The organism is Micromonospora sp. DT4 (assembly GCF_049841675.1).
Lineage (GTDB): Bacteria > Actinomycetota > Actinomycetes > Mycobacteriales > Micromonosporaceae > Micromonospora.
The window spans coordinates 1-46,833 of sequence record NZ_JBNCKT010000041.1 but is presented as its reverse complement, the minus strand read 5'-3'; the positions used below and the strand labels follow the sequence as shown (position 1 = coordinate 46,833).

Genomic DNA, 46,833 nt, shown 5'->3' with positions numbered 1-46,833 from the left:
GTACGACAGGGGCGGTAAGTCATACCGGGCCGAGCGACCGAGCAGTCCCCGGCTGGGGACGATCAAAAAGGTAACGGCACCCGCCGCTGCGTTACTCGGCGGCGGGGTGGTGGGCGGGTCGAGTATCGTTGGGCAGCGTAAGGCGATGACCCGGCCATCACCGGTGAGCCTCCGGAAGAACGGCCGGGCAACCGGCCCAGTAGAACCGGACGGGTGCGGCCCGTCACAGCCGGCCAATGAGCGGGCGGTCGATCCTGACCGCCAAGCGGGGTGGTACCGCGGGCCACCCGGGAGCGCCGTCGTCGGCGTACCCCGGAAGGTTCGTCCTCGCAGACCCACGTTGCGTGAGCTGCATGAGGAGAGCGACCCCCGATGGCCTATCCGTTGCACGACCCGACCGCCGCCGGTGTCCCGGCGAGCCCGGACCTGCCCGCGGTCGAGCGCCGGGTGCTGGAGCACTGGACGGCCGACAAGACCTTCGAGGCGTCGGTCGAGGCGAGGCCGACCTCCGGTCGGCAACCGGAGACGATCGGCTCCGTCGTTATCGGCGTCGCAGGCGACGCCGATAACGAGTACGTCTTCTACGACGGCCCGCCGTTCGCCAACGGCCTGCCGCACTACGGCCACCTGTTCACCGGGTACGTCAAGGACGTGGTGCCGCGCTACCAGACGATGCGCGGACGGCACGTGGAGCGGCGATTCGGCTGGGACTGCCACGGCCTGCCCGCCGAGGTGGTGGCCGAGAAGCAGCTCGGCATCACCAGCAAGGCGGAGATCATCGACCTGGGCGTGGCGCGGTTCAACGAGGCGTGCCGCACGTCGGTGCTGGAGTTCACCCAGGACTGGGAGCGGTACATCAACCGGCAGGCCCGCTGGGTCGACTTCGCCAACGACTACAAGACCCTCGACCTGGACTACATGGAAAGCGTCATGTGGGCCTTCAAGACCCTGCACGACAAGGGTCTGATCTACGAGGGTTTCCGGGTGCTGGCGTACTGCTGGCGCTGCGAGACGCCGCTGTCGAACACCGAGACCCGGATGGACGACGTCTACCGGGACCGGCACGACCCGACCCTGACCGTGTGGTTCGGCCTGACCGCCGACGAGTCCGCCCCGGAGTTGGTGCGCGGGCCCGTCAAGCTGGGCGTCTGGACGACCACGCCGTGGACCCTGCCGTCGAACCTGGCGCTCGCCGTCGGGCCCGACATCGAGTACGCGGTGCTGGAGCGCGACGGGGAGCGCTTCGTGGTGGGCGCGGCGCGGCTGGCTGCGTACGCCAAGGAGCTGGACGGGTTCGAGCAGGTCGGCACGGTGTACGGCCGGGACCTGGTCGGACGCCGCTACGCCCCGCTGTTCGACTTCCTCGTCGAGCAGGCCGGCGAGAACGCCTACCAGGTGCTGGGCGCGGAGTTCGTCACCACCGAGGACGGCACCGGGATCGTGCACCTCGCTCCGGCCTTCGGCGAGGACGACCAGAACGTCTGCAACGCCGCCGGCATCCCCACCATCGTCACCGTGGACGACCACACGCGGTTCACCGCGCTGGTGCCGCCGTACCAGGGTGAGCAGGTCTTCGACGTCAACAAGCCGGTGATCCGGGAGCTGAAGGAGAGGGGGGTGGTGCTGCGGCAGGACACCTACACCCACTCGTACCCGCACTGCTGGCGCTGCGACACCCCGCTGGTCTACAAGGCGGTGTCGTCGTGGTTCGTCGCGGTGACCAAGTTCCGGGACCGGATGGTCGAGCTGAACCAGGAAATCAACTGGACGCCCGGCCACATCAAGGACGGCTCGTTCGGCAAGTGGCTGGCCAACGCCCGGGACTGGTCGATCAGCCGGAACCGGTTCTGGGGCTCGCCGATCCCGGTGTGGAAGTCCGACGACCCGAACTACCCGCGCCTGGACGTCTACGGCTCCCTCGCCGACATCGAGCGGGACTTCGGCGTACGCCTGACCGACCTGCACCGGCCCGAGGTGGACGACCTGGTCCGCCCCAACCCGGACGACCCGACCGGTCAGTCGATGATGCGTCGGGTGCCGGAGGTGCTGGACTGCTGGTTCGAGTCCGGGTCGATGCCGTTCGCCCAGGTGCACTACCCGTTCGAGAACGCGGACTGGTTCGAGCACCACTACCCGGGTGACTTCATCGTCGAGTACATCGGGCAGACCCGCGGCTGGTTCTACACGATGCACGTGCTGGCCACCGCGCTGTTCGACCGGCCAGCGTTCCGCAACTGCCTGAGCCACGGCATCCTGCTCGGCTCGGACGGGCGCAAGATGTCCAAGAGCCTGCGCAACTACCCGGACGTCTACCACGTCTTCGACGCGTACGGCTCGGACGCGATGCGCTGGATGCTGATGTCCTCGCCGGTGCTGCGTGGCGGGGACATGGCGGTCACCGAGACGCTGATCCGGGACTCCGTGCGGCAGGTGCTGCTGCCGCTGTGGAACGTCTGGTACTTCTTCTCGCTCTACGCCAACGCCGACGGGTATCAGGCGCGGCGGCGCACCGACTCCACCCACCTGCTCGACCGCTACGTGCTGGCGAAGACGAACGAGCTGGTGTCGACGGTCGGCGCGCAGATGGACGCGTACGACATCTCGGGCGCGTGCGCCACCGTCCGGTCCTACCTGGACGCGTTGACCAACTGGTACGTGCGCCGGTCCCGGGACCGATTCTGGTCCGGTGACGCCAACGCGTTCGACACGCTGTCGACCGTGCTGGAGACGCTCTGCCGGGTGGTGGCGCCGCTCGCGCCGCTGACCGCGGAGGAGATCTGGCGTGGGCTGACCGGGGAGCGCTCGGTGCACCTGGCCGACTGGCCGGAGGCGAGCGAGTTCCCGGCCGACCACGACCTGGTGGCGGCGATGGACAACGTCCGGGCGGTCGCCTCGGCGGCGCTGTCCCTGCGCAAGGCCAGAGGGCTGCGCGTACGGCTGCCGCTGTCGACGTTGACGGTGGCCTCGCCGGCGGCGGAGCAGCTACGCCCGTTCGCCGACCTGATCGCCGACGAGGTCAACGTGAAGGCGGTGGAGTTCAGAGCCGAGCTGTCCGCGTACTGCGAGCAGGTGTTGACCGTGGTGCCGCGGGCGCTCGGTCCGCGCGTCGGCAAGCAGGTCCAGCAGGTGATCAAGGCGGTCAAGGCGGGCGAGTGGGAGCTGGTCGACGGCGCCCCGGTGGCGGCCGGCATCACCCTGGCCGAGGGCGAGTACGAGCTACGTCTCGTGGCGGCCGACGCCGAGCACTCCGCGCCGCTGCCCGGCGGTGAGGGCGTGGTGGTGCTCGACACCGAGGTCACCCCGGAGTTGGCCGCCGAGGGCCTGGCCCGCGACGTGGTGCGGGTGGTGCAGCAGGCCCGCCGCGACGCCGACCTCGACGTGTCGGACCGGATCGTGGTGTCGGTGTCGGCGTCCGAGGAGGTGCGCGCCGCGGTGGCCGCGTACATGGAGTTCGTGTCGGGTGAGGTGCTGGCCGACTCGGTCGACTTCGCCGAGGGCCTCGACGGTTTCGCCGGTGAGGTGGGCGAGGGCGAGCGGGTGACGGTCACCGTCCGTCGGTCGTAGGGCACGGACGCGGACGCCTTCACACCTCCGTCTGCGGGGGTGTGGAGGCGTCCGCTACCGTGACACCGCCTGTTCGCACCTCATCTGCCGGAGGACCAGTGCCCCTGCTCTACACCATCGGCAAGCTCACCGTGGCGCCCGCGCTGCGGTTGGCGTTCCGCCCGGCCGTGGAGGGTCTGGAACACGTGCCGGAGACCGGCGGCGCGATCTTCGCGGGCAACCACCTCTCGGTGGCGGACGAGCTGTTCCTCGGCACGGTGGTGCCCCGGCACCTGGCGTTCTGGGCCAAGTCGGAGTACTTCACGGGCACCGGCGCGAAGGGCGCGTTCTCGAAGTTCGTCCTCACCGGTCTGGGCGCGATCCCGGTGGAGCGGGCCGGTGGACGTGCCGCGTTGTCCGCGTTCGACGCCGCCATCCCGGCACTGCGGGGTGGTGACCTGGTGGTGGTCTATCCGGAGGGCACCCGCTCCCCGGACGGCAAGCTCTACCGGGGACGGACCGGTGCCGCCCGGTTGGCGATCGCCGCCGGCGTGCCGATCATCCCGGTGGGTACGGTCGGCACGGACAAGGCGCAGCCGATCGGCGCCCGGGTGCCCCGCCCCGGCACTGCCAAGATCACCGTCAAGTTCGGTAAGCCGCTCGACTTCACCGGCCGCCTGGACGACCGCGCCTCGCTGCGGCAGATGACCGACGAGGTGATGAGCGAGATCCAGAAGCTCACCGGCCAGGAGTACGTCCCGCGCTACGCCCCGAAGCGCGCCGACACCGACCCGGCCGGCGACGCCTGACCTGCGGCCCCTGTGCCGCGCGGGCGCGCGCGACGCATTTCGCGGGAGGCACCCGCGTCGGACGGACGTATACCTGTGAGTCATATTCATGATCCACAGGTATGCGGCTCCCCGCCGCAGGCCGTCCGCGTGACCTCACGCAGCGTCACAGAGGCGGTTCAGCTCTGCTTGGGTTGGACGATCTGCGTGCGCAGGGTGTCCAGCAACGTCGCGCTGTCGGACACGGAGAGCCGGGTGAACACCCCGGTGGCGATGCTGCCGTGGTCGACCGAGGTGCACACCACCACGTCGCCGTCCGCTGGCCGGCCGACCGCGCAACGCTCGTGCCGACCCCGTACGCCGGTCTGCACCGTCTCGGGCGTCTCCAGCGCGTAGCGCTCACCGAGCCGGGTGATCTCCTCGTCCGCGTCCGCCTCGGGAGTCAGCCGGAAGCCGGTGCCGCCGAAGACCGTCACCCGCTTGCCGTCCGCCGTCGTGTAGACGCCCGCAAAGGTATCCTCGGCCAGCCAGTACTCCTGGCGTACCTCGTTCTCCAACTGCTTGGCCGTCTCGGCGCTGCCGTCGTCCTGACGCAGGCTCAGATCGGCGACCCGCTCGGGCAGCGCGGCGCTGGCCGGGTACTGGGACGAGATCGGCAGACCGTAGTAGGCGGGGCACCCGCAGCAGCAGGCCAGGCTGAGCAGCAGCAGCCACGGCCAGCGACGCCGTCGGCGTACCGGAGGGGGCGCGTACCCCTTGGGGGCCTCCCAGCCCGGCGGCGGCGTGGCCGACCGCCGGCCCCGGCGCTGCTTCGGCACCCGGGCCGGCGGCGCCGGCCGGACCGGCGCGGCGGGTCGGGCGGCGGTAGGTCGAGCCGGCGCGGCGGGTCGAGCCGGCGGGGTGGGTCGGGCGTGCGGCGCCGGGTAGGCGGTCAGCGGCTGGTGGGCCGGTGGCGGCTGGTGGGCCGGTGGCGGTGACACCGGATGGGTCCCGACCGGCGGCGCGGGCGGCCCGGACCACTGCCGGGTGGTCGGCGGCACCGGGTAGTCCAGCGTCGGCGGCGTCGGCGGCAGCTCGGCGGAGGGCAGGTCCCAGCCACCGGTGTCCACCCCGGCCCACGGATCGACCGGGGTGCGGTGCTCGGGCGCCTGCTCGGGCAGGGGAGGCGGCGGGGTCGGCTCGGCCGATTCCCCCCAGCCGCGCCGGCGCGGCAGCGGGGGCGGCACCGGGGCGGACCCACTCCACCGGGGCGCGGGCGGCGCGGGGGAGTCGGGGCTCTCGCCCGCGGGCTCCTGCGCCGTGGGCTCGGGCGTGGCGGCCGGCTCGGGCTCGGTCGTGGGCTCCGGCTTCGTCGGGTCCGGCGGGGCGGCGGGCTCCGGCTTCGTCGGCTCGGGCTCGGCGGCGGGCTCCGGCTTCGTCGGGTCCGGCGGGGTCGCCGCCGTGGGATCGGCCGGGGGCTCCGGCTGGTCGGGGCCGGCGGGCTGGTCCGGTGGTACGGGTGGGGAGGTCGACTCGTCGGCGACCGCCGGCGCGTCGTCCGGCTCCGGGCCAGGGGTGCGCCCGTCGGCCGGCCGTGCTCCCGGCTGGGGCTCCGGCATCGCGGCAATCTCCTCTCGCGCCGGTCCGAGGTTAGTACCGTGCCGCCACCACCGCCGCCCGGGCATCGGGCGACGGCGTCCGGGCCAGGGTCGGCGACCGGGCCGCATCGTGGCGTGCGCGCGGTCACCGCAGGGCGGGCGCGTACCCTTGGGCATCATGAGTGCCCCGTCCACGACGCCGCACGCGGCCGCGACCAATTCGAGCGACGACTCCAGTTCGGAGCGTCTGACGCCGCGCCGCGACCTGGAGCCGACGATCTGGCCCCGGCTGGAGCCGTTGCTTCCGCAGATCTCCAAGCCGATCCAGTACGTCGGCGGTGAACTGGGCGCGGTGGTCAAGGACTGGGACACCGCGACGGTGCGCTGGGCGCTGATGTACCCCGACGCGTACGAGGTGGGCCTGCCCAACCAGGGTGTGCAGATCCTCTACGAGGTGCTCAACGAGCTGCCCGACACCCTCGCCGAGCGGACGTACGCCGTCTGGCCCGACCTGGAGAGCCTGATGCGCACGCACGGCGTGCCGCAGTTCACCGTCGACGCGCACCGGCCGGTGCGCGAGTTCGACGTGTTCGGCATCTCCTTCTCCACCGAGCTGGGCTACACCAACATGCTCACGGCGATCGACCTGGCCGGCATTCCGCTGCTGGCCGCCGACCGCACCGACGCCGACCCGGTGATCGTGGCCGGTGGGCACGCCGCGTTCAATCCGGAGCCGATCGCCGACTTCGTCGACGCCGCGGTGCTCGGCGACGGCGAGGAGGCCGTCCTGGAGATCACCGCGATCGTCCGGGAGTGGAAGGCCGAGGGCTCACCGGGTGGCCGCGACGAGTTGCTGCTGCGGCTGGCCCGTACCGAGAGCGTCTACGTGCCGCGCTTCTACGACGTGGACTACCTGCCGGACGGGCGGATCCAGCGGGTCGTGCCGAACCGGGCAGACGTGCCGTTCCGGGTGCACAAGCGCACGACGATGGACCTGGACGCCTGGCCGTACCCGAAGAAGCCCCTCGTGCCGCTGGCTGAGACGGTCCACGAGCGGTACGCGGTCGAGATCTTCCGGGGCTGCACCCGGGGCTGCCGCTTCTGCCAGGCCGGCATGATCACCCGTCCGGTGCGGGAGCGGTCGATCACCACCGTGGGGCAGATGGTGCGCGAGGGCCTGGAGTTCTCCGGCTTCTCCGAGGTGGGCCTGCTGTCGCTCTCCTCGGCGGACCACTCCGAGATCGGCGACATGTGCTCGGGCCTCGCCCAGCAGTACGAGGGCACCAACGTCTCGCTGTCGCTGCCGTCGACCCGGGTGGACGCCTTCAACATCGACCTCGCGCAGGAGCTGTCCCGCAACGGACGGCGTACCGGCCTGACCTTCGCCCCGGAGGGCGGGTCGGAGCGGATTCGTAAGGTCATCAACAAGATGGTGTCGAAGGAAGACCTGATCCGCACGGTCGTCACCGCGTACAGCAACGGCTGGCGGCAGGTGAAGCTCTACTTCATGTGTGGCCTGCCCACCGAGACCGACGAGGACGTCCTCGAGATCGCCGACATGGCCCACGAGGTGATCAAGGCGGGTCGGGCCGCGACGGGCTCCAAGGACATCCGCTGCACGGTGTCGATCGGCGGGTTCGTGCCGAAGCCGCACACCCCGTTCCAGTGGGCCGCGATGGAGCGTCCGGAGGTCATCGACCACCGGCTCAAGATCCTCAAGCAGGCGATCAACTCGGACCGCTCGCTGGGCCGGGCGATCGGCTACCGCTACCACGACGGCGAGCCGTCGCTGATCGAGGGCCTGCTGTCCCGGGGCGACCGTCGGGTCGGCGCGGTGATCCGCAAGGTCTGGGAGAACGGCGGCCGGTTCGACGGGTGGAGCGAGCACTTCTCGTACCAGCGCTGGGTGGACGCGGCGGCCGAGACGCTGCCCGCGTTCGGGGTGGACCTCGACTGGTACACCACCCGTCAGCGCGACGAGCTGGAGGTCCTGCCGTGGGACCACCTGGACTCGGGCCTCGACAAGGACTGGCTCTGGCAGGACTGGCAGGATTCGCTCAGCGAGTTCGAGCAGGATGACTGCCGGTGGACGCCGTGCTTCGACTGCGGCGTCTGCCCCTCGATGGACACGGAGATCCAGATCGGTCCGACCGGCAAGAAACTCCTGCCCCTGACGCCGATCACCCCCCTGAAGACCCCCGCCTCCTGACCCGACCCCGGGGGGCGGTGCTGAGTTTCGAGGAGCGAGACGATCAGTAAGAGAAACCAGCCGGAGGGTGGGCAGGCGCCGGTCGTGCAGCGCGCCCGCATCCGGTACGCCAAGCGCGGCCCGCTGCGGTTCACCTCGCACCGGGACTTCGCCCGGGCCTTCGAGCGCGCGCTGCGGCGCGCCGCCGTACCGATCGCCTTCTCCCAGGGCTTCACCCCGCACCCGAAGATCTCCTACGCGAGCGCCGCTCCGACCGGGGTGGCGAGCGAGGCGGAGTACCTGGAGATCGGCCTCCAGGCGGCGGTCGACCCGGAGGCGCTGCGCGCCGCGCTCGACGCGGCGCTCTCGCCGGGGCTGGACGTGCTGGAGGTGGTGATCGCCGAGGGTGGCAGCCTGGCCGACCGCATCGAGGCGTCGCACTGGCGCATCGAGCTGCCCGAGGTCGACGCGACGACGCTGCGCGCCGCCGTGGACGCGTTCACCGCCGCCGACGAGGTTCTGGTCGAGCGGATGACCAAGCAGGGACGACGGACCTTCGACGCCCGTGCGGCCGTCATGTCGATCGATGTCCTAACCCCGACGCAGATGCCTTACGGGGTGCCGGCCGTACCGTGTGCGATACTCGAACTGGTCGTGCGGCAGGTCACCCCGTCCGTACGGCCCGATGACGTCCTTTCCGGCCTCCGCGTGGTGGCCGACCTGGAGCCGCCGGTCTCGCCGAGGGTGACCCGGCTGGCTCAGGGCACGCTGACCGCGCAGGGTGCGATCGTGGATCCGTTGGATGCGGACCGCGACGGGGCAGCCATCGTTGGGCACTGACCGACGGTCAGGGCTCTTGCAGGCAGACTTCGGCGGTCGCGCACCACGCGCGCCCGGCGGAAACACTTTTGCGGCGACCCTGCGTGGCAGCGCTCACCCGCGCCCGGGGCAGCCAGAACTGGAGAACGTCCATGCTCGAGAACGAGCCCGAGGGCGGCGAACGGACCGGTTCACAGCCGGCCGGCGACACCGCTGAGCAGAGCAGCACCACCGACGGCACCGCCGGCAAGGAGCAGGCCGCCGGCGCGGAGCAGACCGCGGCCGAGGGCGTCGAGCCCGCCGCGCCGCCCCGACGGGCGCGGACCACCCGGCGTCGGGCCGCCCCGCTCAACCAGCCGGAGCAGGCCGAGGCGCCCGTCGAGGCGTCCACCGGTGGGGTTGGCGCCGTCGAGTCGCCGCAGGCGGAGGTCTTCGCCCCGATCTCCGGGGACCTGGACGTCGCCCCGAAGACCCCCCGCCGCCGTCGCAAGGCCGCTCCGGTCGAGACGACCGCCGAGGAGCCACTGGTCGCGGCCAGCGCGGAGCTGGCCTCCCCCGAGGTCGTTCCTCCGGTCAAGGTGACCCGCACCCGGCGCAAGAAGGCGACGCCCGCCGTCACCGAGCCCGAGCCCGCCGCCATCGAGGAGCCCGCGGCCGTGGCGGAGCCCGAGCCGGCCGCCGCCACCGAGCCTGAGCCCGAGGCGACCCTGGCCGATGAGCCCGCCGCCGAGACGCCGGCGGAGTCCGACCTGCGCGAGGCGGAAGCCGAGCTGAACGAGGCGCAGACCCCGCCCGGCGCGACCGCCGAGCAGGCGTTCGGCGACGTGGAGCCCGGTGTCGCCGTGGCCAACGTGGTCGACGAGCTGGTCGAGGACGTCGAGGACGTCGAGGACGTCGAGGTCGCGCCGCCGAAGACCCGCCGCCGGCGCGCCGCGCTCTCCGCGCCCACCGTGCTGTTCATGGCGCCGCAGCCGGACGCCGTGCCGGTGACCAGTCCGACGGAGCCCGCACCGATCGCCGAGGAACCGGTCGTCGAGGCCGAGCCGTCCCGCCGGCGGCGGCGCGGTCGCCGCGACGCGGAGCCGGTGGAGGTCGTCGAGGTCGTCGAGGTCGAGGAGGAGCCGACCGAGGAGGTCGACGAGGCCGCCGAGGCGGACGAGGACGACGAGGACAGCGCCGCCGCGCGCCGTCGCCGCCGGCGCGGTCGCCGTGGTCGAGGCCGGGGCAAGGGCGGCGCCGACGACGCCGAGGACGAGGAGTCCGACGAGGCGGCGCAGGCCGAGGAGGAGGAGACCGCCGAGGCCGAGGGCGACGAGGACGAGGAGTCCGAGGGCGGGGACGGGTTGACCCGTCGTCGTCGCCGTCGTCGCCGCCGGGGCGCGGGCGACACCGAGGGCGCGGCCGACGACGGCGTGCCCACCGTGGTCAAGATCCGTGAGCCGCGTCGTACGGTCGACGAGGTCCAGGGCGTGTCCGGCTCGACCCGGCTGGAGGCCAAGCGCCAGCGTCGCCGGGACGGCCGGGAGCAGCGGCGTACGCGGCCGCCGATCCTCAGCGAGTCGGAGTTCCTGGCCCGCCGGGAGGCGGTGGACCGGGTGATGGCGGTCCGGCAGCGTGGTGACCGCACCCAGATCGCCGTCCTGGAGGACGGTGTGCTGGTCGAGCACTACGTCACCCGCAACTCCTCCGGCACGATGGCCGGCAACGTCTACCTGGGCAAGGTGCAGAACGTGCTGCCCAGCATGGAGGCGGCGTTCGTCGACGTCGGCCGGGGCCGCAACGCGGTGTTGTACGCCGGCGAGGTCAACTGGGACACCTCCGGGCTGGAGGGGCGTGCCCGCTCGATCGAGCAGGCGCTGCGCTCCGGCGACTCGGTGCTTGTCCAGGTCACCAAGGACCCGATCGGGCACAAGGGCGCCCGACTCACCAGCCACATCGCGCTCTCCGGCCGGCACCTGGTCTACGTGCCCAACGGCAACGCGTCCGGGATCAGCCGCAAGCTGCCGGACACCGAGCGCAAGCGGCTGCGCGACGTGCTCAAGAAGCTGGTCCCGGACGGCGCGGGCGTGATCGTCCGTACGGCCGCCGAGGGCGCCAGCGAGGACGAGCTGGCCCGCGACGTCAAGCGGTTGCAGGCGCAGTGGGAGGACATCCAGGCCAAGGCCGCCGAGGGTGGCGCTCCGGTGCTGCTCTACGAGGAGCCCGACCTGGTCATCCGGGTGGTCCGGGACCTGTTCAACGAGGACTTCCGCGAACTCGTGATCGAGGGCGAGCAGTCGTACGGCATGGTCGAGTCGTACCTGTCGCACGTCTCCCCGGACCTGGTCGACCGCGTCCGTCGGCACGTCGGCACGAACGACGTGTTCGCCGAGTACCGGATCGACGAACAGATCATCAAGGGCCTGGACCGCAAGGTGTTCCTGCCCTCCGGTGGCTCGCTGGTGATCGACAAGACCGAGGCCATGACGGTCGTCGACGTGAACACCGGCAAGTACACCGGCTCCGGCGGCAACCTGGAGGAGACGGTCACCCGCAACAACCTGGAGGCGGCGGAGGAGATCGTCCGCCAGCTCCGGCTGCGGGACATCGGTGGCATCGTGGTGATCGACTTCATCGACATGGTCCTCGAGTCGAACCGGGAGCTGGTGCTGCGCCGGCTCACCGAGTGCCTGGGCCGGGACCGCACCAAGCACCAGGTCACCGAGATCACCTCGCTCGGCCTGGTGCAGATGACCCGTAAGCGGATCGGCGCGGGTCTGCTGGAGGCGTTCAGCGAGACCTGCGAGTGCTGCAAGGGCCGGGGCGTGGTCATCCACACCGAGCCGGTGCCGGAGAAGCCGCGCAACGGCGGGGCCGCGGAGAAGGTCAAGGCGGTCGCGTCGTCGGCGCCGGCCGCCCCGGCCGCGGAGAACGGCACGCTGTCCTCCCGCCGCCGGGCGCGCAAGAGCGCCCCGGCCGAGCGCGCGGTGGTCGAGGTCGTCGACACTGACAACCACGCCGAACCGGACGCCGACTACCAGGACACCATGGGGTACGACCTGTCCCGGTACGAGGCGGAGACGGAGGCCGCTCCGGCGGTGTCCGACAGTCAGCGGGGCGAGTCGGCCCGACTGGCCGCGGCGGACGACCCGGACGCTCTCGTCGACGCCGACGGCGACGAGGAGGCCACCGAGGGTGGCGCCGGACGTCGCCGCTCCCGCCGGGGTGGCGCCCGCCGGCGGACCCGCCCCTGACGGCTGACCGGCCCGGTGTTTGACGAGGTCCCTTTCCCGGCAATGTGACTCCGGGAGGGACCTCGTCGCTCCGGTCACCCGACCCGGGAGTGGTCGCCCCGGTCAGGAGAAGAAGATGCGTCGCCTGCTCGCTCGTACCCTGCTGGTGGTCGTACTCGTCGCCGGCGGGGGCTGCTCCGATGGCCGCTCCGGTGGCGCGGACGCGACCGGGGGTTCCCGGCCGGCTGGCCCGACCACCGGGGGATCGCGCGGTACGCCGGTGGCTGGTGTGGTGGGCGGCGACGCCCAGGTCTGCGCCGAGGCGCGGCGGGCCGGCGCCACGGCCGTCCGGGAGTACGTGGCGGAGCTGGGCCGCGTGGTCGCGGCGGTGGGCGCCGGTGACACCGTCACGGCCGACGCGGCCCGGACTGGGGCGCAGACGGCTCTGGCCGGCTGGCGGGCCGCCCTGCGAGAGCAGGGGGCACGGGCTGCCGACGCGCAGCTCAAGACGCTGCTCAGTGACCTCGGCACGGAGGTCGCCGCGCTCGGCGTCGACGTCGAGTCGATCGACGAGACCGAGCTGGACCGGCTCCAGCAGCGCCTCGATCAGCTCTGCGCCCGGTGACCAGGGTGGGCCGGTTTGGGGTCCACACCAGCGATGGCGTACTCTTGCCTACGGCCCACCTTTGGTGTGCCGAGTTCCCGCGTGCCCGCGCCGCCGTGCACTGCTACCCGGCGAGCCGCCGCGGGGACGACCAGTCAGCAGCCTCAACGACAGGGAGTCCGCCTCCGATGTACGCGATCGTCAAGACCGGCGGCAAGCAGTACAAGGTCGCCGAGGGCGACGTGATCGAGGTCGAGAAGCTCACCGGTGCACCCGGTGACGCGGTGAAGCTCACCGCGGTGCTCCTCGTCGACGGTGACGACCTGGTGACCGACGCGGCGAAGCTTGCCGAGGTCGCGGTGTCCGGCGAAATCGCCGCGCACACCAAGGGCCCGAAGATCCGGATCCACAAGTTCAAGAACAAGACCGGCTACCACAAGCGCCAGGGTCACCGCCAGCCGTTGACCCAGGTCAAGGTGACCGGCATCTCCAGCGGGAAGTAGGTCGTCCTCCAATGGCTCACAAAAAGGGTGCGTCCAGCTCGCGTAACGGTCGTGACTCCGCGGCCCAGCGACTCGGCGTGAAGCGCTTCGGTGGTCAGGTCGTCAGCGCCGGTGAGATCCTCATCCGGCAGCGTGGCACCAAGTTCCACCCCGGTGACCTGGTCGGCCGTGGCGGCGACGACACGCTGTTCGCCCTGGCCGCCGGCTCGGTCCTGTTCGGCACCAAGCGCGGTCGCAAGACCGTCAGCATCGTTCCGCAGCAGTAGTTCTCGTCGCTGGGCGGGCCGCGGACCTCCGGGTCCCGGCCCGCTTCGCTTTTTCGAAGTGCGGGGTCCACCCTCGCTGGAAGGATAGACGCCGTGGCGACGTTCGTTGACCGGGTCGTCCTGCATCTGCAGGCCGGCGATGGTGGGCACGGTTGTGTCTCGATCCACCGCGAGAAATTCAAGCCCTTCGGGGGGCCGGACGGCGGCAACGGCGGGCACGGCGGCAGCGTGTCGCTGGTGGTCGACCCGCAGGTGACCACGCTGCTCGACTTCCACTTCCACCCGCACGTCAAGGCCGACAACGGCAAGGGCGGCGCGGGGTCGAACCGGGACGGGGCCAACGGCCACAACCTGGTGCTCAAGGTCCCCAACGGCACGGTCGTGCAGACCGCCGACGGCACCGTGCTGGCCGACATGGTCGGCGCCGGCACCACCTTCGAGGTGGCCCGGGGCGGGCGCGGCGGGCGCGGCAACGCCTCGCTGGCCAACGCCAAGCGCAAGGCCCCGGGCTTCGCCGAGCTGGGCGAGCCCGGCGACCAGCTCGACATCGTGCTGGAGCTGAAGAGCGTCGCCGACGTGGGCCTGGTGGGCTTCCCATCGGCCGGCAAGTCGTCGCTGATCTCGGTGATCTCCGCCGCGAAGCCGAAGATCGCCGACTACCCGTTCACCACCCTCGTGCCCAACCTCGGCGTGGTTCGGCTGGACAACCACACCTTCACCGTCGCCGACGTACCGGGCCTGATCCCCGGCGCGGCCACCGGCAAGGGCCTGGGCCTGGAGTTCCTGCGGCACATCGAGCGCTGCGCGGTCCTGGTGCACGTCATCGACTCGGCGACCCTGGAGCCGGGCCGCGACCCGGTCGCCGACATCGACGCGATCGAGGCCGAGCTGAGCCAGTACGGCGGGCTGGCCGACCGCCCACGGCTGGTGGCCGTGAACAAGGTCGACGTGCCGGACGGCCGGGACCTCGCCGAGATCGTCCGCCCCGACCTCGAGGAGCGCGGCTACCGGGTGTTCGAGGTCTCCGCGGCCACCCGGGAGGGGCTCAAGGAGCTGACCTACGCCATGGCCGAGCTGGTCGAGGCGGAGCGTAAGGCGGCCCCGCCGGCCGAGCCGGCCCGGATCGTGATCCGGCCGATGGCCGTGGACGACGCCGGCTTCACGATCACGGCTGAGGCCGACGGCTCGTTCACGGTGCGCGGCGTACGCCCGGAGCGTTGGGTCAAGCAGACGAACTTCGACAACGACGAGGCGGTCGGTTACCTCGCCGACCGGCTGGCCCGGCTCGGCGTGGAGGACAAGCTCGCAAAGGCCGGCGCTGAGCCCGGTGACCTGGTCCGGATCGGCGAGCGCGAGTTCGACTGGCAGCCGACGCTGTACGCGGGCGTGGAGTTCGTGCCCGGCAACCGGGGCACCGACGTACGCCTGGAGGACAAGTCGAACCGGGCCTCGGCGGCGGAACGGCTCGCCGCCCGCAAGGCCCGCCGGGTGCGCTCGGCGGACGAGGTGGGCGCGGACGCGTCCGACGACGCGGTCGACGAGGACGAGGACGACGCCGAGTAGCCGGTTGCGCTCCGTGATCGGGTTGACTGCCGGAAACCTCCGTGAAATCCTTCCCGCCTAGCGTCGGGTGATGCTGATCGAGTCGCGACCCGCCACCGATCCCGAGATCGCCGCCCTGGTCGTCGCCCAGCAGCGTGAGCTGCGCGACGCCGATGGCGGGTTGGACGGGCAGGTCACCATCACCCACAATGACATTCGCTACCTGGCGGTGGTGGTGAGCGGTCGGGCGGTCGCCTGTGGTGGGCTCCAGTCGCTCGACGCCGTCACCGGCGAGATCAAGCGGATGTACGTCCGACCGGCGTACCGGGGGCGGGGCATCGCCAGTCAACTGCTCGCCGCCCTGGAGGAGTGCGCGTTCCGGCAGGGGCACACGGTGGTCTGCCTGGAGACCGGCACGTACCTGCCGGCGGCCATCGGGCTGTACACGTCGTGCGGCTACGAGCCGATTCCGGTGTACGGCGAGTACGTCGGCAACCCGTACAGCGTCTGCTTCGCCAAGCGGCTCCCGGTCGCGGCCTGACGGCTCCCGGTCGCGGCCTGGCGGCTTCCGGTCGCGGCCTGGCGGCTCCTACCCGCGGACCGGCGGCTGGCCCGGCTGGCCGTGCTGGCTCTCAGGCGCCGGTCTCGGCGTGCGCGACGGTGACCGGCTTCGACTCCGGCGACGCGTGCTGACGCAGCACGATGCTCAGCAGGATCAGGGCGCCGACCGCCAGGAACTCGCTCTGCCAGTTCTGCATGGACTGGAACCAGAAGTCGCTCGTGCCGAAGAAGTCCCACACGCTGATCGGCGGCGCACCGCTCTGCAACGCCTGCTCCTCGTTGTAGGCCGCCGTGCCGCCGAGCAGGTGCCCGACGAACGAGCCGGCGAAGATCAGCAGCAGCGCGAGGGAGAGGCTGTTGCGGTAGACCACCAGCGGAAGCCCACCGGCGCGTACCGGCCACGGCGACTGGGCGGTGGCCCGGCGCTCGTCGTCCTCCGGCCGGTCGGTCTGGTCCACCGGCTTCGACTCGGCCGAGCCCCGCTGCACCAGGTACGCGGTGAGGAGCACGTACCCGCCCATCTGGAGGAACTCCGACTCCCAGTTCTCGAAGACCGCCTCGGCGAAGTGCCCACTACCCAGGTATGCCGGCCAACTCAGCGGGGCGGCACCGAACTCGGTCAGCTCCTCGTTGTGGGTCTGCCAGCCGAACACGCTCTGCAGGACAAGGAAGACCAGGAACGCGCCCAGCATGGCTGCGGTCAGCGCGTTGTCGCGTATCCAGCGAGGCATCGTCGACCCCCTTCACGGATCATCACCCGGCCAGTACCCACGCTGCCGTCGCCGCCAAACACGTGAATCGGCAGCTCAGGGACGGTCGATCGGGCTGTCCAGCCGCCCGCCGGTGCCCGCCTGGTTGGACAGCAGCAGCCCGAGCGCGAGCATGCCGAAGCCGAGGGCGAGGTGCAGCCAGTTGTCGGCGTCGTTGACGGGCAGGATGTTCGCGCCGCCGTCCTCGTCGACCGCCTCGATCGCCAGCCCGTACAGCCAGAGGGCCAGGTAGATGGCGCCGCCCCCGGCCAGGAAGAGCCGGGCGCCGGCGACGCTGCGGGCCAGGGCCAGGCCCACCAGCCCGAACAGCAGGTGCACCGCGTTGTGCAGGATCGACACCTGGAACACGCCGAGCAGCTTGGCGTCCGAGTGGTGCCCGGCGAAGGTCAGCTCGCCGTAGTCGGTGGTGATGCCGGGGATGCAGCCGAGGATGCCGATCAGCAGGAAGATCCCGGCCACGACCAGCGCCGCCACCTGCACCCGGGGCCGGGGCGCGGCAGGTCGGCCGCCCCGCGCGTCTCGTGCCATCCCTGCTCCCTTCGGTGGATCTGCCGGTCCGGCGAACCTCGCTGTCCGCAGCGGCGACGTGACGCAGCCCGACGATCCTCCATTTTGAAGTCGCTACCGGCGGCCGCGCAGAGAAATGCACGAACAGGTATGGAAGCCAAAACGCAGGGTAGGTGAGTTGTCAGCGGCCATGGCGACACGGCCGCATCCCCCCAGCACAACCGCGACGACTTTCCGAGCGGAAGGGAAATCATGACCTACGATTTGTCACCCACGTCTTCCACGTACGGGCAGGAGTCCACCAACGGCGGCGGTGTCCGCGAGCAGGCCCGCCACGTCGGCTCCGAGGCTGCGCACGCCGGTGGCGCGGTCGCCCAGACCGCGAAGGAGCAGGGCGCCGAGGTCGGCCGCGAGGCCGCCCGGCAGGCCCGCGACCTCTACGGCGAGGCCCGCAACCAGCTCGCCACCCAGACCGGCGAGCAGCAGCGCCGCGCGGCCGGCGGCCTGCGGTCGATCGCCGACGAGATGCGCTCGATGGCCGAGCAGGGCGGCCAGGCCGGTCCGGTGAGCGAGCTGGCCCGCCAGGCGGCCGGCCGGGTGCACGGCGTGGCCGGCTGGCTCGAGGAGCGCGAGCCCGGCGACCTGATCAACGAGGTACGCGACTACGCGCGGCGCAACCCGGGCACCTTCCTGGTCGGCGCGGCGGTACTGGGTGTGCTGGCCGGTCGCCTGACCCGCGGCATCTCCGCCGCCGGTGACGACTCCGGCAACGGTTCCGCGGGCTACCGCGGCGCGGGCGCGTACGACCCGGAGCGCACCGCGGTGATCCCCACGCCGCCGCCGGTGCCCCGTACGGCCCCGGACGTCACCCCGGCCGGCGGCTACGCCGACCCGACGCCGGGCGGCTACACGGAGCCGGCCTCCGGCGGCTACGCCGACCCGACGCCGGGCGGCTACACGGAGCCGGCCAGCACCGGTCAGCCGCTGCCGCCGGTGACCCAGACCGACCCGCTGCCGGGCGTGCCGTCCAGCGGCAGCCCCCGCCCGTGAGGCGCCGAGTCATCCGAAGGGAGGCAGCGGCATGACCATGCCGACGCAGGGGTCCGGCCTGGACTCCGGTTACCACCCGGACGCGGGTGCCCCGCACACCGCGGCCGAGGTGAAGGGCAGCTCGCTCGGTGACCTGATGCGTCAGGTCACCACCGACCTGTCGACGCTGATGCGCCAGGAGGTCGAGCTGGCCAAGGCCGAGATCCGCCAGGAGGGCAAGAAGGCCGGCAAGGCGGCGGGCCTCTTCGGCGGCGCCGGCTTCGGCGGCTACATGGTGGCCCTCTTCGTGTCCATCGCGATCTGGCAGTTCCTGGACAACGTCATGGACTCCGGTCTCGCCGCGTTGATCGTGGCCGTGATCTGGGCCGTGGTCGCCGCCGTCCTCTACTCGGCGGCGAAGAAGAACGCCCAGCACGTACGCGGGCTCAAGCAGACCAACGACAGCGTGCAGCGGATCCCCGACGCGCTCGAGCCCCACCCGGAGGGAGTCACCCGATGAGCACCGATCCCGACCAGATCCGCCGGGAGATCGAAGCCACCCGCAACAGCCTCAGCTCCGATGTGGACGCGCTGGCGTACAAGGTCAGCCCGAGCCGCATCGTCGACGACCGCAAGCAGCGGGCCCGTTCCGCGCTGCAGAATGTGAGGGACAAGGTCATGGGAACCGCGTCTGACCTCGGCCACGGCACCGGTCACGCCGCCCACTCGGTGGGCGACCGCGCGTCGTCGGCGGCGTCCAGCGTCAGCGACGCCGCGCACTCGGCGGCCTCCTCCGTCAGCGACGCCGCACACAGCGCGCCCCGGGTGATCCGGCAGAAGTCGCAGGGCAACCCCCTCGCCGCCGGCCTGATCGCCTTCGGCGTGGGCTGGCTGGCCTCCTCGCTGATCCCGGCCTCCCGCCGGGAGCAGCAGGCCGCCGCGCAGGTCAAGGAGAAGGTCAGCGAGCACAGCGGTGTCGTCAAGGAGAAGCTGGGCGAGGTGGCCAGCGAGCTCAAGGACGAGCTGCGCGAGCCGGCCCAGCGCGCCGCCGAGTCGGTGCGGTCCACCGCCCAGGACGCCGCGCACACGGTTAAGGACGACGGCAGGTCGGCCGCCCAGGACGTCAAGGACCAGGCTCAGCAGGCCCGCCAGCAGGTCAGTTCCTGACGACCACCGACACCGACGACGGCTCGCGACCCCCCGGGGGCAGCGAGCCGTCGTCGTAACTCCCGTGATCTTGCAGTTTCTGCTGCGGCTATGTCAGCTGTCGAGGCTTTCGTCCCCGCAGAAAGTGCAAGATCGCGGGGAGTCGGGGGTGGGCTGCTCTCCGAATTCTGGTGTCGCCGTAACGGACGCCGCCGAGCAGGAGGCGCTGGCTGAGTGCCAGCCAGCTACAGATACCGCGCTCCAGCAGCCAGAGCGGGGCGGCCAGCGAGGTGCTCGGTGGGAAGACGGCGGCCCCGGCGGCGCGGCGGCGGCCCGCCTCGGCCAGGGCGACGACGACGATGGCCGTCGTGCCGAGCAGCAGCCGGGGCCGGCGGGACGCGACCGCCGCCGTCAGCGCGGGCAGGACCGCGAGCGCGGTCAGCAGGCGGGCCGGCTGGGCCAGATCGTCGTACGCCTGGCGGACCCGCTGGCCACGAAAGTGCGCCGCGTCCGGCGGCAGTCGGCGTACGTACAGCCAGGGCGGCGCGGCCTCGATCCCGCCGTACGCGCGGACGGTGCGGATCAGCTCCAGGTTCTCGAAGAGCACGTCCGGGTCGTACCCGCCCATGGCGAGGAACGTGCTGCGGCGTACGGCGAGGGTGCCGGGGTAGTCGTTCCCGAGCGCCCGGTTGAGCAGCGTCCGGCCGGTGTCCCACCAGGCGTGCCAGGGCAGGGGATCGAAGTAGTTCTGCGGCCGGACCAGGTCGACCCGGTCCAGCAGCCGGTGTACCGCGTGGAGCCCGGCCTCGTCGTACCGGACGTCGTCGTCGGCGATCACCACGTGTTCGTGGCGCGCCGCGCCGACCCCGGTGTGCACCCCCACCACCTTGCCGTTGAGTCCCCGTCCGGCGGGGTCGGGTCGCAGGTGCCGGACCAGCCCGCGCCATGCCGCCGCGTGCCGGGCGAACAGCTCCGGGGGTGACCCGTCGACCACGAGCACCTCGACGAGACCGTTCAGCCGGCGCAGGTAGCCGGTCAGCTCGTCCAGGCCGGTGTCGGCGTGCCAGCGCAGCGGCAGGACGTACGCCATCGGCAGAACCGCCGGGGGCCCGGCGGTCGGCGGCGGGCCGGTGTCGTCGGGCCCGGCTCGCCGGGCGTCACCGGTGGCGGGGGAGGGCATCGGCGCCTCCTGGGCAGGCGGTGTGCGGTGGGTGGGCCGCCGCTGCACCTGCCCGTCGTGCGGCCGTCCAAACCCGGACGAAGCATCGACAGCCGCGCGCCGGCGGGACGGGTCAGGCGCGGGTAGCCGGCACGCAGCAGTGCGAGGGTGCTGTCCGGGCTGCGGTCGGCCGGCATGGTCGCCATCGGGCCCTCCTCGGGCTCCGGCGTCGCCGCCGTGGCCCGTCTATCCTCGTCGCCGCCGCGCAATCCCCGCGTCGACAGCGCGTCCGCTGGCCCCTCCCACGGGCGGCCGAACCTGGTTTGCTTGCCTGTGGGGCCGCCGCCAGCCGGCATCGCCGGTCGACGGGCGCGACCCCCGGTGGGCCGACGGCCACGACCACGGGGAGGGCGAGATGCACGACAACAGGTCACCACGCTGGCGGCAGCGACGGGCGGCCGAGGTGCCGGGCCGTGCCGCGCGGCCACTGATCGGCCCGCCCGGGCGGCCGACACGGCCGCGCCGGTTCTTCACCGTGCACCTGGGCTTCACCGCGCCGGGCCCGGCCGACGCCCGTGAGCAGGCAGTGGCGTACGCGGAGGCGCTGAGCCTGCTCCGCCCGGAGGTGGCGCTCGGCGCGGCGGCCCTGTCGCCGGCCGACGCCTGGCAGCGGGCCGCGCGGCTGTTCTGCGGTGCGGTCGGCCCGGACGGCGAGCGCTGCGTCGACGTCGCCGACCATCCCGGCTTCCACCACGCGCCCGGGCCCGGCGGGCTCGGCTGGGGTGACGGCGACCAGTGCGGCTGAGAGGTCCCGCCGTGGTCATTGGCGTGGCGTCACCGGTCCGGTCACGCGCGCTCACCCGACGGCACGACAATCGCGCATCGCCCGTGCCGGTGTCCTCGACATCGGGGAATCGGCACGGGCGAGGAGCGGCGTCGGGTCAGTCCAGGTCGAACTCGCCGTCCTGCGCGCCGGCGACGAACGCGTCCCACTCGGCCTGGGTGAAGACCAGCACCGGGCCCTCCGGTTCGGCGGAGTTGCGCATCCCGATCAGGTCGTCCACGAAGGCGACCTCGACGGCGCTCTCGGAGGTGTCCCCCTCGGCCCGTTGCCAGACCGCGCGGGAGAGATCGAAGTCGCCCTTGGGGTGCTGCGCCATGGTTCTTTCCTCCACTGCCGGAGCCCGATGGGGACCGCCTGCCGATCCCCATCGGGCAGGATAAGCGGATGCCGAGCCTGACGCGTGTAGAGGCGACCGCGCGTGGCGCGGCGATTACTGTCGAGTCCTATCAGGTGGACCTCGACCTGACCGGCGATGGCGACCTGTTCCGGTCCCGCGTCGAGACCCGGTTCCGGGCGGCCGCCGGCGCCGCCACCTTCGCCGAGGTCAAGCCCGCCAAACTCCTCGCGGTACGCCTCAACGACCGTGCCGTCGATCCCGCCACGTTGAGCGACAACCGGCTGCCACTGACCGACCTCGACACGACGAACACCCTCGTCGTCGAGGCGGAGATGGCGTACTCCAACGCCGGGGAGGGGATGCACCGCTTCGTCGACCCGGCGGATGGCGAGACCTACCTCTACGCGGTGACCTTCCTCGACAACGTCCAGCGCATCTTCGCCGCGTTCGACCAGCCCGATCTCAAGGCGCCGCTCACCCTCTCGATAACCGCGCCGCCGCGCTGGACGGTCTCCGGCAACGCCGAGGTGCTCGCCAATCCGGCCCCTGGGCGCTGGGAGTTCGCCCCGAGCGCGCCGCTGTCCACGTACTTCTTCTCGCTGATCGCCGGTCCGTACCACGTGCGGCGGGCCGAGCACGACGGCGTGCCGTTGGCGATCTACTGTCGACGGTCGCTCGCCGAGCACCTGGACGCCGACGCCGAGGAGATCTTCACCGTCACCGGTCAGTGCCTGGACCGGTTCCACCAGCTCTTCGCGGAGCGCTACCCGTTCGGCAAGTACGACCAGGCGTTCGTGCCCGAGTTCAACGCCGGCGCGATGGAGAATCCGGGCATCGTCACCTTCCGCGACGACTACGTGTTCCGCTCGGCGGTCACCGACACGCAGCGCGAGCAGCGGGCCACCACGATCGCCCACGAGATGGCGCACATGTGGTTCGGTGACCTGGTCACCATGCGCTGGTGGGACGACCTGTGGCTCAACGAGTCCTTCGCGGAATACCTGGGCACCCGGGTCACCGCCGAGGCGACCCGGTTCGGCCAGGCGTGGACCTCGTTCGCCATGCGCCGCAAGGCCTGGGGGTACGCGGCCGACCAGCGCCCCTCTACCCACCCGGTCGCCCCGCCGGAGGTGGCCGACGCCGACGAGGGCCTGCTCAACTTCGACGGCATCTCGTACGCCAAGGGCGCCGCCGTGCTGCGGCAACTTGTCGCATGGCTCGGTGACGAGGCGTTCCTGGCCGGCCTGAACGCGCACTTCGCGGCGCACCGTTTCGGCAATGCCACCCTCGCCGACCTGCTGGCCAGCCTGAGCACGGCCAGCGGGCGGGACCTGTCCGGTTGGGCCGAGCTGTGGCTGCGCCGGCCGCAGGTCAACACGCTGCGTGCCGAGGTCAGCGTCGACGCCGACGACCGTTACAGCGAGGTCGCCGTGGTGCAGACCGCCCCCGAGTCGCACCCGGTGCTGCGTCCGCACCGCATCGGCGTGGGCCGGTACGCGGCGGACGGCACCGTGCGGCGCGACGAGGTGGATCTCGACCCGGCCGTCGACGGCGGCCGTACCGTGCTCGGGGCGTTGACCGGCGAGCCGGCGGCGCAGTTGCTGCTGCCCAACGACGGTGACCTGACCTTCGCCAAGGTACGCCTCGATCCGGCGTCGGCGGAGGCCGTCGCGCTGGTCCTGCCGGGCCTGACCGATCCGCTCACGCGGGCGGTGCTCTGGGGCGAGGCACTGGACGCGGTGACCGACGGTGAACGGCCGGTGGGTGGCCTGGTCGACCTGATGGTGGCGGCGCTGCCCGCCGAGACCGAGGTGATCATCGCGGAGGATGTGCTGACCCTCAGCCGGTCGCTGGTGGACCGCTACCTCGACCCGCTGGCCCGTTCGGCGGCGCTGGCCCGGATCGCCGGGGCGTGCCGGCGTCTGCTCGACGGGGCGCCGGCGGGGGAGTCGTTGCAGCTCGCCGCGGCGCGGGGCTGGATCTCCGCGACGACCGACAGTGACCTGCTCGTCGGTTGGCTCGCCGGCCGGGACGTACCGGCCGGGCTGAAGGTCGACGCGGAGCTGCGCTGGGCCGTGCTGCGGCGGCTCGTGGTGCTGGGCGCGGCGGGCGTGGAGGAGATCGCCGCCGAGGCGAGCGTCGACGTCAGCTCGGCCGGCGCGGAACGGGCCGCCCGGTGCCGGGCCGCGCTGCCCGACCCGGCTGCCAAGCAGGCGGCATGGGAGATCATCGTGCGCGACGCCGAGCTGTCCAACCGGCTGCTGGAGGCGACGGCGGAGGGGTTCTGGCAGCCCGAGCAGGCCGACCTGACCGCCGCGTACGTCGAGAAATACTTCACCGAGATGCCGGCCGCCGCTCGTCGACGTACCCCCTGGACGGCCGACCGGGTGGCGAAGCTGACGTTTCCCCACTATGCCGTGGCGCAGCCGACCCGGGAGGCGGCCGCGGCGCTGCTGGCCCGCGACGACCTGACGGCGGGCCTGCGGCGGGTGGTCACCGACGCCGACGACGACCTGCGGCGGGCGCTCGTCGCCCGGACGGCGGTGGCCGCCGCCGCGGCCTGAGGCTGCCTCACCGAGCCGGCTCACGACGGTCGGGCGCGGGGTGGCCCGGCGGTCACCCCGCGCCCCCGTGTTCAGCGCAGGGCGGGTTCCGCCGTGACCGGGGCGTCGAAGTCGATGGCGTAGCGCTGCTCGTGGGCGATGGTCCGCTCCGGGTCCATCGCCGTCCGCACGAGCAGCGGCATCAGCAGCGGCATCAGCGTCCGGGCGACCGGCCCGGGGGCCTTGGTGTGGTTGATCCGCGCCGCGCGGGCGGCGACCTTCTCGACCCGGGTGCGACGCAGCCGCACGTACGCCTCGAAGGCCGACGTCACGTCGGGCAGGTCCCGCAGGCAGCGGGCGAGCTGCACCGCGCTCTCGATGGCGAGCGAGGCGCCCTGCCCGGAGCTGTTCGACGGCGCGTGCGCGGCGTCACCGACCAGCACCATGCGGCCCCGGTGCCAGTGCGGCACGGGCGGCATGATCTGCAACGCGCCGACCACCTGGAGGTCGTCGGCGACGCTGGTGGCCATCAGTTCCCGGCCCGGGTCGTCGTCGCCGTAGGTGGCGCGCAACGTGTCCAGCCACTGCTCCGCCGGCACCGCGCGGGCCTCGACGATGCCCATCGGCCGCTGCCCCGGCAGGTTGGCCCCCCAGCGGGTGCCGCCACCCGGCTCGGGCCAGTACAGGTAGTAGCCGCGCCGCCCGAAGGCGAACGTCATCGTGCCCGGCTCGGCGTCCACCTCGTGTCGGGCGACCGCCTCGAACCCGAGCAGCCCGGTGAACCGGGGGCCGGGCGCGGCCGGGTCGATGAGGCCACGGACCGTGGACCGGATGCCGTCCGCGCCGACCAGGACGTCGGCGGTGGCCGTGCTGCCGTCCGCGAAACGTGCGGTGACGCCGCCGTCGGTCTCCTCGACGCCGACCAGCCGTCTGCCGTACGCGAAGGGGACGCCCTCGGCGACAGCCCGGTCGTGCAGCAGCCGGTGCAGCTCGGCCCGGTGCACGACGCGCAGCGGCGGCACCCCGGCCAGCATCGGCAGGTCGATGCGCCGGGAACCGACGGCCATGACGCTGCGATGGATTTCGGTGGCGATCGCCGTCACGGCCTCGTCCGCGCCGACCGCTTGCAGGGCGGCCACGCCGTTGGGCGCGAGCGCGAGGGTGCCGCCGATGCCACCCGCCCCACTGGCGGTCGCCGGGTACGCCTCGGCGACGGTGGCGGTGATGCCGGCGCGGTGTAGCGCGAGGGCCGTCACCGGCCCGGCGATGCCGCCGCCGATGACGAGCGCGGTTCGTACCGTTGTCATGCTGTGTCTCCCTGGTGTCGGCGCGTGGGTGCGTACGAACCAACCTGGGAGGGGACCCGACTATCCTCGTGGTTGCCGCTTCGGGCCGGGTTCCTGCTCAGGTGCCGGTTCGGGGTAGGGCTCCGGCGGGGTGTTGGCGCACCCCGCCGGAGCTGTCTTGTCAGTCGGCGCTGTCGGGGTCGCCGCTGGTCCTTGCGGCCAGCTCGGTCAGCTCGGCCGGCATCTCGCCGGTCTCGTGGAAGGCCCGCCAGGTGTCCAGCCCCGGGTAGCTGCCCGCGGTGAGCTCCGCGACCAGGGCCCGCAGCCAGGCCGCTTCGGCGTCCCGGATGGCGAGGTCGTACTCGGTCTCCACCAGGAACAGTCGCGGGATCTCCCGCAGGTGGGCGTCGAGCGTCTCGCGGTCGCGCCGGAGCGCGTCGTCCAGCCGCTCGAGCCGCTGCCGGAGCAGGTCGGTGGCCTCGTCGGGATGCAGCGCGGCGAGCACGGACAGGCCGGCCCGGAAGCGGGGATGCTCCGGCATCGGCGTGCCGACCAGCTCGCGCGCCCAGTCGACCAGCTCGGCCCGCCCCGCGTCGGTGATCCGGTAGACGGTGCGCTCCGGTCGTCGGCCCTCGCGGACGCTCTCCACGGCGGCGATCAACCGGTGTTTGTCCAGGTTGCGGATCACCGTGTAGAAGGAGCCCCACTTGAACTCCATGTCCTGGTCCTTGCCCCAGGCGCGCAGTGTGCTGGCCATCTCGTAGGGGTGCATGGGCCGCTGGACGAGTGCGGAGAGCACGGCCAGTGCCAGCAGGTTGCCGACCTTGCGCCGCTTCGGCATGACGTACCTCCCAAATACTCGTAGACGAGTATACGCATGCGGGTATTTGTGTCGCCAGCCCTCGGGCCACCACGACCGGCGCACACGGCCGGCCTACGATCACGGGGTGGAGGAAGATATCCGGCGGATCGGGATCATGGGTGGCACCTTCGACCCGATCCACCACGGGCACCTCGTCGCGGCCAGCGAGGTGGCGGACCGGTTCGGCCTGGACGAGGTGGTCTTCGTCCCGACCGGGCAGCCGTGGCAGAAGGCTGACGAGCCGGTCAGCCCCGCCGAGGACCGGTACCTCATGACGGTCATCGCCACCGCCTCCAACCCCCGCTTCCAGGTCAGCCGCGTCGACATCGACCGCAGCGGGCCGACCTACACGGTCGACACCCTGCGCGACCTCCAGGCCGAGTACGGCCCCAAGGTGCAGCTCTTCTTCATTACCGGCGCGGACGCGCTGCAACGCATCCTGTCCTGGAAGGACCTGGACGAGATCTTCGAGCTGGCGCACTTCATCGGCGTGACCCGGCCCGGGTTCGCGCTGTCCGACAAGCACCTCCCGGCGGACACGGTCAGCCTGATCCAGGTGCCCGCCATGTCCATCTCGTCGACGGACTGCCGCGCCCGGGTCGCCCGGGGAGAACCGGTCTGGTACCTGGTGCCCGACGGTGTGGTGCAGTACATCGCCAAGCGACGCCTCTATCAGCCCTGATCGCGTCGGGTATGCACCGTTTCGTGCGTCTAACCGACCAGAACTGACGGGTCGGGACCTCGCCGGGTGTGAGACGCTTGGAGGATCGCACGCCTGATCGAAGGAGAACGGTGACAGTTTCCGAACGCGCGCACGAGCTGGCGATCGCCGCCGCCCAGGCAGCCGCCGACAAGAAGGCGCAGGACATCGCGATCATCGACGTCGGCGACCAGCTCGCCATCACCGACGCGTTCCTGCTCGCCGCCGCCCCCAACGAGCGTCAGGTGCTCGCCATCGTCGACGCCATCGAGGAGCGCCTGCTGGAGCTTCCGGAGAAGGCCAAGCCGATCCGGCGCGAGGGCGAGCGCGGCGGCCGCTGGGTGCTGCTCGACTACGTCGACATCGTGGTGCACGTCCAGCACACCGAGGAGCGCGAGTTCTACGGGCTCGACCGCCTCTGGAAGGACTGCCCCACCATCCCGTTCGTCGACCGCGACCTGGTCGAGGCCGACGCCAGCGGGTCCGCCGCGGCCGAATGACCCGGCTGATCGTCTGGCGGCACGGCAACACCGACTGGAACGCCGCCAACCGCGTCCAGGGGCAGACCGACGTACCCCTCAACGACCTGGGCCGCGACCAGGCCCGCTCCGCCGCGCCGCTGCTCGCGTCGCTGCGACCCGACGCCATCGTGTCCAGCGACCTGAGCCGCGCCGCGGAGACCGCCGCGGCCCTGGCCGCGCTGACCGGGCTGCCGGTACGCACCGACGCGCGGCTGCGCGAGCGGCACTTCGGCCAGTGGCAGGGCCTGCACCTCACCGAGGTCGCCGAGCGTTTCCCCGCCGAGTACGCGCGCTGGCGGGCCGGCGACCCGGCCCCGGGGGCAGATCTGGAGCCGCTGCACGAACTCGGTGAGCGGGTGGCCGCCGCGCTCCTGGCGGCGGCCGACGCGACCCCCGGCGGGAGCGTGGTCATCGCCACCCACGGCGGTGGCTCCCGCCAGGGCGTCGGCCACCTGCTCGGCTGGCCCGCCGACGTGCTGCGCACCATCGGCTCGCTGGCCAACTGCCACTGGACGGAGCTGCGGCACGACGACGTTCGAGGCTGGCAGCTACGTGGTCACAACGTCGGCCTCGTCACCGCGCCGGCCGTCGTCGACGTGGTCTGAACGCCGATCCCGCCGAAGCCGACGGGCGCACCTCGGCGTACCGCGTCCTGATCGGCTAGCGTGCCGGGCATGCCCGTCGCGGTCGTCACCGACTCCACCGCCTACCTCCCGCCCGAGCTGGTGCGGCGGCACCGGCTGACCGTCGTCCCGCTGACCGTCGTGCTCAACGGCGCGGAGGGGCTGGAGGGAGTGGAGACGCAGCCCGCCGACGCCACCCGCGCACTGGGCGAGCGGCGGGTGTCGGCCAGCACGTCCCGCCCCGCCCCCGAGCAGTTCGCCCGGACGTACCGCCGCCTCCTCGACGACGGCGCCGACGGCGTCGTCTCGGTGCACCTGTCCGCCGGCCTGTCCGGCACCGTCGAGGCGGCCCGGCTGGCCGCCGTCGACGTCGACGGCCGGGTCGAGGTCGTCGACAGCCGCTCCACCGGCATGGGGCTCGGCTTTCCGGCCATCGCCGCCGCCACCGCAGCCCAGGCCGGGGCGGACCTGGCCGGTGTACGCGACGCGGCGCTCGCCGCCGTCGCCCGGACCACAGTCTGGTTCTACGTCGACACGCTGGAGTTCCTCCGCCGGGGCGGCCGGATCAACGCCGCCGAGGCGCTGCTCGGCACCGCCCTCTCGGTCAAGCCGATCATGCACATGCCGGACGGGGCGATCGTGCTGCGCGAGAAGGTGCGTACCGCCAGCCGGGGAGTGGCCCGGCTCGTGGACCTGGCCGTCGAGGCGGCCGGCGACGACGACGTCGACCTCGGCGTACACCATCTGGCCGCACCGCACCGCAGCGCGCCGAGGCGCTGCTCGCCGCCCTCACCGCGCGTCTCGGCGAACGCCTGCACGACACGTACGTCTCCGAGGCGGGCGCGGTGGTCGCCGCGCACGCCGGGCCGGGCCTGGCGTGCGTGGTCGTCCACCGTCGGCCCCGGCCGCGAGCTTCGTCAACGGGGTGACCCTGCCGGTGGACGGGGGACGGGCGGTGCTCGGCCTGGACCCGGAGGCCCGCTGACCGATGTGCGGGCGGGCCGCCTCCGGATCGTGACGTCTCGGAGGCGGCCCGCCCGCCCGCTCAGCTACGCAGGGACCACTGCTGGTTCTGTTGGCCGTTGCAGGCCCAGAGGATGAGTTTCGTGCCGTTGGCGGTGCCAGCGCCGTTCGCGTCCAGGCAGAGCCCGGACTGGACGCCGGTGATGGTGCCGTTGGCGTTGACGTTCCACTGTTGGTTCGTGCCGCCGTGGCAGTCCCAGATGATCACCTGAGTGCCGTTGGCGGTGCCCTGGCCGTTGGCGTCGAGGCACTTGTTGCCGTACACCTGGATCTGCTTGCCGGCGGTGTAGGCCCAGCGTTGGGCGGCGCTGTTGCTGATGCAGTCCCACAGTTGCACCTGAGTGCCGTTGGTGGTGGTGCCGTTCGGCACGTCGACGCAGCGACCGGACTGGGCGCCCACGATCTGGGCGTTCTGCTGCGGGTTGCCGCCGCTGGCGGGGGTGTAGGCGGCAGCGGCGATGTTGGCCTGCACGGCGTCCTCGGTGGCCGCCGTCGGGTAGCCGGAGGTCAGCACACCCTCGAAGAAGGTGCCGCGGCCGGTGATGCTGTTGTCACCACCGATGCCGAGGAGGATGGCACCCTCCTTCTTCATGGGGTTGTAGCCGTTGGGCCGTCGACCGTCGAAGTAGGTGGTCAGGCCGCCCGACTGCGCGTCCCCACCCCGGATCGCCCAGTGGTTCGGCTCGCCCTTGACCATGGCCGTCACGAAGCGGTGGTTGATGGACGCGATGTTGTTGTAACCCGCATTCACCCCCGAGAACAGGCCCCACTCCAGGTCAGCCATGATCCAGGGACCCGCCCCTGCTCCGTAACCCCACTGCTTGTTCGCGCCGAAGTAGACCGTCTCCATGATGGCGCGTTCGTCGGCCTGGACGTTGGTCTGCGCGTTGCCGTAGTCGAAGCAGCACCACTGGTTGTAGTGCGTGCCGTCGACGACGGCGTAGATGCCCTCGGGCTGGTCGCCGGTCGCGACGCCGTTGGTGTTGTTGTTGCGGTAGCCGGTGCCGGGGGCAATGTAGACGCCGTACGCCTTCTGCCCGCCGATGGTGACCGGTGCCGCCTTCGCGTCGGCGAGGTAGTCGTACCCGCCGGCGGCGGGGCCGCTGAAGCCGCCCGGAGGCGCCTGGGTGAGGCGGTTGTTGCGACCGGACTGGTCGTAGATGATCGTGATGACGCAGTTCGTGTTGGCGCAGAACGTGTCCTGGGTGGCCGCGTTGGCGACGCCGCCGGCGCTGACCACGCCGACGTCGCGCGTGGTGTTGTCAGACGAACGGCGGACCTGGTAGAGCGCACCGTCGTACGCCCCGTACAGGGCCCGGGTGGTGCTGTGCGCGGCGACGCACGGTGTGCCGCCGGAGGCGTAGATGTCGCACGGTCCGGTGCCGGCGGCGCGGGCGACGCCCGGCGACTCCGAGACCACGTAGGCGCCGGCGACGGCGACGAGGACCAGCAGGGTCCCCGCTGCGGCCAGCAGGCGGTGCAGCCTTCTCTTCACGTCCATGGATTCCCCTCAATTGCGGCGGTGGTGGTGTGGGGGTGACGTCACGCGTGATAGCGCTAACATTAATCGTTATCCATGCGTAGGCGCTACCTTCCGGCGCTGGATGGGCCTCCTTGCCCTAGCAGACGCGAGCATGATCAGGGCGTTGTCCACAGTGGTGCCGGCTGTCCACAAGTCGGGGCGGGATGCCCCCCGTCGTGGCGTCCGCCGTCCTAGCGTCGCGGCGTGGCACAGGACGAGGAGACAGAGGTACGCCAGCGTCTGCGCCGGTTGACGGCCCGGACGGGTGGCCCGCCATCGCTCCCGTCCGGTGCCGGTGGGTCGACGGCGGCGGCGGACGTGTCCACCGGTCCCGGCGACGGTGCGCCACGACTGCCCGGCCCCGGAGCGTTCGATCCGGGACGGCGCGGTGTGCGGGCGTTGGCGGTCGTGGCCCTCGTGGTGGTGCTGGCCGCCGCCGGTTGGGCCTGGCGGTCCCGGCCGCACGCGGAACCGGTCGCCCCGCCGGCCACCGAGGCCACCCCCGTCGCGGAGGGCCAGGGCAGCGCGTCGGCATCCGGCGAGCTGGTGGTGGCGGTCGCGGGCAAGGTACGCAGACCCGGGCTGGTGCGCGTACCGGCCGGGGCCCGGCTCGCCGACGCCCTCCGGGAGGCCGGCGGCCCGCTGCCCGGCGTCGACGTGACGCTGCTCAATCCCGCCCGAAAGGTCACCGACGGCGAGCTGATCGTCGTCGGGGTGACGCCACCACCGGCACCGGGCGCTGCGGCCGCTCCCACCGCCGCCGGGGCACCCGGCGGGTTGGTGAACCTCAACACCGCGACGCTCGCCCAGCTCGACGCGCTACCGGGGGTGGGACCGGTGCTCGCCCAGCGCATCCTCGCCTACCGGGATCAGCACGGCGGGTTCACGGCCGTCGGCGACCTGCGCCAGGTCGACGGTATCGGCGACGCGCGGTACGAGCAGCTCAAGGACCTGGTGACAGTGTGAACGCCCCACCTGTCGTCGGTGCCCCGCCGCCACCGGACCTCCGGCTCGCCGGGTTGGCCGTGGCCGCCTGGCTCACCGCGCTCGCCGGCCTGCACCTCGGCGTCCGTCCACTGCTGCTGGTGGCCGCCGGGGCAGCAGTGTCGACCGCGCTGGGCACCCTGCACCTGCTCGGCCGGCTCGGTCGCCCCGGGGCTCGCGCCCGCCGTTACGGCTGGGTCGCCGTCGCGGTCGGCCTCGGCGTGCTGTGCGGCGCGGCGACGACCGCGGCCCGGCTGGTCGTCCGGGACGCGCCGCCGGTCCGCGCCCTCGCCGAGAAGCGCACCCCGGTCACCGCCGACCTCGTCATCCGTGACGATCCGCGCCCGATCCGCTCCGCCGGGCGTCCCGGCATGCTGCTGGTGTCGAGTGACCTGGTCCGGCTGACCGGTCCGGACGGCCGGCGGCTGCGGGCGTCGGTACGGGTACTGGTCCTCGCCACCGACCCGGCCTGGCGGGGGCTGCTGCCGGGGCAGCGGCTGACCGCCGAGGGGCGGCTCGGTGTTCCGCGCGGCGGTGACCTCACCGCGGCGGTGCTCGCCACCAACGGTCCACCGGAGCGGCACGGTACGCCGTCCCGGGCGCAGCGTGCCGCCGGCACGTTGCGCGCGGGTCTGCAACGGGCCTGCGCGCCGCTGCCCGACGACCCGGGCGGCCTGCTGCCGGGGCTGGTGGTGGGCGACACCAGCCGCCTGCCGTCCGCCGTCGAGGAGGACTTCCGGGCGACCGGCATGACGCACCTCAATGCCGTCTCGGGCAGCAACGTCGCGATCGTGGTGGGCGCGGTGCTGCTGGTGGCCCGCTGGGCGCGCGCCGGACCGTGGCTCGCCGGGCTGCTCTGCGGGGTGGCGCTGGTGGGCTTCGTCATCCTGGTCCGTCCCTCACCGAGCGTCGTACGTGCCGCCACGATGGGGGCGGTCGGGCTCGTCGCGCTGGCCGCCGGTCGACCCCGGGCGGCGTTGCCCGCGCTGGCCGCCGCCGTCACGGTGCTGGTGCTCGTCGACCCCGAACTGGCCGGCGACGCCGGGTTCGCGCTGTCCGTTCTGGCCACCGGGGGCCTGCTGCTGCTCGCGCCGCTCTGGCGGGACGGGCTGCGCCGCCGGGGCGTTCCGGCCGGGTTGGCCGAGGCGTTGGCGGTGCCGGCGGCGGCCCAGGTGGTGTGCGGTCCGGTCGTCGCCGGAATCTCCGGCACGGTCAGCCTGGTGGCGGTGCCGGCCAACCTGCTGGCGGTGCCGGCCATCGCCCCGGCGACGGTGCTGGGCGTGACGGCCGCCGTGCTGTCGCCGGTCTGGCCGGCCGGCGCCGGGTTCGTCGCGTGGCTGGCGAGCTGGCCGGCCTGGTGGCTGGTCGTCATCGCCCGCCACGGCGCCCGCCTCCCGGCCGGCACCCTGCCCTGGCCGGGTGGGGCGTGGGGAGCCCTGCTGCTGGCCGGGCTGACCGTGGCGCTGCTGGTGGCCGCCCGTCGACCGCTGGTGCGCCGGCTGGTGGCGGTCGTCGCCGTCGCCGTCCTGCTCGGCGCCCTCGGAGTCCGCCTGATCGCCAGCGGCTGGCCGCCGCCCGGTTGGGTGGTGGTCGCCTGCTCCGTGGGGCAGGGCGACGCCCTGGTGCTGCCCGTCGCACCCGGCCGGGCGGTGTTGGTCGACGCCGGGCCGGACCCGGGCGCGGTGGACGGGTGCCTGCGGCGGCTCGGCATCCGGGAGGTGTCGCTGCTGGTGATCAGCCACTTCCACCTCGACCACGTGGGTGGGGTGGCCGGGGTGTTCCGGGGGCGACGGGTGGCGGCCGTGCTGACCCCGCCCTCGACGGAACCGGCGAGCGGTCGGGCGGCGGTCCGCGCGGCGGCGACCGGCGGCCGGGCCACGATGCTGGACACCACCGCCGGGGCCCGGCACCGGGTCGGCGGTGTCGAGCTGCTGGTGCTCGGTCCGCCGTACCCGCTGGCCGGCACCCGATCGGACCCGAACAACAACTCGCTGGTGCTGCGCGCCACGGTCGCCGGCGTCTCGGTCCTGCTGCCCGGCGACGCCGAGACCGAGGAGCAGCACGCCGTGCTGGTCCGGACGCCGCCGGGACAGCTACGGGCGGACGTGCTGAAGGTCGCGCACCACGGCTCGGCGTACCAGGACGAGAGCTTCCTCGCCGCCGTACGGCCGGCCGTCGCGTTGGTGCCCGTCGGCGTCGGTAACACGTACGGGCACCCGAACCGCGCGCTTCTGGCCCGGCTGAGCAGGCACGGCGTCCGGGTCCTGCGGACCGACACCGACGGCGACGTGGCGGCGATCCGGACCGCCGACGGTCTGGCGGTGGCCCGCCGAGGGGCGCCACCGGGACGACGACCGTGAGAGGAACCGCAGGGCAGAGGTGCCGGCGCGGTGGAAATTGCTCGCGCCGAGACGAAATCCCGACCGTATTGCGGATTGAATGATGAACTGAGGTAAATGTCTGGATTTGCGCTTAGTGCGGGCCGCACCGACCGGGCGGCGAATGAGCAGGCGCGTACCCGCCACAGGCCGTGCGAATATGGGCGACGTGACCCCCGCCAGCCTCGCCCCCATTGTGCTCGTCGTCGGCGACGAGGAGCTGCTCGCCACGCGCGCCGTCTCCGAAGCTGTCGAGCGGGCCCGCGGCACCGACCCCGACGTGGACGTCCGCGAGTACCAGGCGGGTGCGCTCGCCGTCGGCGAGATCGCCGAGATGCTCAGCCCGTCGCTGTTCGGCGGTCGGCGGCTGCTCATCCTGCGCTCGGGTCAGGACGCCCGCAAGGACCTGGTCGCCGCGCTGCTGGCGTACGCCAGGAATCCCGACCCGGAGGTCCAGCTGCTGGTGCTGCACCTGGGCGGCGCCAAGGGCAAGGCGTTCGCCGACGGGCTGCGGTCGGCGGGCGCCACGGTGGTCCCGGCGGCCAAGCTCAAGGGGCACCGCGAGCGGGTCGCCTTCGTCCGTGACGAGATCCGCCGGGCTGGCGGCAGGTGCGCCGACGACGCCGCCAACGCGCTGATCGCGGCGGTCGGCAACGACCTGCGCGAGCTGGCCGCCGCCTGCTCCCAGCTCATGGCCGACACCGACGGGCGAATCACCACCGAGACGGTGGCCCGTTACTACCGGGGTCGGGTCGAGGTGACCGGCTTCACCGTGGCGGACGCCACCATGGTCGGCGACGTACCGGCCGCCCTGGAGGCGCTGCGCTGGGCCCTGCACGTCGGCGTCGACCCGGTGCCCATCGCCGACGCCCTCGCCGACGGGGTGCGTACGGTGGCCCGGGTGGCGTCGGCCGGGCGCGGCAGCCCGTACCAGCTCGCCAGCAGCCTCGGGATGCCGGCGTGGAAGATCGAGCGGGCGCAGCGGCAGGGGCGCGGCTGGACTCCGGAAGGGCTGGTCCGGGCCATGCAGGTCGCCGCGGAGTGCAACGCGGCCGTCAAGGGGGGCTCGGACGACCGGGCGTACGCCCTGGAACGGGCCGTCTTCTCCGTGGCGGCAGCCCGGCAGGGCAGCAGCCGGTGACGGGGCCGAACCGTACGGCGTGGGCCACGGTGCCCGCCGACGAGGAGCGGTACCGGCCGCTCTACGCCCGGCTTCTCGGCCTGCGGTTCGTCAACCCCGGTGGGGTGCTCTGCTTCCTGTTCTTCGAGGGCACCATCGCCCTGGCCGTGCTGCTCGCCCTGGCGGAGCTGGTCACCTGGTGGGCGGTGCTGGTGCTGCCCGTCGTCGTGGCGGCGATGGTCAAGCTCAACGACATGGTGGCCGCGGTGGTGGTCCGTTCCGCCGCGCTCGTACCCGAGCAGGAGCGGGACCGCTTCCGCCGGCAGATGGAGCCGGTGGTCGGCCGGGCCCGGGTCGAGTGGATGTCGCACGCCGTGGCCGCGGTGGCGGTCACCGCCGACCCGGTGCGGCCCACCCGCCGCGCGGACCCGCAGGACTGACGGCCGCCGGGGCCGCGAGCACATCGGCGGCTCGTGGACACACGAAAGCCCCGGACGTGGACACACGGAAGCCTGGACGCACGGAAGCCCGGACGGTGGACGCACGGAAGCCCGGACGGTGGACACACGGAAGCCTGGACGCACGGAAGCCCGGACGGTGGACACACGGAAGCCTGGACGCACGGAAGCCTGGACGGTGGACACACGGAAGCCCCGGACCGGGGTCCGGGGCTTTCCGAATCAGTCTGACGGCGAAGCGTCAGGCGGAGAGTGCCACCACGCGCTTCGCGATCGCGGACTTGCGGTTCGCGGCCTGGTTGGAGTGGATCACGCCCTTGCTGACGGCCTTGTCCAGCTTGCGCGAGGCCTCCTGCATCAGCGCGGTGGCCTTCTCGACGTCACCGGCCTCGGCAGCCTCGTTGAACTTCCGGACGGCGGTCTTCAGCGACGACTTGACCGACTTGTTGCGCAGCCGGGCCTTCTCGTTCTGCCGGTTGCGCTTGATCTGGGACTTGATGTTCGCCACGCGACAGCCTCGTCTTGATAGCTCGGGTTGGTCAGCTTGTGCGCGGCATGACGACATGCGTCACCGCTGCGCGAAGAGCCAGGTTACCAGGTCACCCGGGACGAGCCAAAACGGCTCCACCCGATGGCGCGTGCGGGGCGCTGGCGCTGGGCGGCGCTGTCATCGCCAGCCCTGGCGGTGGGCCAGCCAGTTGAGCGACTGCTCGCCGCTCCAGCGCTGGTGGGCGGGGAGGTGCGGCGAGGCCGTCGGTGGTGCCGCCGCGGCTCCGGTGAGGTAGTAGCCGGCCAACGCGGCCAGGGTCGCGTCCAGCGCGTCCGGGGGCGCGCCGGCGGTGGCCGGGTGCGCGGCGAAGATCCGGTCCGCGTCCAGCCCACCGGTGTACGCGGTGAGCAGCAGGCCGGCCAGATCGAACCAGGCCGGCCCGGAGCAGACCCAGGTCCAGTCGCAGAACCAGGCTCGGCCGTCCGGCCCGATCAGCACGTTGTCGACCCGCAGGTCGCCGTGGATCAGGCCGGTCGCCCCGGCGGCGTACCGGGGGAGGAGCCCCTCCAACTCCACCAGCTCGGGCAGCCGGGCCAGCAGCGGCTTGGGCAGTGGTGGGGTCGGCTCGCGACCGGCGGCGACCTCCTCCCACCAGAGGATGTCCGACCGGGCCAGCTCGGCCAGGTGCGGCAGGCCGAGCGCGGTCAGCTCGGCCGGCGGCTCGGCCAGGGCGGCGGCGACCTGCGCGTACCCGGCGAGGGTGGCGTCCAACTCGGCGGGCACCCAGGGCAGGCGCGGGGTGTGCCCGTCGACGGCGTCGGTGCACAGCACGAACCAGCCGGCCGCGGAGAGGGTCCACCGGGGGCGGGGCGCCGGCAGGTCCGCCGGCAGCCGGTCGAGGATCGCGGCCTCTCGGGCGTACCAGTCGACGAGATGCGGTTGCTCGGCGGCGGGTGCCGCCTTGACGAAGGCCCGGCCGCCGTCGGCGGTGTGCAGCACGGCGGCGAAGCCCCGGGTGAAGCCCGCGGTGGCGACCCGGGCGATGACCACCGGCGCGCCGAGCCGGTCGGCGACCGCGGCCCGCAGCGCCGCCGGCAGCGCCGGCCACGACGGGCGCAGGGCGCTCGCGTGGTACGGCACCGGCGGCAGTTGGGGAGGGGGCACCCCACCATGCTGCCCCGGGGTACGTGCGCGGCGCGCGGCGACACTGCCAGACTGCCAGCCATGAGGACCGGGGACTTCTGGCAGCTGATCGACCAGGCCCGCGCCGGGGGCGGGGGTGAGCCCGGGCCGGTCGCCGCGCGGGCCGTGGCGTTGCTCGCCGAGCGCGATCCGGAGGACATCATCGGTACGCCCAGCACCAGACGCGGGTGCTGGCGGCCTCGCACAAGGCGGACCTGTGGGGTGCGGCCTACCTGATCAACGGTGGTGCCTCGGCCGACGGCTTCGAACACTTCCGGGGCTGGCTGATGACCCAGGGGCGTGCCGTCTTCGCCCGCGCGGTCGGCGAACCGGACTCGCTGGCCGAACTGCCCCAGGTGCGGGCCGCCTCGCTCAGCGGGGAGGAGTTCTCCGCCGAGCAGATGCTGGCGGTGCCGTGGGAGGCCTACCGCAGGGCCACCGCGTCGGAGCTGCCGGAGGCCCGGGAGCCGGTCCGGACGCCGGACCTCAACGACTTCTGGGACTTCGACGACGAGGAGGAGGCCCGCCGACGGCTGCCCCGACTGGCCGCGCTCTTCGTCGAGCCGCCGATGGAGTGAGGAGTCCTCGGGTCGATCCATCGCCCACGCAGCGGGCGTGCCCCGGCGGCGTGGGAACATGGAGGGGGTCGGCGGCGCGCCGGCCTGTTCACGTCAGCCGACCAGAACGGACCGCTGTGCCACCGAAGCTCGATCCCGGCGCGAACGCCCCTGGTTCCACCGACCCCGGTCGCATCCGGAACTTCGGCATCATCGCCCACATCGACCACGGGAAGTCGACCCTGGCCGACCGGATGTTGCAGCTCACCGGTGTGGTCGACCCGCGGCAGATGCGCGCGCAGTACCTGGACCGGATGGACATCGAGCGCGAGCGCGGCATCACCATCAAGAGCCAGGCCGTCCGGATGCCGTGGACCATCCGCGACGGCGAGCGGGTCGGTGAGCACGCGGTGCTCAACATGATCGACACCCCGGGGCACGTCGACTTCACCTACGAGGTGTCCCGGTCGCTGGCCGCCTGCGAGGGCGCCGTGCTGCTGGTCGACGCCGCGCAGGGCATCGAGGCGCAGACCCTGGCCAACCTCTACCTGGCCCTCGAGAACGACCTGCGCATCATCCCGGTGCTCAACAAGATCGACCTGCCGGCCGCCCAGCCGGAGAAGTACGCCGAGGAGCTGGCCCACCTCATCGGCGGGGACCCCGCCGACTGCATCCGCGTCTCCGGCAAGACCGGCGAGGGCGTGCCGCACCTGCTCGACGAGATCGTCCGGCAGTTCATCCCGCCGGTCGGTGACGCCGAGGCGCCCGCCCGGGCGATGATCTTCGACTCGGTGTACGACGTCTACCGCGGCGTCGTCACGTACGTCCGGGTCATCGACGGCCGGATCAGCGCCCGCGACCGGATCAAGATGATGTCCACCGGCGCGGTGCACGAGCTGCTGGAGATCGGCGTCATCTCACCGGAGATGGTGAAGGCCGAGGCCCTCGGCGTCGGCGAGGTCGGCTACCTGATCACCGGTGTGAAGGACGTCCGGCAGTCCCGGGTCGGTGACACGGTCACCATCAACGCCCGGCCGGCGGCCGAGCCGCTGGGCGGCTACAAGGACCCGAAGCCGATGGTCTACTCCGGCCTCTACCCGATCGACGGGTCCGACTACCCGAACCTGCGCGAGGCACTGGACAAGCTCAAGCTCAACGACGCCGCGCTGGACTACGAGCCGGAGACCTCCGGCGCGCTCGGCTTCGGTTTCCGCTGCGGCTTCCTCGGCCTGCTCCACCTGGAGATCATCCGGGAGCGGTTGGAGCGCGAGTACAACCTCGACCTGATCTCCACCGCGCCCAACGTGGTCTACCGGGCGATCACCGACGACGGCACCGAGATCGTGGTGACCAACCCGAGTGAGTACCCGACCGGCAAGATCGCCGAGGTGTACGAGCCGGTGGTGCGGGCCACCGTGCTGACGCCCAACGACTACGTGGGCGCGGTCATGGAGCTGTGCCAGGGCCGACGCGGCAGCCTGCTCGGCATGGACTACCTCTCCGCCGACCGGGTGGAACTGCGCTACACGCTGCCCCTCGCCGAGATCATCTACGACTTCTTCGACCAGTTGAAGAGCCGTACCAAGGGCTACGCCTCGCTGGACTACGAGCCCTCCGGCGAGCAGGCGTCCGACCTGGTCAAGGTGGACATCCTGCTGCACGGCGAGCCGGTGGACGCGTTCAGCGCCATCGTGCACAAGGACAAGGCGTACAACTACGGCGTCACCATCGCCGCCAAGCTGCGTACGCTCATCCCGCGCCAGCAGTTCGAGGTGCCGATCCAGGCGGCCATCGGCAGCCGGGTCATCGCCCGGGAGACCATCCGCGCGATCCGCAAGGACGTCCTTGCCAAGTGCTACGGCGGTGACATCAGCCGTAAGCGCAAGCTGCTGGAGAAGCAGAAGGAAGGCAAGAAGCGGATGAAGATGGTCGGCCGTGTCGAAGTGCCGCAGGAGGCCTTCATCGCCGCCCTGTCCTCCGACTCCGGCGATACCAAAGCCCCCAAAAAGTAACCCCCCGGCCCTTCCGGCCCCCGGCCCTTCCGGCCCCCGGCCCTTCCGGCCCCCGGCCCTTCCGGCCCCCGGCCCTTCCGGCCCCCGGCCCTCCGGGTCCGGCCCGGTCACCAGTGTTGATCAAGAGGTTCGCGTCATCCGAAGCCCGGATCCTGACGCGAACCTCTTGATCGCCGGGGCGGGGCACCGGGGTGGGACCGGGGTTGGCGGGATTTTTTGGTCGGGCTTCCTGAGGTTGTCGCCCCGGGCAACATGTTGTCTGACCTGTATGGACGCGTCATCGTGCCAATCGACGCAGCCGATCGACATCGACGCCGGCGACTTCTTGTGCCGGTGAGTCGGTTTGGATTTTCGGTGGGTCGGGAATTTAACGGTCACGACAGGAAGCACGCGTTGTGTGTCAGACATTCTTAGGAGGAGGGCGACCGTGGAGCTCACCGTGTGGGGCATCATCACTGCCATCGTTGTTGGTCTCATCGTCGGGGCGCTCGGCCGCCTGGTTGTCCCGGGTCGGCAGAACATGCCGATGTGGCTGCACCTGCTGATCGGCGTCGGGGCGGCTCTGCTGGGTACGGTGCTGGCGCGGGCGATGGGTATCGCGACCGAGACCGCTGGTATCGACTGGACCGAGCTGTTGGTGCAGGTCGTGGTGGCCGCGATCGCGGTCGCGCTGGTGGCCGGTGTGGGTGGCCGCCGCCGCGTCACCCGGTAACAACCTGGCATCACCGCACCACTCGAAAGAGCGCCCGGCCGAATGGCTGGGCGCTCTTTCGTGATGTCATGCCCGGGTTCGGCCCGATTCCACGGGCGCCCGCGTCGACGAGCTGCGGTACGGTCGCCACGCGTCGGCCTGCCCCGCCCACTGTCGTAAAGGATTTCTTCGTACTAAGGTGCGGCGGAGAAGGTTAGTTCCAGGCGGCGCGAGGGGAGAAGTGGCGTGAACAGGTGGAAGCGGCTGGCCCCGGTCACCGCCGTGGTGGCCTCGGTCGCCATGGTGATGGGCGGCTGTGGGGGCTCCGGCGAGGACGCGACCGACGACAGCAAGCTCACGGTCTGGATGATGGGTGAGGGCGGCGACGCCCAGAACGCCTTCCTCGACGGCGTGGAGACCGAGTTCCGGCAGAAGCACCCCGACACCGATGTGGTGGTGCAGTACATCCCCTGGCTGGAGGCGCCCAAGAAGTTCCAGGCCGCGCTCGCCGGCGGTGCGGGCCCGGACGTCACCGAGCTGGGCAACACCGAGACCCAGGGCTGGGCCGCACAGGAAGCGCTCGCCGACGTGAGTGGTCGGCTGGGCGGCTGGGCGGACGGCAAGGACCTGCTGCCCGACCTGGTGCGCAACGCGCAGCTCGACGGCAAGCAGTACGGCGTCCCGTGGTATGCCGGCGTGCGGGCGATCTACTACCGCACCGACTGGTTCGCCGAGGCGGGCGTGCAGCCGCCGAAGACGTGGAACGACCTGATCACCGTCGCCAAGGCCGTGCAGGCGAAGAAGCCGGGCACCTACGGCATCGCCCTGCCGGGCAACTCCGAACTGCCCTTCTACTCCTTCCTCTGGGGCGCTGGCGCCGAGATCGCCACCAACCAGGGCGGAGCGTGGAAGTCCGGCTACACGACGCCGGAGGCGCAGCGGGCCGTCAAGTACTGGACCGACCTGGTGACCGTGCACAAGGTCGCCCCGCCGGCCGCCGCCGGCTGGAACGAGATCGACGCGCGGACGCAGTTCGCCACCGGCAAGGCCGCGATGGCGTTCGCCGGTAGCTGGCAGCAGGGCGCCATCAAGAAGGACAACCCCGAAATCGAGAAGGTCTGGGGTACGTTCCCGATCCCCGGCCCGGACGGCAAGGCCGCACCCGGTTTCGCCGGCGGTTCGGACGTGGCGATCTGGAAGGACAGCGAGCGTCAGGACCTGGCCTGGGACTACCTGACCGTGCTGCTCAACAAGAAGAACGCGCAGAGCTTCGCGAGCAGCCTCGGGTTCTTCCCCGTCTACAAGGACCTGGTCGCCAGCGACACGTACGCCAACGACAAGGTGATGGCGGCCTTCGCCACCACCATGCAGAACACCAAGCTCACGCCGCTCACCCCGAAGTGGGTGGAGGTCAGCCGGACGAAGACGGTGACCCAGGCGATGAACAGCTCGGTCATGAAGGGTCAGAAGACGGTCGAGAAGGCTACCGCCGACGCGGCCGGTGAGATGGAAAGCATCCTCAACTCCAAGTGACCACGCTGACCGAGGTGCCGGAGACGTCCGCCGCGCGGGAGAACCCCGCGCGGCGGCGTCGCCGGGTCGACCGCCTGCCCTACCTGCTGCTCCTGCCCGCACTCGTCATCATCGGGGTGCTGCTGCTCTGGCCGCTCGGCCAGGTGGTGGCGATGTCCTTCTACCGGCTCAACAGCGTCCGGCAGTTGCGGGGCGACCGGGAGTGGCCGTGGGTGGGGCTCGGCAACTACACCGACATCCTCTCCGACCCGTTCTTCCTGACGGTGCTGCGCAACACGGTCCTGTTCGCCGCGGCGAACGTGCTGCTCACGATGGTGCTGGGCACCCTGGTCGGGTTGCTGCTCAACCGGCTCGGTCGCAAGATGGCGACCTTCGTGGCCAGTTGCGTGATGCTCGCCTGGGCGACCCCGGCGCTGACCGGCACGATCGTCTGGAAGTGGATCTTCGACGACACGAGCGGCCTGGTCACCTGGCTCTTCAACGCGTTGCCGGACGGGTTCTCGAACGCCCTGTTCGGCCGCAGCGACTGGACCGGCTACGGCTGGTTCAATTCGCCGCTGCTGTTCTTCGCCATCCTCACCCTGGTGGTCGTGTGGCACTCGTTCCCGTTCATCGCGGTGAGCGTGCTCGCCGGCCTCAAGAGCGTGCCGAGCGAGCTGCACGAGGCGGCCCGGGTCGACGGGGCTAGCCCGTGGCGGATCTTCTGGAAGATCACGTTCCCGCTGCTGCGGCCGGTCTTCGGGATCCTGATCGTGCTCTCCACCATCTGGGACTTCAAGGTGTTCACCCAGCAGTTCGTCCTGGCCGGCGGCACCCAGGACCGGCCGACGTTCATGCTCTCCATCTACTCGTACGCCGAGGCCTTTTCGCCGCCGCCGAAGTACGGACTCGGCGCGGCCATCGCGGTGATCCTCACGCTGATCCTGCTCGTGGTCACCGGCTTCTACGTACGGATGGTGCTCAGGCAGGAGGACGAATCGTGAAGAAGGTCGCCCTCAACGGCGCCGGGCTGCTGGTCGCGCTCTTCGCGGCGTTCCCGGTCTACTGGATGATCTCGACGTCGCTGAAGCCGAGCAGCGAGATCTTCTCGTCCACCCCACAGCCGGTGCCGATGCATCCGACGCTGGCGCACTACCGGGAGATCCTCACCGGCAACCTGATCCCCGGGGTGACCTTCCTCGACTTCTTCCTCAACAGCGCGATCGTCGCGGTGTCCACCGTGGTGCTCAGCGGTCTGGTCGCCCTGCTCGCCGCGACGGCGGTGGCCCGGTTCCGGTTCAAGCTCCGGACCAGCTTTCTGATCATGCTGCTGATCGTGCAGATGATCCCGCTGGAGGCGCTGGTCATCCCGCTGTTCCTGATGATCCAGCGGCTCGGGCTCTACAACACCCTGCCCAGCCTGATCCTCACGTACCTCGGTTTCTCGCTGCCGTTCGCGGTGTGGATGCTGCGCGGTTTCGTCGCCGCCGTGCCCAAGGAGCTGGAGGAGGCGGCGGCCATCGACGGCGCGAGCCGCGCCCAGACGTTCCGGCGGGTGCTGTTCCCGCTCGTCGCGCCCGGTCTGGTCGCGACCAGCATCTTCTCCTTCATCACCGCGTGGAACGAGCTGATCTTCGCGTTGACGTTCATCAACGACCAGGGGCGCTACACCCTGCCGGTGGCGATGACCTTCTTCTTCGGCCGGGACGACACCAACTGGGGGCCGGTCATGGCCGCCTCCACGCTGTTCACCCTGCCGGTCATCATCTTCTTCCTGCTGGTACAGCGGAAGATGGTCTCCGGCCTGGTCGCGGGAGCGGTCAAGGGCTGAACCGGCCACCGAGCGCGAGCCCGGCCGGCGAGGTCGCGGGCCGGGTGCCCTCCCACCGCGCCACTAGGCTGGCCGTCATGACGGGCAGGGTGGCAGCGGTGAACCTCGGCATCGTGACCGAGGCGGAGTGGGCCGGCGACGCGAGTGGTCGCAGCGGCATCGACAAGCGGCCGGTCGAGGGATCGGTGGCGGTGCTCGCCGGTGGCCTGGCCGGTGACTTCGTCGCCGAGCGCCCGGTGCACGGTGGCCCGGACCAGGCGGTGTACGCCTACGCCGAGGAGGACGCCGCATGGTGGGCCGCCGAACTGGGCCGAGGTATCGGACCGGGGGGTTTCGGGGAGAACCTGACCACCTACGCGGTCGACGTGACGGGCGCGGTGATCGGCGAGCAGTGGCAGGTCGGTTCCGCTCTTCTCCAGGTCACCAAGCCGCGTACGCCCTGCACCACGTTCGCGGGCTTCTGGGGCGTACCGGACCTGGTCCGGCGCTTCACCGTCCGTGCCAGCCCGGGGGCGTACCTGCGGGTGCTGCGCGAGGGGGAGGTGGGCGCCGGCGACCCGGTCGAGGTGGTCGAGCGGCCCGCGCACGGAGTGACCATCGGTGAGGTGTTCCGGGCGACCAGCCTGGAGCCGGAGCTGCTGCCCCGCCTGCTCGACGCGACCGACCTGCCGGAGTCGATCCGGGAGAGGGCCCGCCGCCGCCTCGCCTCCCGCGGACGGTGAGGTTCTCGCCGAGGCTGGCAGAGAGCCGGGAGAGCAGGAAGATGTAGACCAGGTCGAAGAAGAGTTACCCGTCACGCTACCGACAGTGCGGCACCTGGTGTCCCGGAGGCGGATAGGAGAACGGCCCCCCGCCAACGCTGGCGGGGGGCCGTCTTCAGGCGCGGGTGATCAGCGCAGCCAGGGGATGTTGCGGTCAAGCAGACCGCGCTCCTTGAGCTCCTTGCGCAGCGGGATCTCGTCGTCGACGTACCCGTCCCAGTTGATGCCCCAGTAGTTGGCGGTGTGGGTGCCCTCACCGATCAGCTGGCGCTGCACGGGCGTGCGGTTGCGGTACCACTCGCCGTTCACGTCCGGGTGCAGCTCGTCCAGCGGACGGATCCACCGGTAGGTGTAGCCGACGAAGAGCATCTTGCGGGTGATGGTCGACAGGTTCGTCGAGCGCGAGTGCCACTGCCGGCGGTCGAAGATGAACGCGTCGCCCGGGTTCGCGGTGATCTCCACCGTGCCCTCCGGGTCCGGGTTGTGCACGCTGAGGTCCTTGGGACGGTCCAGCGAGTTCCACAGGTGGCTGCCCGGGATGACCTTGGTCGCGCCACGGCCGGTCTCCGACAGGTCGGAGAGCACGTACGCCACCTTCAGCGAGAACATCGGCCGGGGTAGGTTCGGGTCCATCGTCTCCGGGTCGGAGTTCTGCCGGTACCCGTCCTGGTGCCAACCCCAGTACGGCTTCTCCGGCTCGGCGGCCGGCGGGGTGACGTCCAGGTGGTTGTGGTGGGTGTAGATGTTCCAGCCGGCCAGCCCCCACATGTACGGGAAGGCGATCGGGTGGGTGAGCAGTTCGCCGAAGAGCTCGTCGCGCTCCAGGAAGCCCAGCAGGTGCAGGGTGCCGTCCTTCTTGGTGGTGCCCTTGGCCTGCTCCTCCGCGTAGACGCGGTCGACCGCCGCCTCCAGCGCCGCCCGGTGGTCCTCCGTCAGGACGTTACGCAGCAGGAGGAAACCCTGCTCGTGGAACTCCTTGCGGTCAGTGTCGCTGATCGGTTCGTAGCCGGTCCGGTCGCCGTAATCGAACACCGCGTCGTACCCCTCCCCATGAGGTGAAACCATTTCTGGCACAGGCCGCCGATCGTAACGCGAGTGCCGGGGCGGTGGGAGAGCGAGCGGTGGGGGTACGGCCCGCGACCCGACCGCGTGCAGCGGAACCGGTGCGGGGAGTAACATTTACGCGATCGCCGATGCTATCTGTCGGACTTTGTCCGATTGTGCGGTCACTGCCGGTTAAGAGATCCGGGTCGCTCAGCCCTCGGCGAAGACCTCGGCCACCACCTGACCCGCAGGCCCCTGCTTGCCGGTCACCTGGCCCCAGGTGCCGTTGCGGGCGGTCCACTCCAGGTTGCCGAAGCGGACCCGCTTCACCCCGTGGTCCTGGGCGTGCGACACCAACCAGTGCGCGTACCGCCAGCCGTCGCGCTGGTCCTGCGCCGTCACCGCCAGCCCGGTCTGGCTGGCCTGGTCGGTGATCGACACACCCCAGTCCAGCCCCAGGTTGCGGGTGAGCTGTGCGGCCGCCGCCGCGCCGTGCATCACCGGGGAACGCCCGACCGTGCAGGCCACCGCTTCGGTGGCGTCGCCGAGCAGGGCCTTGGTGAGCACCTCGGAGTCGTCGGCCCACTTCTGGTACGCCTCGGGGAACGCCGAGCGCTGTACCCGCTGGGCGGCGTCGGTGACCCGCATCTTCTCCCAGCCGCGCACCTTCTTGAGCGCCTTGTAGAACCTGTTCGCCGCGTAGCGGGGGTCGCGGATCTGCGCCGGCGTGCCCCAACCCTTACTCGGGCGCTGCTGGAACAGCCCGAGCGAGTCGCGGTCACCGTGGTCGAGGTTGCGCAGCCCCGACTCCTGGTACGCGGCGGCCAGCGCGACCACCACGGCGCGCTCGGGCATGCCGCGCTGGACGCCGATCGCCGCGATGGTCGCCGCGTTCGCCATCTGCTCCACGTCCAGGACCACCCGGCCGTCGGCCTGGACCGTGCAGGTGCGTCCCGCCGGCGGCAGCCGCAGTTCGTCCCCGACCCGCCGGATCACGAGCCAGATCGCGATCACGGCGACGAGGATCAGCACCGCACCACCCGCCACGGCTGCCCGAGTTCGCACCCGCACCCTCCTGAACGACAGTTCGACAAGCGTACGTCCCCGCTGGGGCCGTCCGGGTCGTTCGACCGGTCCGCGGTTCGCTCGGCCGTCCCGTACCGATCGGGACGTTCCCGTTCGGGGGCCGAACTCACCTGCCGCGCCCACCGGGCTCGGGCCTGTCTGCCTAGTGCTGCTCCGCGTTAATTCGTGGAGGGGTGTTGATCAGGTTGTTTCCTTGAGTGGGGTGCCGTCGTAGGTCCAGCGGAAGGGCTTCGCGGTCTCGTTACGGTTGAT

40 protein-coding genes and 2 pseudogenes are annotated in these 46,833 nt (G+C 71.9%); 30 read left to right on the top strand and 12 right to left on the bottom strand.

The window, feature by feature from the left end; all coding sequences use genetic code 11:
• Positions 1-372: 372 nt before the first annotated feature.
• Both ileS and ACLQ24_RS14420 read left to right on the top strand, forming a co-directional pair.
• A complete protein-coding gene (gene ileS, locus ACLQ24_RS14425) occupies positions 373-3,564 on the top strand; it encodes an isoleucine--tRNA ligase (RefSeq protein WP_425891938.1) in 3,192 nt (1,063 codons plus the stop codon).
• Between the two features lie 98 nt (positions 3,565-3,662).
• On the top strand, positions 3,663-4,352 hold the full coding sequence (locus ACLQ24_RS14420) for a lysophospholipid acyltransferase family protein (RefSeq protein ID WP_425891936.1): 690 nt from the start codon (positions 3,663-3,665) through the stop codon (positions 4,350-4,352).
• A 158-nt stretch (positions 4,353-4,510) separates the two neighbouring features.
• On the opposite strand, the gene ACLQ24_RS14415 is transcribed toward ACLQ24_RS14420, so the two are convergent.
• Positions 4,511-5,557: a hypothetical protein gene (locus ACLQ24_RS14415; RefSeq protein ID WP_425891942.1), complete on the bottom strand. Its 1,047-nt coding sequence runs from the start codon at positions 5,555-5,557 to the stop codon at positions 4,511-4,513.
• A 529-nt stretch (positions 5,558-6,086) separates the two neighbouring features.
• Between ACLQ24_RS14415 and ACLQ24_RS14410 the strand changes: the two genes are divergently transcribed.
• The 8 genes from ACLQ24_RS14410 (at position 6,087) to ACLQ24_RS14375 (ending at position 15,583) form a co-directional block, all read left to right on the top strand.
• Complete coding sequence (locus ACLQ24_RS14410; protein WP_425891934.1) at positions 6,087-8,117, top strand: TIGR03960 family B12-binding radical SAM protein; 2,031 nt, start codon at positions 6,087-6,089, stop codon at positions 8,115-8,117.
• An 84-nt stretch (positions 8,118-8,201) separates the two neighbouring features.
• A complete protein-coding gene (locus tag ACLQ24_RS14405; RefSeq protein WP_425891933.1) occupies positions 8,202-8,936 on the top strand; it encodes a TIGR03936 family radical SAM-associated protein in 735 nt (244 codons plus the stop codon).
• A gap of 131 nt (positions 8,937-9,067) precedes the next feature.
• A complete protein-coding gene (locus tag ACLQ24_RS14400) occupies positions 9,068-12,148 on the top strand; it encodes an Rne/Rng family ribonuclease (protein ID WP_425891932.1) in 3,081 nt (1,026 codons plus the stop codon).
• 115 nt (positions 12,149-12,263) lie between these two features.
• Positions 12,264-12,752 carry a hypothetical protein gene (locus tag ACLQ24_RS14395; protein ID WP_425891930.1) on the top strand — a complete coding sequence of 163 codons (489 nt, stop codon included), beginning with the start codon at positions 12,264-12,266 and terminating at the stop codon, positions 12,750-12,752.
• A 167-nt stretch (positions 12,753-12,919) separates the two neighbouring features.
• Complete coding sequence (gene rplU / locus ACLQ24_RS14390) at positions 12,920-13,234, top strand: 50S ribosomal protein L21 (RefSeq protein WP_007464063.1); 315 nt, start codon at positions 12,920-12,922, stop codon at positions 13,232-13,234.
• Positions 13,235-13,245: 11 nt separating this feature from the next.
• On the top strand, positions 13,246-13,500 hold the full coding sequence (gene rpmA / locus ACLQ24_RS14385) for a 50S ribosomal protein L27 (protein ID WP_043966727.1): 255 nt from the start codon (positions 13,246-13,248) through the stop codon (positions 13,498-13,500).
• A 93-nt stretch (positions 13,501-13,593) separates the two neighbouring features.
• Positions 13,594-15,063, top strand: a complete 1,470-nt coding sequence (gene obgE / locus ACLQ24_RS14380; RefSeq protein WP_425891928.1) for a GTPase ObgE — start codon at positions 13,594-13,596, stop codon at positions 15,061-15,063.
• Between the two features lie 70 nt (positions 15,064-15,133).
• Positions 15,134-15,583, top strand: a complete 450-nt coding sequence (locus ACLQ24_RS14375; RefSeq protein WP_425891926.1) for a GNAT family N-acetyltransferase — start codon at positions 15,134-15,136, stop codon at positions 15,581-15,583.
• Between the two features lie 91 nt (positions 15,584-15,674).
• On the opposite strand, the gene ACLQ24_RS14370 is transcribed toward ACLQ24_RS14375, so the two are convergent.
• Together ACLQ24_RS14370 and ACLQ24_RS14365 are read right to left on the bottom strand one after the other, a co-directional pair.
• Positions 15,675-16,334 (bottom strand): DUF6766 family protein, encoded by a 660-nt coding sequence (locus tag ACLQ24_RS14370; RefSeq protein ID WP_425891925.1) that lies wholly within the window; start codon positions 16,332-16,334, stop codon positions 15,675-15,677.
• Positions 16,335-16,409: 75 nt separating this feature from the next.
• Positions 16,410-16,901 carry a DUF4383 domain-containing protein gene (locus ACLQ24_RS14365; protein WP_425891923.1) on the bottom strand — a complete coding sequence of 164 codons (492 nt, stop codon included), beginning with the start codon at positions 16,899-16,901 and terminating at the stop codon, positions 16,410-16,412.
• A 231-nt stretch (positions 16,902-17,132) separates the two neighbouring features.
• Between ACLQ24_RS14365 and ACLQ24_RS14360 the strand changes: the two genes are divergently transcribed.
• From ACLQ24_RS14360 to ACLQ24_RS14350, 3 genes are read left to right on the top strand one after another with little or no spacing between them, the layout of a single operon-like run.
• A complete protein-coding gene (locus ACLQ24_RS14360; RefSeq protein ID WP_425891922.1) occupies positions 17,133-17,930 on the top strand; it encodes a hypothetical protein in 798 nt (265 codons plus the stop codon).
• Positions 17,931-17,961: 31 nt separating this feature from the next.
• Positions 17,962-18,429 (top strand): phage holin family protein, encoded by a 468-nt coding sequence (locus ACLQ24_RS14355; RefSeq protein ID WP_425891920.1) that lies wholly within the window; start codon positions 17,962-17,964, stop codon positions 18,427-18,429.
• Positions 18,426-19,076, top strand: coding sequence for a DUF3618 domain-containing protein (locus ACLQ24_RS14350; protein WP_425891918.1), 651 nt, complete (start codon positions 18,426-18,428; stop codon positions 19,074-19,076). Before ACLQ24_RS14355 ends, ACLQ24_RS14350 begins: the two co-directional genes overlap by 4 nt.
• A gap of 88 nt (positions 19,077-19,164) precedes the next feature.
• Here the strand turns inward: ACLQ24_RS14350 and ACLQ24_RS14345 are convergent, their stop codons facing one another.
• Entirely contained in the window at positions 19,165-20,235 is a 1,071-nt protein-coding gene (locus tag ACLQ24_RS14345) for a glycosyltransferase (protein ID WP_425891917.1), read from the bottom strand.
• 394 nt (positions 20,236-20,629) lie between these two features.
• On the opposite strand from ACLQ24_RS14345, the gene ACLQ24_RS14340 reads away from it, so the two are divergent.
• Entirely contained in the window at positions 20,630-21,019 is a 390-nt protein-coding gene (locus ACLQ24_RS14340) for a hypothetical protein (protein WP_425891915.1), read from the top strand.
• 136 nt (positions 21,020-21,155) lie between these two features.
• Here ACLQ24_RS14340 and ACLQ24_RS14335 read toward each other — a convergent pair whose 3' ends face one another.
• Positions 21,156-21,374, bottom strand: coding sequence for a DUF397 domain-containing protein (locus tag ACLQ24_RS14335; protein ID WP_007464035.1), 219 nt, complete (start codon positions 21,372-21,374; stop codon positions 21,156-21,158).
• Positions 21,375-21,442: 68 nt separating this feature from the next.
• Here ACLQ24_RS14335 and pepN point away from each other — a divergent pair, with 68 nt between their 5' ends.
• Positions 21,443-23,959, top strand: coding sequence for an aminopeptidase N (pepN, locus tag ACLQ24_RS14330; protein WP_425891913.1), 2,517 nt, complete (start codon positions 21,443-21,445; stop codon positions 23,957-23,959).
• 71 nt (positions 23,960-24,030) lie between these two features.
• Here pepN and ACLQ24_RS14325 read toward each other — a convergent pair whose 3' ends face one another.
• Both ACLQ24_RS14325 and ACLQ24_RS14320 read right to left on the bottom strand, forming a co-directional pair.
• Positions 24,031-25,245, bottom strand: coding sequence for an FAD-dependent monooxygenase (locus tag ACLQ24_RS14325; RefSeq protein ID WP_425891911.1), 1,215 nt, complete (start codon positions 25,243-25,245; stop codon positions 24,031-24,033).
• Positions 25,246-25,405: 160 nt separating this feature from the next.
• Positions 25,406-26,065, bottom strand: a complete 660-nt coding sequence (locus ACLQ24_RS14320; RefSeq protein ID WP_425891910.1) for a PadR family transcriptional regulator — start codon at positions 26,063-26,065, stop codon at positions 25,406-25,408.
• A 106-nt stretch (positions 26,066-26,171) separates the two neighbouring features.
• On the opposite strand from ACLQ24_RS14320, the gene nadD reads away from it, so the two are divergent.
• The 4 genes and pseudogenes from nadD to ACLQ24_RS14300 all read left to right on the top strand — a co-directional run bounded on the left by nadD (position 26,172) and on the right by ACLQ24_RS14300 (position 28,859).
• A complete protein-coding gene (gene nadD, locus ACLQ24_RS14315) occupies positions 26,172-26,768 on the top strand; it encodes a nicotinate-nucleotide adenylyltransferase (protein WP_425891908.1) in 597 nt (198 codons plus the stop codon).
• 110 nt (positions 26,769-26,878) lie between these two features.
• The gene (gene rsfS / locus ACLQ24_RS14310) at positions 26,879-27,286 is read left to right on the top strand and encodes a ribosome silencing factor (RefSeq protein WP_355053184.1); all 408 of its coding nucleotides are present in this window, start codon (positions 26,879-26,881) and stop codon (positions 27,284-27,286) included.
• Positions 27,283-27,912 (top strand): histidine phosphatase family protein, encoded by a 630-nt coding sequence (locus ACLQ24_RS14305; protein WP_425891906.1) that lies wholly within the window; start codon positions 27,283-27,285, stop codon positions 27,910-27,912. The genes rsfS and ACLQ24_RS14305 overlap by 4 nt, the downstream gene beginning before the upstream one ends.
• Positions 27,913-27,981: 69 nt before the next feature.
• Positions 27,982-28,859, top strand: a pseudogene (locus tag ACLQ24_RS14300) (DegV family protein).
• A gap of 116 nt (positions 28,860-28,975) precedes the next feature.
• Here ACLQ24_RS14300 and ACLQ24_RS14295 read toward each other — a convergent pair.
• Positions 28,976-30,454 carry an arabinofuranosidase catalytic domain-containing protein gene (locus ACLQ24_RS14295; protein ID WP_425891905.1) on the bottom strand — a complete coding sequence of 493 codons (1,479 nt, stop codon included), beginning with the start codon at positions 30,452-30,454 and terminating at the stop codon, positions 28,976-28,978.
• A 225-nt stretch (positions 30,455-30,679) separates the two neighbouring features.
• Between ACLQ24_RS14295 and ACLQ24_RS14290 the strand changes: the two genes are divergently transcribed.
• The 4 genes from ACLQ24_RS14290 to ACLQ24_RS14275 all read left to right on the top strand — a co-directional run bounded on the left by ACLQ24_RS14290 (position 30,680) and on the right by ACLQ24_RS14275 (position 35,397).
• The gene (locus ACLQ24_RS14290) at positions 30,680-31,441 is read left to right on the top strand and encodes a helix-hairpin-helix domain-containing protein (protein ID WP_425891903.1); all 762 of its coding nucleotides are present in this window, start codon (positions 30,680-30,682) and stop codon (positions 31,439-31,441) included.
• Positions 31,438-33,819, top strand: a complete 2,382-nt coding sequence (locus ACLQ24_RS14285; RefSeq protein WP_425891901.1) for a ComEC/Rec2 family competence protein — start codon at positions 31,438-31,440, stop codon at positions 33,817-33,819. The genes ACLQ24_RS14290 and ACLQ24_RS14285 overlap by 4 nt, the downstream gene beginning before the upstream one ends.
• 178 nt (positions 33,820-33,997) lie before the next feature.
• Positions 33,998-34,978 carry a DNA polymerase III subunit delta gene (holA, locus tag ACLQ24_RS14280; RefSeq protein WP_425891899.1) on the top strand — a complete coding sequence of 327 codons (981 nt, stop codon included), beginning with the start codon at positions 33,998-34,000 and terminating at the stop codon, positions 34,976-34,978.
• Positions 34,975-35,397, top strand: coding sequence for a hypothetical protein (locus ACLQ24_RS14275; RefSeq protein WP_425891898.1), 423 nt, complete (start codon positions 34,975-34,977; stop codon positions 35,395-35,397). The genes holA and ACLQ24_RS14275 overlap by 4 nt, the downstream gene beginning before the upstream one ends.
• 259 nt (positions 35,398-35,656) lie before the next feature.
• Here the strand turns inward: ACLQ24_RS14275 and rpsT are convergent, their stop codons facing one another.
• A complete protein-coding gene (rpsT, locus tag ACLQ24_RS14270) occupies positions 35,657-35,923 on the bottom strand; it encodes a 30S ribosomal protein S20 (protein WP_053656074.1) in 267 nt (88 codons plus the stop codon).
• A 159-nt stretch (positions 35,924-36,082) separates the two neighbouring features.
• Positions 36,083-37,069, bottom strand: coding sequence for an aminoglycoside phosphotransferase family protein (locus tag ACLQ24_RS14265; RefSeq protein WP_425891896.1), 987 nt, complete (start codon positions 37,067-37,069; stop codon positions 36,083-36,085).
• 60 nt (positions 37,070-37,129) lie between these two features.
• On the opposite strand from ACLQ24_RS14265, the pseudogene ACLQ24_RS14260 reads away from it, so the two are divergent.
• From ACLQ24_RS14260 to ACLQ24_RS14230, 7 genes and pseudogenes are all read left to right on the top strand, one after another.
• Positions 37,130-37,665, top strand: a pseudogene (locus ACLQ24_RS14260) (DUF4240 domain-containing protein).
• Between the two features lie 116 nt (positions 37,666-37,781).
• Entirely contained in the window at positions 37,782-39,656 is a 1,875-nt protein-coding gene (gene lepA / locus ACLQ24_RS14255) for a translation elongation factor 4 (RefSeq protein WP_425891894.1), read from the top strand.
• Positions 39,657-40,083: 427 nt separating this feature from the next.
• Entirely contained in the window at positions 40,084-40,368 is a 285-nt protein-coding gene (locus tag ACLQ24_RS14250; protein WP_007463997.1) for a GlsB/YeaQ/YmgE family stress response membrane protein, read from the top strand.
• A gap of 225 nt (positions 40,369-40,593) precedes the next feature.
• Positions 40,594-41,880 (top strand): sugar ABC transporter substrate-binding protein, encoded by a 1,287-nt coding sequence (locus ACLQ24_RS14245; RefSeq protein ID WP_425891892.1) that lies wholly within the window; start codon positions 40,594-40,596, stop codon positions 41,878-41,880.
• The gene (locus tag ACLQ24_RS14240; RefSeq protein WP_425891890.1) at positions 41,877-42,863 is read left to right on the top strand and encodes a carbohydrate ABC transporter permease; all 987 of its coding nucleotides are present in this window, start codon (positions 41,877-41,879) and stop codon (positions 42,861-42,863) included. The genes ACLQ24_RS14245 and ACLQ24_RS14240 overlap by 4 nt, the downstream gene beginning before the upstream one ends.
• On the top strand, positions 42,857-43,690 hold the full coding sequence (locus ACLQ24_RS14235) for a carbohydrate ABC transporter permease (protein ID WP_425891940.1): 834 nt from the start codon (positions 42,857-42,859) through the stop codon (positions 43,688-43,690). Before ACLQ24_RS14240 ends, ACLQ24_RS14235 begins: the two co-directional genes overlap by 7 nt.
• Positions 43,691-43,767: 77 nt before the next feature.
• Positions 43,768-44,412 (top strand): MOSC domain-containing protein, encoded by a 645-nt coding sequence (locus ACLQ24_RS14230; RefSeq protein WP_425891889.1) that lies wholly within the window; start codon positions 43,768-43,770, stop codon positions 44,410-44,412.
• 168 nt (positions 44,413-44,580) lie between these two features.
• Here the strand turns inward: ACLQ24_RS14230 and ACLQ24_RS14225 are convergent, their stop codons facing one another.
• Entirely contained in the window at positions 44,581-45,483 is a 903-nt protein-coding gene (locus tag ACLQ24_RS14225; protein ID WP_088988074.1) for a phytanoyl-CoA dioxygenase family protein, read from the bottom strand.
• A 222-nt stretch (positions 45,484-45,705) separates the two neighbouring features.
• Positions 45,706-46,566, bottom strand: a complete 861-nt coding sequence (locus ACLQ24_RS14220) for a hypothetical protein (RefSeq protein WP_425891886.1) — start codon at positions 46,564-46,566, stop codon at positions 45,706-45,708.
• Positions 46,567-46,833: the final 267 nt, after the last annotated feature.

Bases quoted from the DNA above. Each gene is read 5' to 3' on its own strand.
- ileS (WP_425891938.1), top strand. From the start codon at position 373: ATGGCCTATCCGTTGCACGACCCGACCGCCGCCGGTGTCCCGGCGAGC.
- ACLQ24_RS14410 (WP_425891934.1), top strand. From the start codon at position 6,087: ATGAGTGCCCCGTCCACGACGCCGCACGCGGCCGCGACCAATTCGAGC.
- ACLQ24_RS14400 (WP_425891932.1), top strand. From the start codon at position 9,068: ATGCTCGAGAACGAGCCCGAGGGCGGCGAACGGACCGGTTCACAGCCG.
- ACLQ24_RS14395 (WP_425891930.1), top strand. From the start codon at position 12,264: ATGCGTCGCCTGCTCGCTCGTACCCTGCTGGTGGTCGTACTCGTCGCC.
- rplU (WP_007464063.1), top strand. From the start codon at position 12,920: ATGTACGCGATCGTCAAGACCGGCGGCAAGCAGTACAAGGTCGCCGAG.
- rpmA (WP_043966727.1), top strand. From the start codon at position 13,246: ATGGCTCACAAAAAGGGTGCGTCCAGCTCGCGTAACGGTCGTGACTCC.
- ACLQ24_RS14375 (WP_425891926.1), top strand. From the start codon at position 15,134: ATGCTGATCGAGTCGCGACCCGCCACCGATCCCGAGATCGCCGCCCTG.
- ACLQ24_RS14370 (WP_425891925.1), bottom strand. From the start codon at position 16,334: ATGCCTCGCTGGATACGCGACAACGCGCTGACCGCAGCCATGCTGGGC.
- ACLQ24_RS14365 (WP_425891923.1), bottom strand. From the start codon at position 16,901: ATGGCACGAGACGCGCGGGGCGGCCGACCTGCCGCGCCCCGGCCCCGG.
- ACLQ24_RS14360 (WP_425891922.1), top strand. From the start codon at position 17,133: ATGACCTACGATTTGTCACCCACGTCTTCCACGTACGGGCAGGAGTCC.
- ACLQ24_RS14355 (WP_425891920.1), top strand. From the start codon at position 17,962: ATGACCATGCCGACGCAGGGGTCCGGCCTGGACTCCGGTTACCACCCG.
- ACLQ24_RS14350 (WP_425891918.1), top strand. From the start codon at position 18,426: ATGAGCACCGATCCCGACCAGATCCGCCGGGAGATCGAAGCCACCCGC.
- ACLQ24_RS14345 (WP_425891917.1), bottom strand. From the start codon at position 20,235: ATGCCCTCCCCCGCCACCGGTGACGCCCGGCGAGCCGGGCCCGACGAC.
- ACLQ24_RS14340 (WP_425891915.1), top strand. From the start codon at position 20,630: ATGCACGACAACAGGTCACCACGCTGGCGGCAGCGACGGGCGGCCGAG.
- ACLQ24_RS14335 (WP_007464035.1), bottom strand. From the start codon at position 21,374: ATGGCGCAGCACCCCAAGGGCGACTTCGATCTCTCCCGCGCGGTCTGG.
- pepN (WP_425891913.1), top strand. From the start codon at position 21,443: ATGCCGAGCCTGACGCGTGTAGAGGCGACCGCGCGTGGCGCGGCGATT.
- ACLQ24_RS14325 (WP_425891911.1), bottom strand. From the start codon at position 25,245: ATGACAACGGTACGAACCGCGCTCGTCATCGGCGGCGGCATCGCCGGG.
- ACLQ24_RS14320 (WP_425891910.1), bottom strand. From the start codon at position 26,065: ATGCCGAAGCGGCGCAAGGTCGGCAACCTGCTGGCACTGGCCGTGCTC.
- ACLQ24_RS14305 (WP_425891906.1), top strand. From the start codon at position 27,283: ATGACCCGGCTGATCGTCTGGCGGCACGGCAACACCGACTGGAACGCC.
- ACLQ24_RS14295 (WP_425891905.1), bottom strand. From the start codon at position 30,454: ATGGACGTGAAGAGAAGGCTGCACCGCCTGCTGGCCGCAGCGGGGACC.
- holA (WP_425891899.1), top strand. From the start codon at position 33,998: ATGGGCGACGTGACCCCCGCCAGCCTCGCCCCCATTGTGCTCGTCGTC.
- ACLQ24_RS14230 (WP_425891889.1), top strand. From the start codon at position 43,768: ATGACGGGCAGGGTGGCAGCGGTGAACCTCGGCATCGTGACCGAGGCG.